Annotated in this window: 42 protein-coding genes and 1 pseudogene (1 of these 43 cut by a window edge); 21 read left to right on the forward strand and 22 right to left on the reverse strand. The window is 50.4% G+C overall.

Annotated features, from left to right (window positions below; translation table 11 throughout):
• The 3 genes from ppk1 to ACFSUS_RS03345 all read left to right on the forward strand — a co-directional run.
• A protein-coding gene (gene ppk1, locus ACFSUS_RS03335; protein ID WP_381519028.1) for a polyphosphate kinase 1 crosses the window boundary here: on the forward strand, positions 1 to 41 show its 3' portion. 2,212 nt of this gene lie to the left of the window's left edge; the window shows 41 of its 2,253 coding nt (coding positions 2,213-2,253); its start codon lies beyond the left edge, outside the window; the stop codon is at positions 39 to 41.
• Between the two features lie 130 nt (positions 42 to 171).
• Positions 172 to 1,413: a NupC/NupG family nucleoside CNT transporter gene (locus ACFSUS_RS03340; protein WP_381519031.1), complete on the forward strand. Its 1,242-nt coding sequence runs from the start codon at positions 172 to 174 to the stop codon at positions 1,411 to 1,413.
• Between the two features lie 106 nt (positions 1,414 to 1,519).
• Entirely contained in the window at positions 1,520 to 2,443 is a 924-nt protein-coding gene (locus tag ACFSUS_RS03345; protein ID WP_381519034.1) for a bestrophin family protein, read from the forward strand.
• A 117-nt stretch (positions 2,444 to 2,560) separates the two neighbouring features.
• Here the strand turns inward: ACFSUS_RS03345 and ACFSUS_RS03350 are convergent, their stop codons facing one another.
• On the reverse strand, positions 2,561 to 3,634 hold the full coding sequence (locus tag ACFSUS_RS03350) for a fatty acid desaturase family protein (RefSeq protein ID WP_381519037.1): 1,074 nt from the start codon (positions 3,632 to 3,634) through the stop codon (positions 2,561 to 2,563).
• A gap of 266 nt (positions 3,635 to 3,900) precedes the next feature.
• On the opposite strand from ACFSUS_RS03350, the gene ACFSUS_RS03355 reads away from it, so the two are divergent.
• The gene (locus ACFSUS_RS03355; protein WP_381519040.1) at positions 3,901 to 4,335 is read left to right on the forward strand and encodes a YybH family protein; all 435 of its coding nucleotides are present in this window, start codon (positions 3,901 to 3,903) and stop codon (positions 4,333 to 4,335) included.
• Positions 4,336 to 4,432: 97 nt separating this feature from the next.
• Here ACFSUS_RS03355 and ACFSUS_RS03360 read toward each other — a convergent pair whose 3' ends face one another.
• The 4 genes from ACFSUS_RS03360 to ACFSUS_RS03375 are packed head-to-tail and all read right to left on the reverse strand — an operon-like array spanning position 4,433 to position 10,251.
• The gene (locus tag ACFSUS_RS03360; protein WP_381519042.1) at positions 4,433 to 5,146 is read right to left on the reverse strand and encodes an RraA family protein; all 714 of its coding nucleotides are present in this window, start codon (positions 5,144 to 5,146) and stop codon (positions 4,433 to 4,435) included.
• Between the two features lie 22 nt (positions 5,147 to 5,168).
• Complete coding sequence (locus tag ACFSUS_RS03365) at positions 5,169 to 6,059, reverse strand: SMP-30/gluconolactonase/LRE family protein (protein WP_381519045.1); 891 nt, start codon at positions 6,057 to 6,059, stop codon at positions 5,169 to 5,171.
• Complete coding sequence (locus ACFSUS_RS03370) at positions 6,043 to 7,326, reverse strand: spinster family MFS transporter (RefSeq protein ID WP_381519048.1); 1,284 nt, start codon at positions 7,324 to 7,326, stop codon at positions 6,043 to 6,045. Before ACFSUS_RS03370 ends, ACFSUS_RS03365 begins: the two co-directional genes overlap by 17 nt.
• A 6-nt stretch (positions 7,327 to 7,332) precedes the next feature.
• Positions 7,333 to 10,251, reverse strand: coding sequence for a beta-mannosidase (locus tag ACFSUS_RS03375; RefSeq protein ID WP_381519051.1), 2,919 nt, complete (start codon positions 10,249 to 10,251; stop codon positions 7,333 to 7,335).
• 18 nt (positions 10,252 to 10,269) lie between these two features.
• Here ACFSUS_RS03375 and ACFSUS_RS03380 point away from each other — a divergent pair, with 18 nt between their 5' ends.
• Positions 10,270 to 10,497, forward strand: a complete 228-nt coding sequence (locus ACFSUS_RS03380; RefSeq protein WP_381519054.1) for a hypothetical protein — start codon at positions 10,270 to 10,272, stop codon at positions 10,495 to 10,497.
• 8 nt (positions 10,498 to 10,505) lie between these two features.
• A complete protein-coding gene (locus tag ACFSUS_RS03385) occupies positions 10,506 to 10,829 on the forward strand; it encodes a PIN domain-containing protein (protein ID WP_381519056.1) in 324 nt (107 codons plus the stop codon).
• Here ACFSUS_RS03385 and ACFSUS_RS03390 read toward each other — a convergent pair.
• The 10 genes from ACFSUS_RS03390 to ACFSUS_RS03435 all read right to left on the reverse strand — a co-directional run bounded on the left by ACFSUS_RS03390 (position 10,811) and on the right by ACFSUS_RS03435 (position 25,433).
• Complete coding sequence (locus ACFSUS_RS03390) at positions 10,811 to 11,602, reverse strand: SDR family NAD(P)-dependent oxidoreductase (protein ID WP_381519059.1); 792 nt, start codon at positions 11,600 to 11,602, stop codon at positions 10,811 to 10,813. The genes ACFSUS_RS03385 and ACFSUS_RS03390 overlap by 19 nt on opposite strands.
• Positions 11,586 to 12,749, reverse strand: a complete 1,164-nt coding sequence (locus tag ACFSUS_RS03395) for an ABC transporter substrate-binding protein (protein ID WP_381519061.1) — start codon at positions 12,747 to 12,749, stop codon at positions 11,586 to 11,588. Before ACFSUS_RS03395 ends, ACFSUS_RS03390 begins: the two co-directional genes overlap by 17 nt.
• Entirely contained in the window at positions 12,736 to 13,764 is a 1,029-nt protein-coding gene (locus tag ACFSUS_RS03400) for a mannonate dehydratase (RefSeq protein WP_381519063.1), read from the reverse strand. Before ACFSUS_RS03400 ends, ACFSUS_RS03395 begins: the two co-directional genes overlap by 14 nt.
• Positions 13,765 to 13,776: 12 nt before the next feature.
• Positions 13,777 to 16,314 (reverse strand): hypothetical protein, encoded by a 2,538-nt coding sequence (locus tag ACFSUS_RS03405; RefSeq protein ID WP_381519065.1) that lies wholly within the window; start codon positions 16,312 to 16,314, stop codon positions 13,777 to 13,779.
• Positions 16,315 to 16,319: 5 nt separating this feature from the next.
• Entirely contained in the window at positions 16,320 to 17,312 is a 993-nt protein-coding gene (locus tag ACFSUS_RS03410) for a mannonate dehydratase (protein ID WP_381519068.1), read from the reverse strand.
• A 63-nt stretch (positions 17,313 to 17,375) separates the two neighbouring features.
• On the reverse strand, positions 17,376 to 18,242 hold the full coding sequence (locus ACFSUS_RS03415) for a LamG domain-containing protein (RefSeq protein WP_381519071.1): 867 nt from the start codon (positions 18,240 to 18,242) through the stop codon (positions 17,376 to 17,378).
• A gap of 118 nt (positions 18,243 to 18,360) precedes the next feature.
• Positions 18,361 to 20,277 carry a hypothetical protein gene (locus ACFSUS_RS03420; RefSeq protein ID WP_381519074.1) on the reverse strand — a complete coding sequence of 639 codons (1,917 nt, stop codon included), beginning with the start codon at positions 20,275 to 20,277 and terminating at the stop codon, positions 18,361 to 18,363.
• Positions 20,278 to 20,447: 170 nt separating this feature from the next.
• Complete coding sequence (locus ACFSUS_RS03425) at positions 20,448 to 20,915, reverse strand: hypothetical protein (protein WP_381519076.1); 468 nt, start codon at positions 20,913 to 20,915, stop codon at positions 20,448 to 20,450.
• 24 nt (positions 20,916 to 20,939) lie between these two features.
• Positions 20,940 to 22,355 carry a RagB/SusD family nutrient uptake outer membrane protein gene (locus ACFSUS_RS03430; RefSeq protein WP_381519079.1) on the reverse strand — a complete coding sequence of 472 codons (1,416 nt, stop codon included), beginning with the start codon at positions 22,353 to 22,355 and terminating at the stop codon, positions 20,940 to 20,942.
• 24 nt (positions 22,356 to 22,379) lie between these two features.
• Entirely contained in the window at positions 22,380 to 25,433 is a 3,054-nt protein-coding gene (locus ACFSUS_RS03435) for a SusC/RagA family TonB-linked outer membrane protein (protein WP_381519081.1), read from the reverse strand.
• A 266-nt stretch (positions 25,434 to 25,699) separates the two neighbouring features.
• On the opposite strand from ACFSUS_RS03435, the gene ACFSUS_RS03440 reads away from it, so the two are divergent.
• The 9 genes from ACFSUS_RS03440 (at position 25,700) to ACFSUS_RS03480 (ending at position 41,053) form a co-directional block, all read left to right on the forward strand.
• Positions 25,700 to 26,443: an IclR family transcriptional regulator gene (locus ACFSUS_RS03440; protein WP_381519084.1), complete on the forward strand. Its 744-nt coding sequence runs from the start codon at positions 25,700 to 25,702 to the stop codon at positions 26,441 to 26,443.
• A 139-nt stretch (positions 26,444 to 26,582) separates the two neighbouring features.
• A complete protein-coding gene (locus tag ACFSUS_RS03445; RefSeq protein ID WP_381519087.1) occupies positions 26,583 to 29,366 on the forward strand; it encodes a substrate-binding domain-containing protein in 2,784 nt (927 codons plus the stop codon).
• 264 nt (positions 29,367 to 29,630) lie between these two features.
• Positions 29,631 to 30,956 carry a sugar porter family MFS transporter gene (locus ACFSUS_RS03450; protein WP_381519089.1) on the forward strand — a complete coding sequence of 442 codons (1,326 nt, stop codon included), beginning with the start codon at positions 29,631 to 29,633 and terminating at the stop codon, positions 30,954 to 30,956.
• A gap of 150 nt (positions 30,957 to 31,106) precedes the next feature.
• A complete protein-coding gene (locus ACFSUS_RS03455) occupies positions 31,107 to 32,015 on the forward strand; it encodes a carbohydrate kinase family protein (RefSeq protein ID WP_381519091.1) in 909 nt (302 codons plus the stop codon).
• A 41-nt stretch (positions 32,016 to 32,056) separates the two neighbouring features.
• Positions 32,057 to 35,209, forward strand: a complete 3,153-nt coding sequence (locus ACFSUS_RS03460; protein WP_381519093.1) for a SusC/RagA family TonB-linked outer membrane protein — start codon at positions 32,057 to 32,059, stop codon at positions 35,207 to 35,209.
• Between the two features lie 22 nt (positions 35,210 to 35,231).
• Positions 35,232 to 36,950 (forward strand): RagB/SusD family nutrient uptake outer membrane protein, encoded by a 1,719-nt coding sequence (locus ACFSUS_RS03465; RefSeq protein ID WP_381519096.1) that lies wholly within the window; start codon positions 35,232 to 35,234, stop codon positions 36,948 to 36,950.
• Positions 36,951 to 37,014: 64 nt separating this feature from the next.
• Positions 37,015 to 38,547, forward strand: coding sequence for a glycoside hydrolase family 32 protein (locus tag ACFSUS_RS03470; RefSeq protein ID WP_381519099.1), 1,533 nt, complete (start codon positions 37,015 to 37,017; stop codon positions 38,545 to 38,547).
• A 231-nt stretch (positions 38,548 to 38,778) separates the two neighbouring features.
• A complete protein-coding gene (locus ACFSUS_RS03475; protein ID WP_381519102.1) occupies positions 38,779 to 40,467 on the forward strand; it encodes a fatty acid--CoA ligase in 1,689 nt (562 codons plus the stop codon).
• Positions 40,468 to 40,561: 94 nt separating this feature from the next.
• Positions 40,562 to 41,053, forward strand: coding sequence for a metallophosphoesterase family protein (locus ACFSUS_RS03480; protein WP_381519104.1), 492 nt, complete (start codon positions 40,562 to 40,564; stop codon positions 41,051 to 41,053).
• Between the two features lie 78 nt (positions 41,054 to 41,131).
• On the opposite strand, the gene ftsH is transcribed toward ACFSUS_RS03480, so the two are convergent.
• Positions 41,132 to 43,162 (reverse strand): ATP-dependent zinc metalloprotease FtsH, encoded by a 2,031-nt coding sequence (gene ftsH, locus ACFSUS_RS03485; RefSeq protein ID WP_381519106.1) that lies wholly within the window; start codon positions 43,160 to 43,162, stop codon positions 41,132 to 41,134.
• A 156-nt stretch (positions 43,163 to 43,318) separates the two neighbouring features.
• A complete protein-coding gene (gene rsfS, locus ACFSUS_RS03490; protein ID WP_381519109.1) occupies positions 43,319 to 43,714 on the reverse strand; it encodes a ribosome silencing factor in 396 nt (131 codons plus the stop codon).
• Positions 43,715 to 43,825: 111 nt separating this feature from the next.
• On the opposite strand from rsfS, the gene ACFSUS_RS03495 reads away from it, so the two are divergent.
• A complete protein-coding gene (locus tag ACFSUS_RS03495) occupies positions 43,826 to 44,593 on the forward strand; it encodes a biotin--[acetyl-CoA-carboxylase] ligase (RefSeq protein WP_381519112.1) in 768 nt (255 codons plus the stop codon).
• A gap of 82 nt (positions 44,594 to 44,675) precedes the next feature.
• Here ACFSUS_RS03495 and pafA read toward each other — a convergent pair whose 3' ends face one another.
• The gene (pafA, locus tag ACFSUS_RS03500; protein WP_381519163.1) at positions 44,676 to 46,349 is read right to left on the reverse strand and encodes an alkaline phosphatase PafA; all 1,674 of its coding nucleotides are present in this window, start codon (positions 46,347 to 46,349) and stop codon (positions 44,676 to 44,678) included.
• Positions 46,350 to 46,564: 215 nt separating this feature from the next.
• Here pafA and ACFSUS_RS03505 point away from each other — a divergent pair, with 215 nt between their 5' ends.
• Positions 46,565 to 47,362 carry a sterol desaturase family protein gene (locus ACFSUS_RS03505; RefSeq protein WP_381519166.1) on the forward strand — a complete coding sequence of 266 codons (798 nt, stop codon included), beginning with the start codon at positions 46,565 to 46,567 and terminating at the stop codon, positions 47,360 to 47,362.
• A gap of 178 nt (positions 47,363 to 47,540) precedes the next feature.
• Here the strand turns inward: ACFSUS_RS03505 and ACFSUS_RS03510 are convergent, their stop codons facing one another.
• Entirely contained in the window at positions 47,541 to 48,515 is a 975-nt protein-coding gene (locus tag ACFSUS_RS03510; protein ID WP_381519113.1) for a polyprenyl synthetase family protein, read from the reverse strand.
• Between the two features lie 284 nt (positions 48,516 to 48,799).
• On the opposite strand from ACFSUS_RS03510, the gene ACFSUS_RS03515 reads away from it, so the two are divergent.
• The 3 genes from ACFSUS_RS03515 to ACFSUS_RS03525 are packed head-to-tail and all read left to right on the forward strand — an operon-like array spanning position 48,800 to position 50,351.
• Positions 48,800 to 49,795: a patatin-like phospholipase family protein gene (locus ACFSUS_RS03515; protein ID WP_381519116.1), complete on the forward strand. Its 996-nt coding sequence runs from the start codon at positions 48,800 to 48,802 to the stop codon at positions 49,793 to 49,795.
• 47 nt (positions 49,796 to 49,842) lie between these two features.
• Positions 49,843 to 50,073: a hypothetical protein gene (locus tag ACFSUS_RS03520; protein ID WP_381519119.1), complete on the forward strand. Its 231-nt coding sequence runs from the start codon at positions 49,843 to 49,845 to the stop codon at positions 50,071 to 50,073.
• Positions 50,070 to 50,351, forward strand: a complete 282-nt coding sequence (locus ACFSUS_RS03525; protein ID WP_381519121.1) for a type II toxin-antitoxin system RelE/ParE family toxin — start codon at positions 50,070 to 50,072, stop codon at positions 50,349 to 50,351. Before ACFSUS_RS03520 ends, ACFSUS_RS03525 begins: the two co-directional genes overlap by 4 nt.
• Before the next feature lie 683 nt (positions 50,352 to 51,034).
• Here ACFSUS_RS03525 and ACFSUS_RS03530 read toward each other — a convergent pair.
• On the reverse strand, positions 51,035 to 51,883 hold the full coding sequence (locus ACFSUS_RS03530) for a DUF4397 domain-containing protein (RefSeq protein WP_381519123.1): 849 nt from the start codon (positions 51,881 to 51,883) through the stop codon (positions 51,035 to 51,037).
• A gap of 31 nt (positions 51,884 to 51,914) precedes the next feature.
• Complete coding sequence (locus ACFSUS_RS03535; RefSeq protein WP_381519126.1) at positions 51,915 to 55,310, reverse strand: TonB-dependent receptor; 3,396 nt, start codon at positions 55,308 to 55,310, stop codon at positions 51,915 to 51,917.
• Positions 55,311 to 55,638: 328 nt separating this feature from the next.
• Between ACFSUS_RS03535 and selD the strand changes: the two genes are divergently transcribed.
• The gene (gene selD, locus ACFSUS_RS03540) at positions 55,639 to 56,691 is read left to right on the forward strand and encodes a selenide, water dikinase SelD (protein ID WP_381519128.1); all 1,053 of its coding nucleotides are present in this window, start codon (positions 55,639 to 55,641) and stop codon (positions 56,689 to 56,691) included.
• Positions 56,692 to 56,735: 44 nt separating this feature from the next.
• Here the strand turns inward: selD and ACFSUS_RS29155 are convergent.
• Positions 56,736 to 56,848, reverse strand: a pseudogene (locus ACFSUS_RS29155) (IS110 family transposase); the annotation flags it as partial.

The following is a 56,848-nucleotide window of genomic DNA, read 5'->3' on the forward strand; positions in this document are numbered from 1 at the left end:
AGTATCAGGAAGGAGCCGAACGAGCCATTGCGAATATTTAAGAAGGCCTAAAAGGGGGAGTAGGAAAGAATGGTAGAGGAAATTACACAGCCCTCCTGCCGTCTTCTCTACTCCCTTTCCTGCTTTTTATGCGTATCTTCGCAAACCTAACTGCAACTGTGTCTTCACTGAATGGATCGTTTTACCGGCCTTATTGGCATCGTTTTAATCCTGGGCATCGCTTACGCTCTTTCTGATAACCGCAAAGCTATTAATTTTCGTACCGTTGGTGTTGGGCTAGCGCTACAGTTTGGCCTGGCCGTATTCGTTCTGAAAACAGAGATCGGGCAACAACTTTTCCAGGGTTTGGGCTACTACGTAGACCGACTGCTACAAAAAGCCAACAAAGGAGCCGAATTTGTATTCTCGTCGCTGGTTCGCACGGACGTATTGACCAAAGCATTTGGTCCCGACAATAACTTCATCTTTTTCTTTAAAGTTATTCCAACCATCATTTTCGTGGCCGTATTGGTCAACATCTTCTACCACCTTGGTATTATGCAGCGGATTGTGGCTGTGATGGCTCGGGCCATGAAGTGGCTGATGGGAGTAAGCGGAGCCGAAGCCTTATCCAACGTTGCCAGTACGTTCGTTGGGCAGGTAGAAGCCCAGATTATGATTAAGCCATACCTGAATGGTATGACCAATTCTGAACTCCTGGCCAGCATGACCGGCTCATTTGCCTGCATTGCAGGAGGAGTATTGGCGGTTTATATTTCCCTGGGCGTTCCAGCTCCTTACTTGCTGGCAGCCAGCATTATGGCTGCCCCCGGTGCATTAGTGATCAGTAAGATCGTAATGCCCGAGACGCAAGTCTCTGAAACGCAGGGTACGGTTAAAGTTGAGATCAAAAAAATATATGTCAACTTGCTCGATGCTATTGCCGCTGGAGCCAGCGAAGGATTAAAGGTTGGCTTCAACGTAATTGCTATGCTGATCGGCTTTATTGCGCTTATTGCCTTGCTCGATAGCGTCTTGTTCCGATTAGGCTATTACGTATTAGGGATGGATAATCTCAGCTTAAACTTGTTGTTAGGTAAGCTCTTTTCGTTGTTCGCCTGGGCCATGGGCGTACCAGGCAAGGATATTGAAGCAGCCGGCGCCCTGATGGGCACTAAAATGGTCGTTAATGAATTTGTGGCGTACCTGGACCTAGTCAAGCTCAAACCGACTTTAGAGCCCAAGACAATCGCTATCACCAGCTTTGCACTTTGTGGCTTCGCGAACTTCAGCTCTATTGCCATTCAGGTAGGCGGCATTGGTGAGCTAGCCCCTAAACGCAGAAGTGACCTGGCCCGGCTAGGCTTTAAAGCGTTGATCTGTGGTACGTTAGCTAGCTACATGTCGGCAACATTAGCGGGTCTGCTGCTGTAGCTAGTTAGCAATTCTTAATTATTTGGCTACATTCGTCCAAAACCAATCAAATATAAACTAAGTTATAAGGTAGCCACTTGTTTTTCATTAAACAACCCTACTACCAGTGCTACTTTATCAGAACTTACGACTGCTTCGAATCTTAAGGATTACCTGGAAAGTTGATTTAATTATGCTGGTCCTCTGTGCAATAGCTTATTGGCTGGAAGTGCACGTGATTAAAGACTTTGTCAGGGTACCAACCACACTCCCCTCATTAATTGGTACAGCCATTGCATTTTTCATTGGCTTCAACAACAACCAGGCCTACGACCGCTGGTGGGAAGCCCGCACCATTTGGGGAGGAATTGTCAATGACTCCCGCTCCTGGGCTCGTAACGTGCTATTCTACTCATCCCGAAACGACTTGGGATACACAGACGATCTGCCTGAAGCCGACGAGCTACCCCGCCGGATGATTCTCCGCCACATCAGTTTTTTATATGCGTTGAAGAAAGCCCTTCGTGGTGCCAAAGACAAGTCATACTTCAAATACATTAGCGAAGAAGAGGGGCAGCAGGTATCTAAATACACCAATGTGCCCAGCGCTTTGTTGGACCGGCAGGCCAAAGACCTTAATTATCTAAAGCGAACTGGCCGAATTGACGGTTTTCAGTTCATGACGCTCAACGAGATGATTGTCCGGTTCAGCGACGGAATGGGTAGGTCAGAGCGCATTAAGGGCACGGTGTTTCCGCCAACCTATTTGTACTTTACCCGTCTGTTTATCTGGCTATTCGTGATGATTGTAACGCTCTCAATTGCCGATGATACAGGTCCCTGGTCTATCTTGCTGAGCTGGATCATTGGTTTTGTGTTTCACGTAGCGCACATCAACGGTTTAAGCCTGATGAACCCGTTTGAAGCCACTCCATTTGGGATCTCGCTAAATGCTATTACGCGCACCATCGAAATCAATTTGCTGGAGCTATTGGGCGCTGAAGAAGTTCCTAGCCCCGTTGAGGTGATCAATGATGAGTTTATTATGTAGTGCAGGCTTGGCAAACCGAGTCTCATTGTCCTGGTTGCTGGCCTTATCTGAACTAATGGGCCCGTAACCTTGCATATTACGTTCAATCTGGCAGACCGAAGCGAATAAGCAGCCTAATCAGTTACCGAGTGCTTTTAACATCCTGACGTGGGAGTTCAGGGCTTCGGGGAACGATTCTTTATTGTTATAGACAATTCCGTATTCCTCAGCAGTACGCTGGACAATGGGCGATAGTGTCCGGTAGTGTATGTGAGAAATGTTGGGGAAAAGGTGGTGTTCAATCTGAAAGTCCAGCCCACCGATGAACCACGATAGCAATCTTGGGCACGAAAAGTTAGCGGTAGTTTGTAGTTGATGAATAGCCCAGGCGCTGCTAACCACACCATTCGTATCGGGCAAGGGCTGCTCCGCTCCTTCTACGACATGTGCTAGCTGAAAGATGGTACTCAGCACTACGCCCGCCGTAAAATGCATCGCCAAGAAGCCCAGCAACCACTGCCCAAAGGTGAAGTCAGTTACGGTTAATGGCACAACAGCAATAAATAAGACATAAAATAGCTTACTCGCAACCAATACATTAACATCCTGCTTTGTGAATGGCTTCACTAGTTTGCCTGAGCTATGGTTATACTTGTAAGCTTGCCGGAAATCTTTTACAAAAAAAGAAATCGTCATCAGGCCATACAGCAGAAAAGCGTATACGTGCTGGTACCGATGCATCTTCCTGAGCTTATCACCCTGTGACAGCCGGAGTAAAAACTTCCCGGTGATGTCTTCGTCTACATCGTGAATGTTCGTATAAGTATGGTGCAACGTATTATGCTGAATCTTCCAGTTCAGTACATTTCCACCTAACAGATACAGGCATGCACTGAAGAACGAATTGATCCAGGAAACGCTCGAAAATGATCCATGATTAGCATCGTGCATCACCGACATGCCTACCCCCGAAATACCGAACCCCATTAGAACGGCAAACAGTAGAGACGTCCAGGCTGAAAACTGATTGCTCACAATCAGGCCATAGGGTATCAGCAAGAGAGCTAGCATGAAAATACCTTTCCAGACCAGTCGGTGATCTCCCTGCTTTGGAAGCTGACTTTCTTTGAAATGAGAGTCGATTCGTTCTCTTAAAACCGGAAAGAAGAGTGATTTATCCTTGTTTGCAAATTTGACAGCTTCTTTCCTCATAAAGTAGTTTTAGTGATTCCACGAATGTTCTTACGCTAGTAAATAAACGCTTAAATCTGGTTTACCATATCATACTTAGCGAATTGTAACATTTGCTTAACATGGTTAGTCTTGCGACTTAGTCGACAAATTTAACATAATTAATTGGTTACTAACGCGGTAGAATAAGTCAGTAAATTGAAAAGCCGATAAGCGGTTTTAAATACATTTGATAGTTGAGTGCCTTTACGTGGTGTATTTTTTGTCATACAACTAACTCCTTTACTATGATTCGACTCGCTAGCTTCTTTGTTTTGTTTGTGCTTTATTCCGCAATAGGTTTTGCAAAACCAAAGCCCGTTCCGGACGAAATCCAGATTCGTCGGGCCCTCGACTCTACCTCAGCAGGTTGGAACCGGGGAAACTTGCAACAGTACCTGGGAGCTTACACACCCGATGCTCAGGAAATGGGACCTAATGGTCCACGAGGTGGTGTCGAGGTCATTGAGAACACCATGAAAAAGGGGTTTTGGAAAACAGGCCGGCCACTACAGCAACTGCGTTATGAGCACGTCAACGTGCGCTTATTAGGCAAGACCAACGCATTAGTAACAGGCCAGTTTGTACTCACCGGAGGAGGCAAAGAAGATCGAACCGGTTGGTTTACAACGGTGTGGGAGAAAACGCGCGACGGCTGGCGGATGATATTTGATCACTCGTAGATGTTATGTACGTAAGGGTCATCTTGTTATGTATAACCCACATAACAAGATGACCCTCTTTGCAATTTATGTGTATCGGATGACGTAGCAAGCCTGGTTAAAACCGCCCGAACTCTTCGTACACATCAAACGGGTTTTTGCCCTCGGCCATCGCTTTGCGGCTTTTGGCTTCGCTGGCAAACCACTCTTCAGCCAGTTCCAATACCTGAATGGTCATATCGTAGGGCACCACCACGACACCATCGTTGTCGCCGAAGATGTAATCGCCGGGGTTGATTTTCAGCAGGCCGTCCATGCCCTTTACGTAGATCGGTATCTGATAATCGACCACCATAAACCGCCCGAAGGCTTCCACGGGATTCCGGAAGCGACAGAACGTAGGGAAGCCCATGTCAATGAGGTAATTAGAGTCGCGGGTTGAGCCGTCGATAACCGCGCCAACGCAGCCGTGAGCTGCCGCGGCCGTGGCCGAAATCTCCCCAAACTGCCCGCAGGAGGTATCGCCCTGGGTGTCGCGCACCTGTACCACCCCCGGCGTCATACTTTTAAACATCCCTAGTCGAATGTCGTGAATCTTTTCGTCCCGGCTGGGTGTAGCAATACCGTGGCAGGTAAACGCTGGCCCTGCTACTTTCATTGTATGAGTAAGCGGATAAATGCCGCTGGCCATACACTGGCTATGATACCCGAGATGTTCGAGTGCGTCGGAGACTAAACCGGCGTAAAGTGGCAAATAGCGGGCGCGTATTTCCTCCCAATCATAATTGGTTTGAAACTGACGAACAGGATAGGTGTTGGCAATGATTTCCATACGTATTGATTGTTAAGATTGATTACTGATTGATTGGAGTGATAAAAACAGTTGGATTAAACAAATGCGACCCCTGAACAGCAATTGAGCAGCTGAGCAATTCGCCTTTTTCGGCTTCGGTGACCACTAGACTAAACCGGCCAGTGGGGTCAAAAGCGCAGTTCGTTGGGTTTTGGCCAGGTAAGTTGAGGTACCGGATCACCTGGCCTCCGTGGTTGATGACATGAATTTTGCCGGTGCCATAAACGGCCACGTACAGGTTGCCATCCTCACCAAAAGCCATTCCATCCGGTCCACCCGGCCCTTGGGGTCCGTCTACGGTAGCCCATATGTGAGCGTCGGTCCATTGGGCAGTTTGGGCGTCCCAACGACCTTTCCAAAGCCGGTGGCGGTAGGTTTCAGCAATGATTAACTCGCGACCATCGGCCGTAAACGCCAGCCCATTCGGAAAATACTTACCATCCGTAATCTTTCGAACGTCTCCGCTGGTGGTCAACACGCAGACGTAACCGGTCGGCTCTTGTCGGGACTCTCCAGGACAGGTAAATACAAGATTACCGATAGCATCAAAAGCCAGATCATTGGGCTTGTCGAACGGTTGATTATCTAGTGACGTCACGATGGTATCGGTTCGATTTGTTTGCGGATCGAAGCGCCGGATGGCACGTTGTCCGGCATCACAAAACCAGATCAGGCATTGGGCGTCGATAGCAATACCGTTGGGCTGCCCTCCTACCTGAAATCGCGCAACCTGCCCCTTTTGAAAACGAACCAGACTTTCGCCTTTCAGCTCGACCGCCCATAGGCTACCATCCGGCGCAAAAGCCGGTCCTTCGGGAAACCGCAATCCCGTGGTTAACGTGTTGATAGCTACGTTGGCTGATGTTATGTTTGATTCAGGCCAGGTCATCATGCGTAACAGGAATTTGAGGTTGACCATTGACGGGATAGTCTGCATCGGATACTGCTTGTCGGTCCGGTCCGAAGAAGACCCACGCGGCCAGGCCGATGAGCAAGCCACCAAGCACATAAAACCCCGACAGACTCGACAAGCCAGCCGCCAGGCCGAGTGTGGGTTTTAATAGTCCGAGCAGGTAAGGCGACGTCGCGCCGATCAGAAACGCACACGCCAGCATCAGCCCGTAAGCCGACGAGCGAACGGACGGCGCAACGACTTCATACAATGACGCGACAATATTGGAATCGTACCAACCGCGGAAAATCCCGAATAGAAACAGGGCCGTGTAGGTCGTCGTCTGGCTACTGGCCTGACCCATCCAGTAGATGAACGGAGCGCCCAGCAACAGCCCCAGCGCCTGCACAATCAGTCGGCTTTTAGGGTTGGTTTTGGCATAGTGATCGGCAATCTTAGCCCCCGACAATACGCCCAGGAAAGCGCCGAGGTGATGATAAAACAGCGACGAGAAACCCGCGTCGGTCAGACTCATGCTAAACCGATCGACCAGAAACGACGGCATCCAGGTCAGATAGCCAACATTAACGAACACCATGCAGCCGAACCCCAGCGTGAGCAGTACAACCGTTGGCTTACGAACGATGGTCCGGGCGGTCTGGCTGATTTCAGTCAAAGCGGACGATTGCCTAATCAGGCTGACGTTGGGGACGTCTTTCGGAATACGGCTGAAAAAAACCACAGCCAGCACTATACCGAAGCTCCCGAACAAGTAAAATGCTTTTTGCCAGCCGTAATGCTCGCCTATGTAACCGGCCGCCAGACCGCTCAGAATAATTCCGAAATAAACCGCTGTCTGATGAATGGATAAGGCAAACGAGCGATTCTGGCGGTAGTTATCGCCCAGCAACGCATTAGCCGACGGCGCGTAGAAGGCCTCTCCACCACCCGTGGCAATTCCGCGCAGCAGCACGAACTGAAGCAACGTTGTACAGAAACCCGTAAACAAGGTGGCTACAGACCAGAACAGCAGGCAGAATGAGAGGATGTTCCGGCGCGACCACCGATCACCGACGAACCCGGCAATGGGCACCAGTAAGCCATACGTCCAGACCAGCGCCGAAGCGATTAGGCCCAGTTCCGCGTCAGTCAAGCTAAGGTCGCGCCTGATCAGCGGCAGCACAACGCTAAAAATCTGGCGGTCGGCCTGGTTCAAAAAGAACGCCAACCACAGCAGCACGAGCAATTCCCACTTATATTGCTTCATAGTGTTCTATTTACCCAGCTTTTGAACCATGACTGATTTAGTATCCAGCGGCACTTTCACCTCCGGCGCGTTCCAGGCCGAGGCCACGACCGATACGTTGCCGGCTGGCGTCTCCCGCCAGAGTACATCGGCTGATAAGGTGCGACTTTCGCCCGGAGCCAGCCAGAAGTAGTTATCGTCGGCAACCACCGCCCGTTTCACACCGGCGATGTCAATCCTGGTCATGAAGGCGGGCGTTGATCCGGTATTACGTACCTGCACGGTTATCTGCGAGCGGCTATCATCCAACTTCTTCGTCGACACCAGACTGGTCTCCAACCGCGTTGATGATTTCTGCACGGTTGGTTTCAGGAATGGCCCTTTCTCCAGCGTCGGCCAGGCAATGGGTTCCGACACGTATTTGTCGTAGAAGGCTTTATCATCCAGCATCATCAGCGAGCGTGGGTAGTACAGCGAACGGGACACCAGCTTACCGGACGCATCTTTCAGTTCGGCGACCATAAACAGGAAGCGGTCTTTATAATCGGCCGGAATGGTGTAGCTACCGATCGTTGCGCTCGTCACCGAAGTGCCGGGCTGCACTGTCATGCGAATATTTTTGGTCCAGAGCTGTTTAAACGCATCATCCCAAACGGTGATGGACACCGTACCGGGCACGGCCGTCTGACTGGCGTTCGTCACCTTGACGTTCAGCGGAATTTGCTCACCGGATTTCCAGAGCAGACGTGGCAGATCAATCGCTACGTGGGTAGGTTCGTACGTACGTTTCAAAAAATAGTAGGGTGCAGCGGCCTGCCCGAACCAGTCCATCATTTGAATGGCGATCACCGGCCAGTGGCGCTTGAACACCCACGGCATTAGCCCGGTCGTAACGGGATAATTGCCCTGCATCTTCTCGGAAAGCACCTGATAGAACTCCCCCGCGCCGACTTGGGAGGCTTCCGAAATTGACTCAATAGTCGGGTCCGTTACGTCGGCGATGTGCGAGGCCCGGCTTAGCATACGCGGTACCCGGCCGGGACCGTATTCGGTGAAGTGATGAATGAACTCGGGGTGGGTCGGGCCAAAGTTTTTGTCCCACATTTTACCCAGACCCGTAAATTCTTTGTTGTCCACCGTTTCGTAGAAGACGCTGGCTTCCGGAATGCTGTGCATGCCTGTTTCTGATACCCATGGCTCAAATTTGTAGCTACGATTGTACCAGGTCGGGTCCATGTCAGGGTACGCGTGCATGGAGCCATCGTCGGGCGTCGTGCGGACGAAAAAACGCTGCTTGTCGAAAATATCAAGGTTCCGTTCGAGGATACCCATAGTAGCCGCATTGCCGTACGAATACGGGTTGAACTCGTTACCGCCGTTCCAGACAACCAGCGACGGGTGGTTACGCAGCCGGAAGATGTTCTGCACAACCTGTGCTTCCCAAACGTCCTGCGGGTAGTCGGGGGTATCCTGGTTGCCAATCGGAAAGTCCTGCCAGACCATGATGCCCAGCTCATTGCAGATATTGTAGAAATGATCAGTTTCCAGTATACCACCACCCCAGATGCGGATAAGTTGCACACCCATTTTCTTCGCGGCTTCGAGCGTCCAGCGGTAGCGTTCGGCGGGCAGGTCGAGCAAAATATCCTGCGGGGTGAAGTTCATGCCCTTCACAAAAATTTTGCGCCCGTTGACCACAAACTGCCAGTTTTCCCAACGGTCGGCAATGCGAGGGCCAGCCGTAGCAACCCGCTCAATGGTGCGAATGCCGTAGTTGAAGCTCAGTCGATCAATCGGACTACCGTTTTTCTTCAGCGTCAGATTCACCTTGTACAGATTCGGTTGGCCTAACCCGTTCGGTTGCCAGAGTTTAGGACTGGACAAGCTCAGGTCTTCTTCCAGCCAGACGCGCCCTTCGTAGGCTACGACGGGAAACTCTTTCGTCAGTACAGTGCTTGTACCAGATGTTAATTCCACTGATACGCTCAGTTTCTCGGCCACCGGTTTGAAAATCGTCCCTTTCTCGTTGGGGTGATTCAACTGAGTGTTGTGCCAGGGGTGCAGTTGCCGCTGTAACGAATGTGAATTCGCAAAGACCTCAGCCGACAGATGCAGTTGGGCAGTATTGTTCGTTACGCTCTTTGTTGTCAGGTACGGCCGTTCGAGGTGAACCGGTGGCACAATTTCCAACCGGACGCCCTGCCACATGCCGACCGTGAAGAAAGCCTCACCGCCAGAGCCACCCGAAATAACCCACGGTTTGATGATCTTTCCGCTGGCGCGTGGATTGTAGCCGGTTCGTTTGGAGTAGTCAAACTCGCCCGAAGCCGTCCGCGGCAGGCTTTCGTAGTCGGTAGCTTTATTGCCCCAGTTCCCGGCCCGTACCTCGACGGTAACCTCGTTTTTTCCACCAAACCTCACCAACCGACTAATCTCTACCGATGGCCCACCAAACATGCCTTCGTGCACACCCACTAAGCTGTCGTTTACCCACACTTTAGAAAAGTAGTCGACGCCATCAAAGCACAAGAACACCAGGTTACCCTGCGCCGAAGCCGGTATATCAAACGATTTCTTGTAGTACCAGGCTTTCTCCTCCACCCAGCGGTATTTAGTAGAATTTTTAGCATAATACGGATGCGGCAACTTCCCCGCTTTGTACAATGACCAGTGCACCGAATTCGGAACGCTGGTCTGAAACGCGTCCTTGCGGGGTTGTTTCAGATCCGACACGGGTCGGTCCGTATGCGACAACTCCCAACCCTCCCCCGACAAGTCAATGTGCTGCGCACCCGTTCGGGGAGTGATACGGTACGGATTCCGGAGTTTCGGTCCCGCATCGGCGGACCGGTCGCGCCGGTTAACCTCGCTGGTCTGCTGAGCGTATGCCGAACTAAACAGCAGATAGAGCGTTAGGAGAAGTACATAATTTGATGTAGTTTTCATCATTAAAAAGTAAAGGTCATGGAATCAATCATCATTGAGTCGGATAAGGCCGCCGAGCAAATCACTATTGAGCTACCAGAAAACCTCCGAGGAAAGAAGTTGCGGGTTGTGGTAACGGAAGAGGAATCAATTGATAGACCGTTAACTTTGGCGGAGAAAAGAGAAATTCTTGCTAAAAACAAAGGTTCTATGCCTGCTATCTTAGCCCCCCAAATTGATTTAGAAGAGGAATGGTATCTCCAGTAAATATCTTTTTGGACTCGTCTATACTTGTAGAATATCGAAAAGGAACAAAGACAGACCTGCTTGAAGCGTTGGTTGAGCATGACTTCGAGAGTTTGTTGAAACCACTTACATTTTTAGAGCAAGTCGATAAATCTGTGGCCAGAGAAACGCCCCGCCTGATGCGGACGTACAACCTGTTACCGAACGACGCTATTATTTTTTCTCATTGTAAATCAGCCGGTATTAATTACCTCGCTTCTTACGATTCTGACTTCAGACCTGTCTGTAACAAGGAAGGTGTCACCCTCATTGACAGCCTTGACGCGCTGGATCGTCATTTTCCGGCTTCGTAACGACCCGGTTTTCCGTAGCCCCGCATCAGCAGAAGGCCGCCATCAATCGTAATCGACGCGCCGGTCACGTACCTCCCCGACGCCAGCAGATCAACGATCACGGCGGCTACCTCTTCTGGTTGACCAAACCGCCCCGCCGGGATACCGTTATTGACTTCTTTCAATAGTTCGGGATTCTCCCAAACCGCCCGGTTCATGTCCGTTTCGATGGCCCCAACGGCTATTGTATTGACGGTAATGCCATGTGGCCCAAGCTCCATCGCAACCCCTTTCATCAGTGTTTCAAGCGCTCCTTTGGTCGCGCCGTAGACGGACAAACCTACTCCCGGCCGGATGCCATTTACTGACGTAATCGTATAAATACTGCCCGCTACGTTCTGCTCGACCATCTTCCGGGCGACGGTCTGCGTCAGGAACGTAGTACTTTTGAAATTGACAGTAGCAAACTGATCAAAATCGGCCTCGGTGACATCCAGAAAGTGCTTTTTGTACGAAACCCCCGCGTTATTGACCAAGAAATCGAGCCCGCCCGCTACGTCCCAGGCCTGTTCACCGAGTCGGATGGCCTGCGCAACGTCAGCCAGATCGGCTTGCAGTAGGTAAGCCGTACCACTGCTGGCCCGAATCGCTTCTGCTACGGCGTCGGCTTCTTCTTGATTTTCGTGGTAATGCACCACTACCGCGCAGCCCTCCTTCGCCAGATGCAGTGCAATAGCGCGTCCGATCCCCCGCGAGGCTCCCGTGACGAGGGCTTTTTTAGTGGTTAATCGCATAGCGAACACTTGTGTAAAGAGTTTTCCATTGCCGGATCACAGCGTCGGCTTGAATAGTCCCTAACAGACATTGTTGCAGCAGCCAGGCAGCCTCGGTTTGGAAGTGGTGAAACCCATCAAACCGGGGCCGCATGAACGCCTTTTCGACGGTCTCCCGCGTATTCTGATAAAAGTTGTTGGTCAGTTGATTGAGTACTGGGCTTTCCCACGCGAGTCGGTTGGCCGGTTGCCCTCCACTCATCGCGTACAGCGTTGATTGGCACTCAGCACCAGCCAGCCGGCGGCTATAGGCCACGGCGGTTTCAATGTGTTTCGAAAACGTGGATACGGCAATACCGACGCCCCCCAGCGTAGCGCCGTCTGGACGCGTTCCCGGCAATGGCCCAAATGTCAGCGGATGTTTGGCATAACCGGCCATGCCGTAGTTGGCGTAGCCGTAGGTGATGGGCATATACACTAAATCATCCGTTTGCGCCATCCGATTCAGCAGCTCTACAGGATATTTTTTCAAATAATCCGCCCCGATGAGCGCATACAGTGACGTTAGCTGGCTTAGGACAAAACCAGCTGTTTCGGCATCGATGTTCCATTCTTCCTCCTGGGTAAAAGGCGGCTCGAACTGATTGGCATAGAGCGAGAAGAAAGCCCCCAGCAAACCCATCGGTGCCATTGGCATCGCGACTCTGCCGAACGCGGCCCGGCCGGTTTCTTTCGCCAGCGCAATTACGTCCTCCCAGCTTTTGGGTAATGGCCGGTTTTCGCGCTCGAACCAGTCCATTCGGGCTACCGATACTTGCGCAGCTGCATCAACCGCGAGCGCCCACAGATGACCGTCGTATTCGTAACTGGCAAACGATTGCCCAACGCTTTGATTACGTAACTGGGCCAATTCCTCTGCCGGAACATGCTCATCCAACGGCACGAACAGCCCCGACTTGGCCGCCGTACCCATAAACGGATGGTCAACCAGAATCAGGTCATACTCTTGCGCCAGTTGCTCCAGCCCCTCCTCTCCGAATGACCAGAGCGAGCGGATATTCCATTGAATGTCTACATCGGGCTGAAAGTCATTCCAGACCTTCGACGTAACGGCCAGCGGAGCGTAGCCGCGCGTGTGGTTCCAGGTGATACCCTTAAGCAATTTCATACTGCAAAGCGCTGATCAGTCCCTTCATGAATCCAATTGTGTACGCCCGCGCCCGGTGCCCACCCATCGGATGGACATATCGTGCGTCGCTGACGGTGTACGTGTTCCGCCATTCCGAGTCACCATCAAGTTGCGGGACATGACCGGGGATCATTACCCCATCGAAACCAACTTCCTGCAACGACTGCACCACCGTAAACGGATTGTAATCAGCCAGTTCGATGAAGTTTTCCGAGAAAAACGGAGGAGCCCCCGGGCCGCGTTCGGTGTTATGCGACTGAAAATGCACGTAATGAATCTTGCCCTGCGGCCCATACTCCCGAATCACGTCAGGCATGGTTTGACCGAAGCCCATTGCCGACCAGCCGCCAAGGCAGAACGTTAAGCCGTGGCTATCCGACGGCTGAATTTGTAGCGCCCGGTCGAAATTTTCCTTGGAGCGGAAAAGCTGCGGCACTCCACCGATGCTGGCGACGGGCGGATCATTGGGGTGTACCGACACCTTGACGCCCGCGCTTTGGGCCACCGGCACCAGTTCACTGATGAAGTAGGCGTAATAATCCCAAAACTCTTCTTCTTCGTAGGCCCGGTCGAAGCTCAGGGGAGCATTCTCGATGTCGCTGGCGTTGAATGCGATGCCTTTGGCTCCGCCCCGCAGCCGGTAGCTATAGGTCGTTCGCCAGACGCCGGTCGGCATCCAGTTGTAGCTATGATACTTGATTCCGGCCCGACCGATGTTATCAATCGCTTCCTGATACGCCCGCATCTGCTCCGTCCGGGTGGCTTTTCCGAGAATAATCTGGTCGTAAAAGCGGGCTGGGAAAGTTTCTATCGAAAACAACCGCAAGCCGGCATCTTCGATCCGATTCCGAATAGCAATCAGGTTCTTGAATGACAGCTCCGACCAGCTTTCGAGGCTGGTACCGAACAACACAATATCATCCACACCGATCTGCTTAGCGAAGGTCAGTTGCTCGTCGGTCGGCGGAAAGAAAAGATCTAAGGCGGGTCTCATGATAATGAAAGGTTAGCGAGCAGCCTGCTCCATGTGAGTAATCTTGAGCGCTACGTCCTTGTCTACATCCGGCAAAGCCACTTTCACCAGTTGGCCGTCGGCTTTCACGGGGGTTTTCTTCAGCACCGCTCCCTTGCGTGTATCCCAAATCTCGACCTGGTAGGTACCGGGCTTCTTTACCGAAATCTGTAGCTGGGCGTTCCGCACGGGTACCGGTGCTTTTTTCTGAACCCCGATATTGTACCAGTTGTAGAATCGGTTGTCAATCCAGACCAGGGTCTTGCTGTCGGTTTGTAAGCCAAACGCCCGTAATCCCTGATTAGATACCGTCGGTGTAATCGACTCATGGAACGTCCGCGTCAATGGCTCACCCTCCACGTAGTTGGCTATCGCTTTGGCGTGATATAGCTCCTTCATATCATCCAGCGCCTGATTGAGCCATTCGGTACCACCAGCGGCCATTTTCGTGAAGAGACTTATCCAGAGATGCTGGTGAAAGTCAATCGCTTCCGGGAATTTTTTGTATTTCTCGCCACTCAACCACGAGAAGTTTTCCCACTGGCAGATACCGCCCTCGATGTTTACAACCGGAACCTTCCAGTCCTTAAATTTCTCCTGCAAACAGAGGTTATACCCGATGTTGTCCTGACTCTTTTCGCCGTTGCAAAGCTGGTCGTACTCGTCGCCCCGGTTGTTGTTGTGGTAATACCAGTCGCCCAGCAGAACCACGTCACCACCGTTGAGCAACGCGTTTTCGTACTCGCCGATAGAATGCGAATGGCCATAAATGTCCGTCTGGCGAATGTAGCCGTGAAGTTCCTTCAACCAGTCGCGCACCATCACGGGCGAGAGTTTGGTGCCGGGTTGGGTTTCGTCTCCGCAGTTCCAGAGCCAGAGCGACGGGCTGTCGGCCATCCGGCTGACCATGTAGCGCAGTTCGTTTTTCTGCATCTCCAGCGCCACCGGGTGCGTATACACCTCGTTGATATTTTTACAAGGGCCACCCTGCGCAGCTGAGTAAGGCAACGTTTCGAAGCCATTCTGGTAGGAACGAAGGATACCGTCGTGAAACACAATCCAGTAAAGTCCGTGGCGCTCCATGCTCCGCAGCGACTGCTCCATCTTCCAGGCCACGTGCTGATCAATGAAACCGTCTTTGATGTACAGCGTCCCGAAATGAAAAGTGGCTAAGTACTCGAAATTGCTGCCGTTAGCCTGTTTTCGGTCGTAGTATTCGTCCAGGAGTTTGTACGGCACCCAGCGGATATTCCCCCCGAACAGGAATCGACTCCCCCGAAACCAGCCACTCGGTCCACGTCCGTAATAGGGTTCGCCGTTGTCGAATTCGTAGAACCGGGGTTCCACGTTGCTCTTGCGGAGATACCCCCGCGCGTTTGAGGCCACGGCTTCGAAACTACCCGCCACGGCCCGCTTCAGTCCGCTGCGATCCTGCGCAAACAGTTCAACTTTGTGGACACCTTTCTCACGAGGACGGTAGTATAGCTTCCACGGGTTACCTTTGATGGGCAATAGAATCTCTTCCTCCGCACTCGGGCTAACCGGCTCGAAGTCCTGCCCGAAGAAGGCGCCTACTTTTTCTATTTTACCCGAAGGCGTCTCGATAATGGCCTGAACCGTGATCTGCTTCGGGTCGAAGGGGTTGGTGTACGTCCCCGTTGCCTCAACCGGAATACGAAGCATTTCGTACAAACCCACGGTCCTGGGCAAGGTACCAGTTTTAAGGTTGAGGGAATCGCTGACCGAGACTGGGTTAATGTTGTCGAGATCAACGGCCAGATACTTTTTGTCGGACAGGTGTTTCGCTGGGGCAACAATGATTAACTCATCTTCTCGCAGAATGGACGGGGGCGTGTGTAACTCAGCGAGCGCCTGCGTGTCGAATGTCTGCTGATTGCCTTTGGTCAACCTGGCATCACCTTGATGAAGCAAAACGGCCAGCGGTTCGTTGACGGACTGTTTCAACCGAATACCGCCAGCTTCCGTACGCTCATTAGGTAGGGTTTTATAGAGGCAGGCACTCCCAATGATGCCGCCCATACGCTGCGTCACCACGTCCCGAATCTCGACCACGAGCGTATTTTCCTTACCCCAGTTAACCTTGGGCGTCAAGTCCATATCAACCGGGTGGGGCACCTTCCCACCCGTGAGGTATTTGAACGTACCAATTGGCTCGCCGTTGAGGTAAACAGCCCCTTCGTCGTCGATCATCGTGGCGAAAAAGCCAATTTTGTAAGCGTTCAACTCCGCCGGAGCGTGAAACGTGAGCTTCACCCAAACGGTTTTGTCGATCAGTTCCGGGTGTCCTAAAAACTCCCAGCGCTGACCGACTTTGATCGGTCGCCAATCTTTCCGGGCGCTTACCTCCGCGTACGATGGCGTCTGTTTCGGTTCGTAGGCGACGAAACTCCAGTTGCGTTTCGTCAGGTCGACGATATGGTCGGTGAGCGACAGCGTTACGGGTTGCGCCCGGCTATAGGTTGCCAGCAGACAGACAACCCATATCGACAAGTAATGTATTCTGTTTTTCATCCCGGTTAAGTATGTCTAAAATCAGCGGTATTGGTTGGTATGGCCAGCGCATCCATCAGACCTTTGATGTAGCCGATACCAAACAAATTACCCAGCATGCCGTAGCCAAAATGTGTATTGTCCTCGCCTGCCATCGTCGGTACGTGGTCCGAACGTAGTGGCCCAGTAAACTCAATTTCCTGATAACACCGCAGCATGGCCGCCATGTCAGTAGGGCCGTTGTCGTGGAAGGTTTCGTGAAAATGCTCGCGGGTTCCTGCCACGTCGCGGATATGCACGAAGCGAATCCGGTCTTTCCACTCCTGAATCAGACTGGCTACATCTTCGCCCATGGTCGTATACGTTCCCTGGCAGAAGGTTAGTCCGTGGGCCGGGCTATCGCTCAGTGACAACGCCCGCCGAACGCCGTCGGCATTGGTAAAAATCCGCCCAATGCCACGCAAGAGAGATACCGGTGGATCGTCGGGATGCAAGGCCATCCGAACGCCAGCCTGCTCAGCGATGGGTATTACGCGTTTAATAAAGTATTGATAGTTTTCCCAGATCTGTTCTTCCGGTACTTCGCCATATTCGGTCAGTGGTAGTGTTCTGGCGAACTCAGCGTCGAAGCTACTGACCAGTGCCCCACCCCGTTCGGCCGTTTCGGTATGCGTTCGGTACCAGCCGATCCCGGCCATGAAGTTGTAGCAAAGCAGGTTAATATGCAGTTCACCCATGTTGGTAAGCATCTGTCCGTACCGCTCTATGTCCTCGTCGCGGCCGTCCAGACCGAACTTAATCCGGCTCATGTCAAACTGGTCGCCCTCCAGTCCAATTAACTCAAAACCGGCATTGGCAAAGCGATCCTTGGCCCGTTTCAGTGCATCGAACGCATACGGTGGAGCATCGCCGGTCAGGTCAGGAGCTAGTTTGGCAATGGCGTATCGAACGCCCATTTGCCGCACCAGAGTAGCCTGTGGTTCGGTTGGATAGCCGAAAAAGAGGTACGAAAGCTGCATAAAGATCAAGCTGCGTTTAGGGCTCCAGTTTACCTATTCGTTCGTTAGACGGTGTATAATCGCTCATTTGCCAGGAGGCCGGTTGGCGACCGGTTCTGCTAGCGTCTTCATCTCCTCGTCTGTTAAAGCCCGGTCAAAGACCGCCAGTCCACCGATTTGTCCTCTGAACCGATTACCCATACCCGCTTTGAGCAACACCGCTCCGACCGTGAAATCGGAGCCGTTGTTGCCAATGCCTTCACTATATCGGTATGGGTTTTTGGATTGCGTCAGTCCGTTTGGGTAGCCATCGAAACCAGTCGTATGATCGATTAATTCGGGTTCGCGGGGGTCAAACACCCCGTTCAGAAACGACTTGATTTGCGCTCCGTCGTACGTAAATGCTACGCAAGTCCACTCATTGGCCCGGACAGTTTGCTTACTGGCCGAATAGTCGATTGAATACGGGAAAGGGGGCGTGGGTTTACCAGTCAGGGAAACATGACCGCACACCTGATTGCGCCCATTATAATGCGGCAACGACACAAACAGGCCGTACTGACGTTTGCCACCGTCCTTGTATTCATTCCACATTCCGCCCACAAAACCCGTCTGTTCACCCGTCCACTTTACCCAGGCGACTACCGTAACGCCCTGACTTTTACCATGAATATTGAGCCGCCCCGTTTCGGAATTAGGTAAAGAGAGGTACGCATCACCGGTAAACAGAGTTGAATAACCCGACAGGGGGCCTTCGTTAATTCGTGCCAGCGTACCGTCTGTTTCCTTCAGCGGGAATTCACTTACCCCCCTGGCCTTTCTGTTCTGCCCCTCGGCTTCTTTGAAATCCCACAAAGCCACCAGATTGGGCATTTTAAGCACCCTGGTCGTGAATGGGTCAGCATCAACCGGCTCTTCGTTGCGGAATGAAGAAGTGAGTACAATAGTCATCAGTAAAAAGAGGATTCGTGTCATTCGTTAAGATGCAAAGACAAACGGTTTCGACGTAGACTGTTCAAGCGCTTAAACTGACAGGTTGATTGGTTTAGACAATCCCAGACTTGCCCGGTTAGAGCTGTTTGGCCTTTTTCAGGGACCCGTTGAAGCCAAGATGAACCCGCGCAATCCATGGATACGTGTTTGCTGCCTGGGCATTTCCGGTCACAATCTTGACCGCGACAGTTCCGTGCGGTAGCACCGGTACAGCGTACGTGTACTTATCAATTGAGTTGTCTTTGTTTCCTGAAATCTGGCTTGGATAGGCTAATCGATGACTTTTAACAACTAATCCCTCAGGTAATGGATTCCAGACGGAGCCATCGGTCGAGTAGAGTAGATTAACACTATCCACCTTGTCGCTGAACGCGATAACGTCAATCCATGTCAAGGTATCGGCACGATACACCAGCTCGCCAGAATCACTTCCTGCGGCTCTTTCCGCCTGGAAAAAATCTTCTTCCGTTTGTCGAAGCCGGGGCCATGATTCGGCGCTGATCCTAAGATTTTCGGAGTGAGCGTAGGCTAATGAAAAATCTTTTAGATTATCCATCACCATCCGGTTTGCAGGTGCCAAAGGGCCTATTACGTTCGAAACGGGTGAAATGCCAGCCTCGTTTTTACCTTTGATTCGGTAATAATAGGACTTGCCCGGAACGGCGCTTGCATCGGTAAACAAGGGGTAAAAGTATAGGTCGTAACTAATGTCCAGATCGCCACTGATTGTTTGCCAGGGGCCTTTTAAGGAAGTGGCCCGTTCTACGATATAGTGTCTGGCTCCGGGCGAACACCGCCATTTTAACGCTATGGCATCGCTCCGTAGACTGGGGTACAGATACGGCGCATCCGTCGGGGCGGGTAGTGGCGGCTCCTTCTCCCCTCTGATTTTATAGCCGTATGACCGGATCAACATCAGGTTTTCCCGCTCGTTGAAATAGTCGCCACTATCAAATCCGGGCCAACGGCTACCTCCCCATGAATACGAATGGAATAGAGCGTGTCCGCCAATGCCACCGCTATACTGCGGTTTCATCAGACTCCACAGTAACGCTCCACTCACGCCCGTGTTATACACCTGTTCCAGCACATCTTTGAAACCGTCCAGCCGCTGAAACTCATCAAGGATCATGGGACGCTTCCCTTTGCATTCGTTCCATAGCTCGGTTACGCTGTTGCGGTAGTTGGGGTACTGTCGGGTTTTTACGATGTCTATATTCTTATTATTCGCCAGGACATCGTTCACGTTTTCCTTCATCTGCTGCACCCCATTGGCCCGACGTGGATCGGCAATCAAATGATTGGGGTCAATGCTTTTCAGATAATCAGCCATCTCAGCGATCCAGCCTCCTTTATCGTTGGGCACTTCGTTACCAAATTCCCAGGCCATAATCGCCTTGTCATTTTTATAAGTTACCCCCGTAAACTGATTTTTCCGATTGGCAAACGTCCGCAGCAAATCCTTGAAACCGGCTTTAACGGCGGGGGTCTGGTAGTAATCGCCACCTCCGTAGAGCTTACTAAAATCGGCTGTGGAACCCCAATATTTGTTTTCTTTAACCAGGCAAAGAATCACCCTAATTTTGTGCTTATTACACAATTCCAGCATCTTATCGATGCGTCTGAATGCGGTCTCATTGTAGGAATTAGGCCCCGTAACCAGGGCTTCATATTCTCCCGAACCATCCTCAACCGTGATTCCCCAGGTTCGAATCACCGTAACGCCCATTTGAACCATATCCTTAAAATGGGCTTCCATTTCATAGGAAAGTTCTATAGGGTCATACACATAGCCACTCGCCGGATTCGTGTTTTTATAGCCATCGTAATGCCCGTTGATGGTTGGCGTGTTTACCGATATAAACCTGAAAACGCGGTTGCCATCCATTAACTGGTCGTCCTTCCTGGTGATAAAATGAGTGAAGTCGTCTCCCTTTGCAGTAAAGGCAACAAACACACTAATCACTATATAGATATACGCCACTTTTATCATAAAACCTTGACTATTAAACAAAAACATCAAGCAGGCATTTGTCCCAGAATAGAGTCTTGGGCAAAACGTATTCATTTGTTATGAACCCAATTCTTCCGTTGTAGAAGTGTAAAGAATCAGGTAGCCGAAAGCCTCAACCACCTGACCGCAACCAACCTATGTTGAAATTCTTACGGTGTAATCGTGTACGTAAACGTAGCGTATCCTTTCGCCACGCCAAGCCCCAGTTCAAACCCTTCCGTAGCCGCTGTCAGATTAATAATCACGGTTCTGTTAGCCGTCAGATTAGGATTGTTGAGGACTGTAAAATTGATTTCGGCCGAGTATTTACCGGCAGGAATCGTTACACTTTGCGTAGCGGGTGGCGTGTAATCCTGGCCCTGAATCGCTGTACCGGCGAGGGTAAAGTTTACAGTTACGTCTTTGTCGTATGGCTGGTTAACGTAAACTCGGGCCGCACCAGCCGCTACGGTTTTTCTGGCGCTGGTTGAGCCTAAGAGGTTGGCCGTCCCATCGGGCACCTTGTTAGCTATGTAAACTGCCTTGGGCAGTTCTTTATATACTTCCTCTTCGGTACAGCCCAGTAAAACCGTTACCAGTAACAGCAGGGCAATTCCGGCTTTGATTCTATTTTTCATAATTTGGTAGGATTTAGCCTTGGCTTAATAGCCAGGGTTCTGAACGAGGTTCGGATTGAGTGTCAACTCGTTGGCGGTGATGGGCCAACGCAGCCAGTTCGGATTGGTTTTACCCGTCACAGCGGCATAACGTCCGGTCCGTTTCAGGTCGAAATAGCGCTTTCCCTCAAAAGCCAGCTCCAGGAATCGCTCGTTCTCAATGGCCAGACGAACATCCGCCTGCGAGACAGCCGTCGTTGCTGGCAGACCCGCGCGGGTGCGAATCTGGTTCAGCAACAGAATAGCATCGGCAGTTTTGCCCAGTTCATTTAGCGCTTCGGCCCGCATCAGAATTACGTCGGCCAGGCGGTAGATGACCTGGTTGGCATCAAAGAACCGAAGCGCATTCTGGTTCGCCAGCGTTCCCTGATATTTATTGATGTACTCGGTATTTGGATCGCGATAGGGAGCTCCTGGTGTTCCCGTATTTCGGACGGTTACCGGCCCGCGCACATCGGCTGGCACGTAAGCATTCAGGAGTTTAGCCGAGTATTTAAGCGTCCAGTTTCCGCCAGCATACCCCGTACCGCCGAGCGGTAGAAACTGGTTTACCAAAAAGTTATTGTTGCCTTCAAGGTAGGTGTTATTAAGCTGAACTTCCCAGATCGACTCGGCCGTATTTTTGTTAAAAAATATCGTTCCGAAGTTAACTCCCGACACCAGCGCATAGCCTGCCGGACTGCTGATCACCTGCTGAGCCGCGTCGGCCGCCTGCTGGTATTTCTTCTGCCACAGATACAGGTCCGTTAGGGCTGATCGCACGGCCCCCAGTGATGCTTTGCCCTTCAGTTCAACGGCAGACGTAAACGGCCGGTCGGTCAGGCGCTTTTCGGCTTCTTTCAGGTCGGCTTCCACTTGTGCGTAAACCTGCTCGGGTGTGGCCTGCTTAGGCAAAAAATCCTGCTTTAGGCTTTCATACGGTTCCAGAATTAAAGGCACATTATCGAACGTTCTGACCAAATAGAAATACGCCATCGCCCGCAGGAAATAAGCCTCCCCCAGAATGCGCTCTCTGCGATTATCTAACCCAGCGTCAGCAATGTTCGGCACATTCTTCAGGACGCTGTTGGTCCGTTTAATAGCGTTGTACATGATGTCCCACGACACAAATCCATTGGTAGCGTTCAGATCACCATTAACCAATTGCTGTTCGCTCAGACCTGACCGGTCAGTCACGGCAAACAGATCCGTACGCCCATCGCCCCAGAATACGTAACGGTCCGGATTCTGGAAAGCATCGTAACAGGCATTGATGGCCACGTCGGCATCGGCCGCCGTTTTGTAGAAGTTGGTCGCCGTAATACCGCTCGGATTGACCTGCTCGGTTACATTCTCACAACCCGACACGGTCATCAGCGACAAGGCCAACAGGGCGAGTAAGTGTATTTGTATAGTTTTCATAAAGGTGGTTCGTAGAGTTCCGGATTAAAAACCGAGGTTAACACCAAAAAGGAAGGTCTTGTACTGCGGATAGGCAGCGTAATCGAAGCCCAAATCGGTTACGCCCCCGCTGCCGCCGTACGAATTAGCTTCTGGGTCGATACCGGTATAGCGCGTAAACGTGAACAGGTTCTGGGCCGTAGCATACAACCGTAGGTTACTGACGCGAATCTTCTGGAGCAGCGCCGACGGTACGTTATAAGCCAGCGTTACGGTTTTGATACGTAGGTACGAGCCATCTTCCAGCCAGCGGGTCGACGTGCGTCGGTTACCACCGGGGTCGGTATGATCAGCGCGGGGAATATCGGTTACGTCGCCCTCTTTCCGCCAGCGGTTCCGGATGATCTTGGCCGCATTGGCAAACTGAAACATACTCTCGCTGACCGTCCGGGTGCCGTTGTACACGTCGTTGCCGTAGGTAAACTGAGCCAATACGTCCAGTTGGAAGTTCTTGTACTGAAGGTTGTTGGTGAAACCACCGGTAAACCTGGGCAGGGCGTTACCAATCACAACGCGGTCGCGGTCGTCGATGATGTTGTCGCCGTTCTGGTCAACAAACCGCATATCGCCCCCCCGAAAGATGTATCCAGTCGCGTTGTCGGCGCGTAACTGACGTTCATTCTCGGCCGAGGTCGCGTAAATACCATTGGCTTCCCACCCGAAAAAGGCACCGATGGCCTGACCTTCCCGCAAGAGGTTGAACGTTCGGGCTTGTCCAAAGCCAGTGCCGCCCCGGGTGTTGATGATGTCCGTGCCGTTGTAGAGCTTAATGATCTTATTCTTATTGAAGCTGATGTTAAAGTTCGACGTCCAGCGGAGCGCAGGCCCGTCGACATTGATCGTGTTCAGGCTGAGTTCTACCCCCCGGTTCTCGGTATTCCCGACGTTTTGCAAGGCACTACCGAAACCCGATGTTGATGGTAACTGGACGTTCAGCAGCAGATTGCTGGTCCGCTTGAGATACACATCGGCACTGAAACTCACCCGCGACTTCAGGAACGATATGTCGGCTCCGAGGTTAAACTGATCCGTCGTTTCCCATTTCAAGTCGGGGTTTGCAATAGCCGTGGGACCGACGCCGTTTTGTCCGACGTAACCTTGTCCCGTCGCAAAAGCCCCCTGGCTGGTGTATTCGCCGATACCCCCCTGGTTACCCGTTCGGCCGTAGCTGGCGCGGATCTTGAAATCATTTATTGATTTAGCCAGGTTCTCGAAGAATGCCTCCCGACCCACCTGCCAGCCAATCGAAGCCGCCGGGAAGAGTGCATAGCGGTTGTTGGCACCAAACTTCGACGAACCATCCTGCCGCAAGCTGGCCTCCAGGTAATATTTATTGGCGTAGATATAACCGACCCGACCAAAGAGTGACGATAGCCCATTGGTCCGTTTGGATGAGGTAGCAGCTGTCGGCGTCGAGGCAGCGTTGAGGGTTTCGATACTGTTGGTGCCGTAATCCCGGGCCGCCATAAACGTACTGGAACGCGTATTTTCTAACTGGCTGTAACCCAACAGGGCCGTTAGGCGGTGTTGACCAAAGAAGGTTGCGTAATTAAGCGTATGCTCATAAATCCAGTTGACGTCATCTTCGGTGTTTGTACTACCATTAGCAACCGTACCCCGACGAGATGTGGACGGCTGAAAGAAGTCGTCCCGTTCGTAGACTAAATCGGTTCCCCAGGAAGTCTTGAAATTTAGACCCGGTAGAATTGTGAATTCGGCAAAAGCGTTGGCCAACAGGCGGGTTTTGGTTTTCAGCCGCGTTTCCAGATCTGGAACGGCAACCGGGTTGAGTATCCCGGAAATATCCTCCAGAAAATACGTGCCGTCAATGGCGCGAACCGGGTTAACGGGCGCTTTGAACAAAGCTGCCTGGAATGTACCGCCCTCGTTTTCGGGCGTTCCGTTCGTAAGTCCGCGGGTGAAGTTGATGCTGGTGCCCAGCTTGAGCTTGTTCGAAGCCTGATAATCCAGATTCAGCTTTCCGGTATAGCGTTTATAGTCCGTAAAAACGAGCGCTCCTTTTTGATTCAGTAGCGCACCACTCAGGTAGAACTTCAGTTTATTTTCACCCCCCTGAACAGCAATTTCATAATTATCCATCGCCCCTGTCTGAATGACTTCATCCAGCCAATTTGTATCCGAGATCCGGCCATTGCCGCCGATAATGCCATTTTCGGGAAGCACAAAGGCGTACAGGGACGTAACGCCCGCCCCGTTTGCCCGCTGCTCCTGAATCAGCTCAATAAACTCAGTGGAGTTCATCAGTTTGGGCAACCGGGTGCGGTCAACCTGCTGAATTCCTTTATAGTAATTGAAGTTGATCGACGCTTTCCCGCTTTTGCCGCGTTTGGTCGTAATCAGAACAACCCCGTTGGCAGCCCGCGACCCGTAAATAGCCGAAGCTGCGGCATCTTTCAACACTTCAATACTCTCAATATCGTTGGGGTTGATATCCGACGTACCTCCTTCAAACGGCAGGCCATCCACGATGAATAGTGGATTGTTACCGGCATTGATAGAGGTAGCCCCCCGCACCCGAATGGTCAGGTTACTCGCCCCTGGCGCGCCCGTATTGTTAACAATCTGCACGCCGGCCGTACGGCCCTGCAACAGGGCCACCGGTGAGGCTACCGGCAGATTCTGAATATCCTTACCACTGACCGACGAAATAGCCGTCGTTACGTCCCGGCGATCTTTGGTTCCGTAGCCAACCACAACCACTTCATTCAGCGATTTATTATCTTCTTCCAGCGTCACGTCAAGTTGGGTGCGCCCTCCTGGCTTCATGCGTTGCGTGATATATCCGATGTAGGAAAAAACGATCGTTGCCGAAGCTGATGGTATACTAATCCGATAGGTGCCGTCAGCCGCGGTAGTGGTACCAGTGGTTGTGCCTTCAACCGAGACGTTAACCCCTGGAAGCGCTTCGCGTCCGGCATCCGACGTAACTCGGCCAGAAACCGTAATTGACTGCCCTACTACAACCCTCCCGACAAGAAGTAGCAGCCACAGACACGAATAGTAGATCAATTTCGTCATGGGTTTAGAATTATTTATATTTTATAATATAAAACTAAAATTGATAATGATTTAATTTTGATTTATATTTATGAATAAAGCAAGTATTAGTAAAACTTTTTCTTACAAAAGTCTTAGCTTGATAAATATGCATTGAAAGAATCTTTAATTGAGAGCTTCTATTTGGCCAAAACCAATGTTTCTTCAATTTTCTGTAAATTTTGAGAGTACTTAAAGTCTTTTTATTAGAACTATTTATAATTTTATATTATAAAAGTATATAAACTATGATTCAGGTCATTAACAGAGCATTTGATATTCTTGAATACGTCGCTATTGAACCGACTCGCCCGAAATCGTTGACGGAGGTAGCCGAAGCCGCCGGTCTGAACCAGGGGACCTGCGCCAACATTATGAAAACAATGGTCAACCGACGTTATCTCGATCAGGCTGGCCCTAAAAAGGGGTATTGCCTCGGATCACGAGCCTACTGGCTTACAGGCAACACGTCCTACAGGAAAGACATTTTAGAAGCAGCCCGACCTCCCATGCTTCACCTCTCCAGACAGCTTGAAGAAAGTTGTTTGCTGGCGGTTCTGAATGGCGATCAGCGGCTGATTATTCACCGCGAGCTATGCGACCAGCCCCTGCAGGTGCAAACCGCCGATGAAAAACATGCTTACGATTCGGCATCCGGGCGGTTACTAGTCGGTACGCTACCAGATGCAGAGCTCGTTAAATTTAAAAACCGCTACGGTTTACCAACCCCCGATGTGTGGGAAGAAGCCGCCAGCGAGCCCAAGTTCTACGCGCAGGTTCAGATTATTCGGGATCGGGGCTATGCCTATCAAGAGAGTTTACGCCAGGTTATTGGGTATGCCGTACCCGTGTATCGGCAGGAAGAGATAATAGCCAGCCTCAGTGTGTATTTGCCTATGTACCGGCATACAACCGAAAAAGCCAGCTTGGTTTTAAACAGCCTCCGCCAGGCCGCTGAACAAATCAGTAACGAATTGACCCCAAAAATCTGAGTATACACGCTATTGCCACAGCGTAGCATTGACAGGGACTAGGATTAGAATATTCTAATTTCCTTGCAATTTATGCATATTTTTGATCTGAAGAAGGGTGACTACTCATACCAGTTAGTCACTTCGTTCAAGATCTAGTATGCATTATCTACCATCCTGTCCGTATCGTCGCCGGTTTATTCAACAAACGCAGTCAGCTTTTGGCTGGCTGCTCCTAGCCGGTTTGTGGGCATACCTGACGGGATGCACGGACACGAAAACCAAACCAGCGCATCGGATTGGGTTTTCGCAACGCACCGGAGCCGATACCTGGCGCAAGACCATGCTGGCTAGTATGAAAAGTGAGCTGTCGTTTAGCCCCGAAGTTGACTTTATTGTCAAAGACGCCGAAGGCCAAAGCGCAAAACAGGTTGAACAGATTCAGGAGCTTATCGATCAGAAGGTTGACTTACTGATTGTTTCGCCGAACGCGGCCCGACCCGTGACGCCCATTGTTGAAAAAGCGTACCAACAGGGCATTCCGGTGATTGTTGTAGACCGGCGCACCGCTTCGGATCAATACACCGCCTACGTGGGTGCAGACAATGTCGAAGTAGGTCGCACAGCGGGCCTATATGCCAACTCCCTATTGAAAGGCCTTGGTAACGTAGTGGAAATTGGGGAGTCGCCGGGTTCTTCGGCGGACATTGATCGCCACCGCGGCTTTATGGAAGCCATCGACCAGCATCCGGGCATTCGGCTGGTGACGAAGCTGGAAGGAGACTGGGATAAGCAATCGTTTGCTAACAAACTTGCCCAACGGCTGAAGAGCCAGCCGGCTACACAACTCATCTTCGCGCAAAACGACCGTACCGCGCTGAAAGCTTACCGCGTCTGTGAGCGATTAGGACTTGAGAAAAAGGTGAAGATTATTGGAGTCGATGGACTACCCGGCCCGAATGAAGGCATCGACCTCGTCGATCGGGGTATTTTGAGCGCTACTGTACTTTATCCAACGGGTGGCAAAGAAGCGATTCGGACGGCCATTGCCATTCTAAAAAAGCAGTCTTTCAAACGCGAAAATCGATTGCCGATCACGCTGATTGATTCGACAAACGTGCGAATTATGAAGCTCCAGAACGAGAAGGTAATCGAGCAGCAGATTGACATTGAGAAGCAGCGGCAGCGCATCGACGATTTGAACCAGACGTACGTATCGCAGAAAAACACGTTGTATCTGACCCTCGCTAGTCTGCTGATTGTGATTGTTCTGGGCGCTTACGCATTTTACCTGGCCCGACAAAAGCAGGCCGCTTATCAGCGACTAACCCAACAGAACGAGGAGATTCGCCAGCAGAAAGACCAGATCGAAGCCGTATCCAAACAAGCCAGGCAGGCAACCGAAGAGAAACTGCGGTTTTATTCGTACATCTCCCACGAATTCAACACCCCGCTCAGTCTTATTCTGACGCCCACCGAGGAGCTTCTTTCCCGAAGACATGTCGACGTACGAGAAGTAAGAAGTAGCCTGTCAATGATTCAGAAAAACGCTTACCGGCTACTGCGACTGGTTGATCAGATGCTCGATCTGCGCAAGGCGGATGCTGGTAAACTAGTGCTGCGAGCCAAAGAGGAAGACGTAGTTGCCTTTACCCATGACATCGTGCAGGACTTCCAGACGAAAGCGGACAAACTACGTATCGACCTCCGTTTCATGGCTGATTGCCCGGAAGTCCCTCTCTGGTTCGACCGGGAAAAACTGGACAAAGTGCTGTTTAATCTGCTGTCCAACGCCTTCAAGTACACACCACGGGGCGGTTTCATTCATATCCGCCTGAAAACGCTGGAACAGACTATTCAGATTCAGGTGCAGGACAACGGCGAAGGCATGACGCTTGATGAACAAAAGCGAATCTTCGACCTTTTCTATACCAGCTCTACGCATTTTACGCTCGGTAATGGACTGGGGCTGGCGCTGTCGCGGGAGTTTGTTACGTTGCATCATGGTGAACTAGACGTACAGTCTGAAAAAGGCAACGGAACTACGTTTACTATACAGCTTCCATTAGGCAATGCGCATCTGGACACAACTGAAATCAGCCCTGCGCCGGAATCAACTCCGATTTTGCCATTAGCTGACGAATGGACACAAACGTGGCCTACGGAGGCCAACGCGCCGACCAGCAAAGCGGGCACTTTGCTGGTTATTGAAGATCATGATGACCTGCGGCAGTATCTGGTGTCGCGGTTGAGTGACCGTTTCGAGGTAGTAGCCGAAGCGTCTGCAAAACAGGGGTGGGAACGCACGCTGGAAACAATTCCTGACCTGATTATCAGCGATATCATGTTACCCGGCGATATGAATGGCCTTCAGTTGACCCAGCGGGTAAAAAGCGATTTCCGTACGTCTACCATACCCGTTATTCTCCTGACGGCCAAAGGCCAGATGGAGGAGCGCATTGAAGGAACGCGGGCCGGGGCCGACGCTTACATCACGAAGCCGTTCCAGATGGCTTACTTTCTGGAAACGATCAACACCATATTGGCCAACCGCGAGAAGTGGCAGAAACGGTACACGGGTGATTACCTGGCTAAGACTGAAAACCGACAGGAAAAGAAATTTCTGAACGAATTGACAGCCCTGATTGAGGAGCACCTGACCGATTCGTCGTTTGGTGTAGAACAACTAAGTCGCGAGATGGGCCTGTCACGGGTGCAGCTTTACCGTAAAGCGCAAACCCTGCTAGGCAAGAACGTGAACGAATACTTCGTAGAAATCCGGTTAACAAAAGCCAAAGCGCTATTGGCGGAAACCAGCAAACCCATTGCTGAAATCGCTTACGAAACCGGCTTCAGTTCTCCGGCTTATTTCACTACATTCTTCAAACAGCATACAAACCGTACCCCATCGGAGTTCAGGAAAGCCCCAACAGTGAGTGTGTAAACCTACAACCTACTGGCAGTGTACATTGGGCTTACAAATTATCTTCTATAAGCCGTGCTTATGCAAAGCCCTGCGGCACCTGTAACAAAACTATAAATTGCTGTATCAAAACTGTAACTCTCCCCTTATCCCTCCAAATTAACTTTCTAATAACCAGTATTTTACAATAAAGCTCAAATTTGTAATTATCTGAATCATTTCCGTAAGCCTTCCTAGATATAGTAAAATAGCTTTGACTCATCAATTGACATTCTCCCTGTCGTTATGAGTCAACAACAACGCATCTTCTTCTGGTCGGTCACGGCCGCGCTGGGCGGTTTCCTTTTCGGCTTCGACACCGCCGTCATCTCTGGCGTTGAGCAATCGCTGCAAAGCCTGTGGGGCCTAAGCGTGTGGGAACACGGCCTTACGGTTTCCATCGCCCTGATCGGTACGGTCATTGGCTCAATGACGGGCGGCATCCCGGCCGAGCAGCTGGGCCGCAAACGGACCCTCTTCTGGATTGCGGTGCTATATCTGCTGGCCTCTCTGGGCACAGCTCTCGCTCCTAACTGGCCTGTTTTTCTGATTTTTCGCTTTCTGGGTGGTCTGGGCGTGGGCGCGTCGTCGGTGGCAGCTCCCATGTACATCTCTGAGATTTCCCCGCCTAAATCGCGCGGACGGCTGGTCGCTCTGTTCCAGTTCAATGTTGTGCTGGGCATCCTGATCGCTTACCTGTCTAACTTCCTGCTGGCCGACGCTGGAGCCGAGCCGTGGCGATGGATGCTGGGCGTTCAGGCGCTGCCCTCGTTGATCTTCCTGATTACAGTACTGAACATTCCTGAAAGTCCGCGCTGGCTGCTGCTAAAGAAAGGTAACGTTACCGAAGCGCGTGAGGTGCTGAACATGATCGACCCAGAGACGACCGAACAGACGTTTGTCGCCATTCAGGAGAGCAATCACCACACGACGGCCTCAGCCCGACTGTTTTCCGGGGAATATAAAACGCCCATTGTACTGGCAGTGCTGTTCGCGGTCTTTAATCAGGTATCGGGGATTAACGCCATTATTTATTACGCCCCGCGCATTTTCGAAATGACCGGTCTGGGTAAAAGCTCGTCGCTGCTGTCGTCGGCGGGTATTGGGGTGATCAACCTCGTATTTTGCCTGATTTCAATCAACCTGATTGACCGCTACGGTCGCCGGACCCTCATGAAAATTGGCTCGGTGGGCCTGATCGTGACGTTGGCGCTGGTCGCGCGGGCGTTCTACGTCGAAGACTTCAGCGGCATGACCGTTCCGATGCTCCTGTTCGTCTACATCGCCTTCTTCAGTTTTTCGCAGGGGGCGGTTATCTGGGTGTTCATCTCGGAGATCTTCCCGAACGAAGTACGGGCCAGCGGTCAGGCGTTGGGCAGTTTCACGCACTGGTTCATGGCTGCCATCATCACGTTCACGTTTCCGTACCTATCCGAGCGATTCGGTGGGGGGAACACCTTCCTCTTTTTCATGATCATGATGGTGCTGCAACTCGTGTTTGTGCTGCGACTGATGCCGGAAACCAAAGGCACCAGCCTGGAGAAAATTGAACGCACCGTTTTTGCCCATTAAAAAGGTATTCAGTATACTATTTACGGTAGGCTGACCCACGAGTGTTGCTCGGTGGGCCGGCGTCAGCCACCGTAGCGACGGACCGCCGTAGCGACGGACCGCCGTAGCGACGGACCGCCGTATACCGAAAACCATAAACCGAACACTCTTATGACACCAACCATTACCTGCTTCGGTGAAATCCTTTGGGACGTATTGCCGACCAGTAAACAACCCGGTGGCGCCCCCATGAACGTAGCCGCCGATCTGCGCAATTTTGGTCTCAACGCCAAACTCATCAGCCGCGTCGGCAGCGACGACTTAGGACGGGAGCTACTTGATTTCCTGGCTCAGAAAGAGATTCCGCTTAACCTGGTCCAGGTAGGTCAATCCCACTTAACGGGCGTTGCCAAAGCGAATATTTCCGATAGCAACGAGGTGACGTATAAGATTGTCCAGCCCGTTGCCTGGGATTACATTCAGCTGGAGCCGGGTCTACTCGACGTGGTCCGGCAAAGCGATTTCTTCGTCTACGGCAGCTTAGCCGCCCGGAGTCCCCAAACCCACGAGACCCTGCTGGCTTTGCTGGCCGTAGCACCCCGAAAAGTATTCGACGTAAACCTCCGCGCTCCGCATTACGACCAGGAAACGGTAGAAGAACTTCTGCACCAGGCCGACATCGCCAAACTGAACGAACACGAACTCGTTGAGCTGGCTGCTTGGTATGGCCACGAGCATGATCTGCACCAGGCTATGCGGCAACTTCGCGAGCGATACGGCCTCGACAAACTGTGCGTAACGCTGGGTGGCGACGGGGCCGTACTACTGGATGAAACAGGGATGCACAGTCAGATCGGCTTCCCCGTTGAGGTAGCCGACACCATTGGCAGCGGTGATGCATTCCTAGCCGCATTTCTCTACAAAACTCTGCAACGGGCGACTCCCCAAAAAACCCTGGAGTTTGCCTGCGCTACGGGCGCTTACGTAGCCACGCAACGGGGCGCAACACCTACTTTCTCTGAGGAAACGATCACTCAGCAAGTAGGAAGGTCGGCCGTTATTGAGGCACGACTTAGTTAGCCTTCCTGACCAATCTATCTTAAACCAATCCTTCTATGCTCATGAAAAACTACTTACTTGTTGTGGCGGCCCTGCTGATGACGGTGTCGCTGACCATGGCCCAGCGTACCATCACGGGGAGTGTCCTGGACGCTAAAAACAGAGAGCCGCTACCGGGAGCCAGTGTTATCATTCTTGGCACGACCACCGGCACTGTAGCCGACGCCAAAGGTAAATTCTCGCTCTCCGCGCCCCAAAGCGCGACCGGCATTGCGGTTTCCTTTATTGGCTATACGGCCCAGGAAGTATCCATTAAAAACGAGAGCGACATCACCGTCCTGCTGACTGAAGGTGGACAACTGGCCGAGGTTGTCGTGCTGGGGTATACCACCGCGCGTCGGCAGGACCTGACGGGGGCCGTCGCCATCATTGAACCATCCGTCACGAAAAATACCAGTTCGGGTAACCCGCTCCAGGCCCTCCAGGGACGGACGCCGGGGTTGTATATCGAAAAGACCGGAACGCCCTCGGGCGAAGCCAGCCGCATCCTGATTCGGGGGGCCAACACGCTGGGCAACAACGATCCGCTGTTCATCATAGACGGCGTACCGACCAAGCGCCCGCAGGTGTTCCAGAGCCTTAATCCGACGGCCATTCAGTCGGTGCAGGTGCTGAAAGACGCATCGTCGGCGTCGATTTACGGGTCTCGGGCGTCGAATGGGGTGATCATCGTCACCACCAAAAACGGATACAATACAGACGGTAAACTCGCCGTGCAGTTTAATACCAGCATTACGTCGCAATCCGAAAAGCCCGAGCGGTTTAAGATGCTGGGCTCGGTGGACCGGGGTCGGGCACTCTGGCGGGCCTCGGTGAACGACGGGGTTGATCCGGCATCGGCTTACGGCGAAATCTACTCGTTCGATTGGAACAAGGATTTTAAGAATCCGGTGTTGAACGGCGTTACGCCCAATCCGTATGTCGGCGGGAATCAGCAAGTGCCGTCGGGCAACACGGACTGGCAGGATGCGCTTTACAAAACCGCTTATGTGACGAACAACGACCTGACCGTTTCGGGGGGCACGAAAAGCTCGTCGATTATGGTCAACCTGAGTTACTTCAACAACACGGGCCTGGTGCGTTACACGGGTTACGACCGGCTGACGGGGCGACTGAACGGCCTCACCAGCAAATTTGACGGTCGTTTCAAATTAGGTGTCAACCTGCAAATGACCACTTCCCGCGAAACACCGGTCACGAACGACCTTGGTGGTGCGCCAACGCCTGGTCTGGCCGTTACGTTGGCTCCAACTATTCCGGTCTACACCAGCACGGGCGATTTCGCGGGACCCATCGGTTCGGGCTATTCGGACCGCAACAACCCGGTGTTTATGCAGTATATCAACCGCTGGGACAAAATCAACCGGACGTTCGTCTTTGGCAATGTCTACACGGAAATCGAACCGATCCGGGGCCTGATTTTCCGGTCGTCGCTGGGTATGGACAACGCACGCTATGGGTTCAAAAACATCGAGCAGTCCTTCCAGAATGGCTTCATTGCCCGCTCGTTGAATAGCCTGACGCTGAATACGAACCGGTTCCTGAGCCTGACCTGGACGAACACGCTACGGTACAGCTTTGGTGTTGGGGATCACCGATTCAATGCATTGGCTGGTGTCGAAGCCATCCGCGATAATTTAGACGATGTTGTTTCGTACCGGGAAAACTTCGCGGTGCAAACCGAAGACTTCTTTGTACTAAGTGCGGCTTCGGGTAATGCCAGCAGCACCGGCACCTCGACCGGCAGCCGGTTACTGTCGCAGTTTGCGCGGGTCGACTATAACTTCGGTGATCGCTACTTAGCCGCCCTTACCCTGCGCCGGGATGGTTCGTCGCGCTTCGGGGCCGACAACCGCTACGGTTTCTTCCCGGCGGCTTCGGTCGGCTGGCGTCTTGATAAAGAGGCCTTTATGCAAAACATAAAGGCAATCAGCAGCCTCAAACTACGAGCGGGTGTGGGCCGTATTGGTAACCAGGATATTGGCGATCTGGCCCGATTCGGTCTGTTTGAGCCGCGCTACGGAACCCTGGCGTCGCAGGTGCCGAACGGTCATAATAGCTTCTTTGATCAATATTGGAACGTAGGAACGGCCTATGACCTGAATGGAACGGGTTCGGGTACGTTGCCGTCGGGCTTTGTGCAGACGCAGGGACAAAACACGGCCCTCCGCTGGGAAACGACCGACGAACTGAACCTGGGGCTGGACTTCGCGTTCCTGAACGGAAGCTTAGCCGGCTCGCTCGACTTCTTCACGCGCGAAACCCGTGACATTCTCATCAAGCCGCCCGTAGCCGCGGCCGTTGGCGAAGGTCAGTTGAAATTCGTGAACGGGGCTACGAAAACCAACAAAGGCTTCGAGCTTTCGCTGGCGTATTTCGGCAAACCGATCGGCGATTTTACGTGGAACGTGTCCACCAATTTCGCCCGCTTCCGCGACCGCATCACGGTCTTACCCGAGGAGGTTCGGTCGGCTTTTGCCGGTAATGCGGTGACGACCATTCTTGGCCACTCACAGTTTGATTTATTCGGTTACCGAACCGATGGCCTTTTCCAGAGCCAGGCTGAAGTAGACGCCCATGCCCAGCAGGTCGGGGCGGGACCGGGCCGCATTCGCTACCGGGACCTGAACGGCGACAAGAAAATCGACGCGCTGGATCAGGAGTTTTTCGGAACGACGCTGCCCGCGCTCGAATATGGTACCCGGCTTGAGCTCGGCTACAAAAACTTCGATTTTTCAATCTTCGGTTCCGGGGTAGCTGGTCGGACCGGCTTCGATCCGTACACGTTCTACAACAACTTCATTCGGGGCCGCGAAAACGTGGGGCCGGGTGTTTTCGATGCCTGGACGCCCCAAAATACGTCGTCCCGTATTCCGGCCCTGACCTTGTCAGATGGCAACAACGAGACCCGCACATCGGACTATTTCAACGTAAATACGTCCTACTACAAGATTCGGAATGTGCAGTTGGGTTATACGTTCCCGAAAGAGATGATTGGTAAGATTGGGGTAACGAGCCTTCGGTTGTACGGAATGGCCGAGAACGTCATCTGGTTCAAGAGCAAAAGCTTTTTGGGACCTGATCCTGAACGGGTTGATATCAACACGGTTCCGGTGCCTCGTACGTTCACTGTTGGCCTAAATGTTTCCTTCTAAATCTAACCTTAATCTTACGATCATGAAAACGAAACTACTACTTTCATTCTTCCTCGTTGCGGGTGGAAGTCTGTTCACATCCTGCACCGACTTCCTAGAATACCAACCCCAGGGAACACTTTCTTCCGATAACGTTACCAGTGCTGGCAACGCCGATGCGCTCGTAACGGCGGCTTATGCGTCGCTGGGTAACGGCGAAATGATTGGGCCTATCGCCAGCATGTGGGTGTACGGCAGCGTTCGGTCTGACGATGCCCACAAAGGTGGGGGTGGGGTAGCTGATCTGGAAGATATCAACTTCTACGAACAGCACAATCTGACGCAGCCGCAGCAGGGTGGCGGCTTTTATCATCCGTATACCTGGGAGAACTACTACAAAGCCATCTCCCGCGCCAACGTGGCTATCCGATCGATTACCAACCTGAGCGAAACTGCTTTCCCGCTGAAGAAAGCGCGGTTGGGCGAATTACGTTTCCTGCGCGGCCATGCACACTTCATGCTGAAAATTCTTTTCAAATACATTCCGTACGTGGATGAAACCCTGTCGAACGATCAAATTCTACAGACCTCGAACCGGCAGTACACCAGCGATCAATTATGGGATAAAATCGGGCAGGACTTTCAGTTTGCCGTCGACAATCTCCCCGAAACACAGCCGGAAAAAGCTCGGGCCAATAAGTTTTCAGCGGCCGCTTATCTCGCCAAACTCCGCTTGTTTCAAGCTTATGAGCAGGATGATAATCACAAGGTTGTGAACATCAATCGGACGAAGTTAGAAGAGGTAGTCAAACTGACCGGCATAGTTATCAATTCCGGTAAGTACACGCTGCAACCCGATTTTGCCGAAAATTTCCTACCCGAATTCGACAATGGGGTGGAATCCGTTTTTGCGGTTCAGTATTCAATCAACGACGGGACAACGCTGGGCCGACTTAATTTTGAAACGGGGCTAAATTACCCACACGGTGCTCCGCAATACGGTTGCTGTGGTTTCCATCAGCCTACGCAGAACTTAGCGAACGCCTTCGCGACAGACGTAAATGGACTGCCTAAGTTTGATACGTACAACGACGGCATTATTGATTTCAAAACCGCTACGGTTGACCCCCGCGTCGATCATACCATCGGCATTGACGGTCACCCGTACAAGTACAACGCAGCTTCGCCGTTCAGCAATAGCTGGGTCCGTGATCCGGGGGTGTACGGTTTCTTCCAGAGCATGAAAGAGCAGCAGCTGGCGACGAGTTCGAGCTATAAAAAGCAGGGGCCATTCATCGGTACGTCGAAGAATATCGACATCATCCGGTACGCTGATGTTTTGCTTTGGCAGGCGGAAGCTTATATTGAACTGGGGCAGCAAGCTCAGGCGTTGCCGCTTATTAACAAAATCCGGGAACGAGCTGCCAAGAGTACAGGGCGCACGAAAAAGGCCGACGGCACTGATCCGTCGAATTACCTGATCAAGCCCTACGACGCGGCCAACTGGACGCAGGCGTATGCTCGCCGGGCGTTGCAGTGGGAACGCCGACTGGAATTTGCCACGGAAGGTCCACGCTTCTTCGACCTGGTCCGCTGGGGCATCGCCGAACCAACGCTTAATGCCTATTTAAGCAAGGAGAAAACCAGGCGATCGTTCCTCAGTGGCGCTAAATTTACCGCTGGTCGCGATGAATACTTACCAATTCCACAACGGGAGATTACCTTTACGAAAGGCTTGTACAAGCAAAATCCAGGATTTTAAACTTTCTCTGACAGGTTTTACAGCCCGGCGGCCGGGCTGTAAAACCTGTCAAAAAATAAGCATCATGTATAAAGTCACAATCCTGTCAGTCCTGATCGTAGTTACTTTACTGTTCATTGGTCAGACTGCGCACGGTCAAAAAGCGTCAGGACCTCACCGACCACAATATCATTTTTCGCCTAAAGCCCACTGGATGAATGATCCGAACGGGATGGTGTACTACAAGGGTATGTATCACCTGTTTTTCCAGCATTATCCCGAAGGCACAACCTGGGGGCCAATGCATTGGGGCCATGCTACCAGTAAGGACATGGTCCATTGGGAGGAGCAGCCCATCGCACTGTATCCGGATAGCCTGGGACTGATTTTTTCCGGTAGCGCCGTCGTGGACGTGAACAACACCAGCGGCTTCGGTAAAAACGGTCAGGTACCGTTGGTGGCCATTTTTACGCACCATAATATGAAGCTGGAAAAGTCGAAGCAGTCGAATCAGTTTCAATATCAGAGCATTGCCTATAGCCTGGACGAAGGCAAGACGTGGACCAAGTACGCCGACAATCCGGTATTGCCAAACCCCGGCATCACTGATTTTCGGGACCCCAAAGTGCGGTGGTATGCCCCCCAGAAGAAATGGATTATGACGTTGGCCACCAAAGACCGCGTTACGTTTTACTCGTCGCCCAACCTCAAAAATTGGACTAAGGAAAGCGAGTTCGGCCAGGAGATCGGGGCGCATGGGGGCGTTTGGGAATGCCCCGACCTGTTTCCGCTGGATGTCAACGGTAAGAAAGCGTGGGTACTATTAGTCAGCATCAATCCCGGTGGACCCAACGGTGGCTCGGCGACCCAGTACTTCGTGGGTGATTTCGACGGAAAAAGCTTCAAACCCTATTCCACTAAAACCAAGTGGATGGACTACGGCACCGATAATTACGCTGGAGTAACGTTCTCCAACACCGGCGACCGGGTGATACTGATGGGCTGGATGAGCAATTGGCAATATGCGAACGTAGTGCCGACCACTTCGTGGAGAAGCGCCAACACGGTGCCACGAGAGCTTGGTTTGAAGGAGGTCAACAAGGAGTTATATCTGACGTCCAACCCTGTAAAGGAGCTTGACGTACTGAATGAGAAAATAACCTCGCTCAACAACATAGCGGTGAAAGGAGATTACGACCTGATAGCCAAAACCGGTGGGAAAGCGGATCGTTTCAGACTGGCTCTTTCGGCTCCGGCGACCAATGATTTCTCAATCGTGCTGGCCAACGAACAGGGCAACGAACTGGTAATTGGGTATGATAAAGCGGCCAATGCGTACTACATCGACCGGACCAAAGCGGGTAAAACTGATTTTGAGAAAGGCTTCGGTAAGCGGCATACGGCCCCGCGTTTGTCAGCGGATGGTACGATTTCGCTCACGCTTCTGGCCGATGTGGCCTCTGTCGAGCTGTTTGCGGATAATGGCCTCACCGTCATGACCGACATATTTTTTCCAGAGAAAGACATGACCAAACTCTTTATCAAGTCGGCTACGGGTATTTCAATCACAAACCTGAAATACGCCAGGCTGGCGCCTTCTGTAGAAGCTGGACTTTAACGAGAGTAATGTATACCCATTTCGAGTAGTTACTGTTGTACGTTATAAAAGGAGGTCAGGTATAGGCTAACAGTCATACCTGACCTCCTTTTATAATAAGCGGGCAGAACACCTTGATTCCTAGCAGGCTAGCTAAGAGCTATTCTAGCTCATAATTAATCTTATTTTTTCTTTTCATTGTTCAAACGTACCTTCATCTTTTACGTTTTCAAGTAAACTTCATTACTTAATATGATCCAGACAAAGCTGATCCCACGCACTACCGAGGCCCACGAGCCTCCTATGCTTATAAAGAATTTGTTAGCGCAGTCGCTTAAATACGAGCCGCAACGCGAGATTGTCTACCGCGATTTGTTCCGAATGAATTACGTCGAGTTCAACCGGCGCGTTCGTCAGCTAGCAAACACCTTAACCGATTTAGGCGTCGGTCCGGGCGACACTGTTGCCGTATTCGATTGGGATAGTCATCGCTACCTCGAATGCTTTTTCGGCGTCACGAGTATCGGAGCCATTTTGCATACGGTGAATGTACGCCTGTCGCCCGCGCAGATTTTATACACCATGAATCACGCGCAGGATAAAGTCGTTCTAATTCATGAAGACTTCCTGCCCATCTTAAACGCCATTAAAGATCAAATAACTACGGTTGATACGTATGTCCTGTTAAGCGATAAGGTGTATGCCGATCCGAATGCGGGCGGAGACGTACCAGCAGGTTTTTCGGGCGAGTATGAAGCGTTGGTAAAAGGCGCATCTGACCAATACGAATTTCCGGATTTCGACGAGAATACCTGGGCCACTACCTTTTATACAACCGGAACGACGGGCAACCCGAAAGGAGTTTACTTCTCGCACCGACAGCTGTTTATGCACACGATGGGTCTACTGACGTACATAATTGGCTACGAGGCAATGTCTTTCAAAGGCTCATCGGACGTGTATATGCCTATTACGCCCATGTTTCATGTTCATGCCTGGGGATTTCCGTTTCTGGCAACTATGATGTCGGCCAAGCAAGTATATCCTGGTCGTTACGAGCCAGAATTGCTGCTAAAGCTACTCATCACCGAAGGCGTGACTCTCTCCCACTGCGTTCCGACGATCATGAATATGCTCGTCAATAGCCCAGCTGCGCAGAAGTACCGCGAGAACCTCAGCCGCTGGAAAGTGCTGATTGGCGGGTCGGCCCTCACGAAAGGTTTAGCGAAAGCCGCCATGGATTTGGGAATAACTATCTCGCAAGGGTACGGCATGTCGGAAACGGCTCCGGTTACAGCAATCGTTTATCTGAACGAGCAGGAAAAGCAACTCCCAATTGACGAACAGATTGACTTACGCACCCGAGCAGGGCGGGTATCTCCCTTTGTTGAGATGCGGCTGATGGACGATGACGGCAATTTTGTACCACACGATGGCCAGTCCCTCGGCGAAATTGTGGTGAAATGCCCATGGGCTACTCAAGGGTACTATAATGATCCTGAGCGTGCCGCAGAGCTCTGGAAAGGGGGCTGGCTTCATACCGGCGACGTAGCCAGCATCACGCCAGACTATTGGGTGATGATTGCCGATCGAACAAAGGACGTTATTAAAACAGGTGGCGAGTGGGTGTCTTCGCTCGATATGGAAGATGCCTTATCGCAGGTAGAGGGCGTGGCTGAATCAGCAGTAGTTGGCCTGCCCGACGATCGATGGGGTGAGCGTCCTCATGCACTCATTGTACAAAAACCCGGTTTTAACCTGACGGCTGATAGCATTAAAGCCGGTTTGCAAGCAAAGGTTGAACAAGGAGAACTTCACAAATGGTATGTCCCGGATCGCATTGTTTTTGTGCCGGAGATTCCTAAAACCAGCGTTGGTAAAATTGATAAAAAGAAAATCAGGTCTGAAATGAAAGATCTAATCTTAGGAACCGTCGTATAATTGTTGAAATACAGAGCAAGGAAAGTTGACAGATAATACTATTCTCCAGGGGATATATTTGTCAACTTTCCTTTGTTCATTCCAGTATGACATTATGACTCGCATTGGTCTTCTTTCGGATACACACAGTTATCTTGATCCCCAGGTTTTCACTTATTTTAACGATTGTGATGAAGTATGGCATGCTGGAGACGTGGGTGCACCAACTGTTACCGATCAGCTTAGAGCCTTTCGGCCATTGAGAGTGGTTTGTGGCAACATTGATCAAGAAGCTAGTAATCTACCGTCGCACCAACGGTTCACTCTTGAGGGACTTGACATTTGGATGACCCACATTGGCGGTACGCCACCTCGGTATAATACCACTGTTCGGCCAAACCTACAACTGAACACGCCTGATATTTTTATCTGTGGCCATTCGCACATCCTTAAAGTTACCCGCGATCCGGCGATCAACAATCTCCTGTTTATCAATCCCGGTGCTGCTGGCAAAACAGGATTTCACCAAATGCGAACTGCTATTCGCTTTTCGCTCGACATGGGTCGTGTCACAGACATGCAGGTCATTGAGCTAGGCAAAAAATAAAGCGGGTGAAAATCCGCACCTGAAGGCTTTTGTAAGCGTATCAGGTGCGGATTTTCACCCGCTTTATTCATTATTAATTTACAGCGGCAGCGATTCGGGCTCGGTTTCGGCAGGTTTTGCTTCCTTACCGATCTCTTCTTTCACCTCTTCAGCTACGCCTTTGTTTTTATACGCCTGGTAGACTGTTTCACGCTCGAATGGGCGCTTACCAATCAACCGCACCAGATCGTTCTGGTAAAGAATCTCTTTCTCAAGCAATTCTTTAGCGATAACCTCAAGTGCTTCACGCTTTTCGGTTAACAGACCCTTGGTACGATTGTAAGCAACTTCAACAATCTTTCTGACTTCCTCGTCAATGTGCTTAGCCGTCTCTTCGGAGTAAGGCTTATTGAACGCGTAATCCGATTGCTTGGAGTCGTAGAACGATACGTTACCAATCACATCGTTCATGCCGTACATCGTTACCATGCTGTACGCCAGCTTCGTGATTCGCTCTAAGTCGCTCAACGCACCGGTCGACACCTTACCAAAGATCAGGTCTTCAGCGGCCCGTCCGCCCAGCGCCATACACATCTCGTCCATGAGTTGCTCCGTACGGTACAGGTACTGCTCACGAGGGAGGTATTGGGCGTAGCCCAGGGCGGCCACTCCACGGGGTACGATGGTCACTTTCACGAGGGGATCGGCATGCTCAAGGAACCAGCCCGAGACAGCATGTCCAGCCTCATGGTAGGCTACAATCTCTTTCTCTTCCGGAGAAATAATCTTGTTCTTTTTCTCCAAACCACCAATCACCCGGTCCATAGCGTCCTGGAAGTCCTTCATATCGACGGCTTCCTTATCACTACGGGCAGCAATCAGTGCAGCTTCATTACAAACGTTGGCGATTTCAGCACCAGCAAAACCTGGTGTCTGAGCGGCTAGCTCTTTCGGATCAACGTCAGCAGCTAATTTAATAGGCTTTAAGTGAACCCGGAAGATAGCTTCCCGACCAACAATATCTGGCTTGTCGATGCTAATCTGACGGTCAAAACGGCCTGGGCGCTGCAAGGCAGAGTCCAGTACGTCAGGGCGGTTGGTAGCAGCCAGGATAATAATACCTGAGTCGGTAGCGAAACCGTCCATCTCGACCAGCAGCGAGTTCAGCGTGTTTTCCCGTTCATCGTTGGCACCAGGCATAGAGCCACGTCCGCGCGAACGACCCACGGCGTCAATCTCATCGATGAAGATGATACAGGGAGCTTTCTCTTTAGCTTGTTTGAACAAATCACGTACCCGAGCGGCACCAACACCGACAAACATTTCAACAAAGTCAGAACCCGACAGCGAGAAGAATGGAACACCGGCTTCGCCAGCCACGGCCTTCGCCAACAAGGTCTTACCGGTACCTGGAGGACCAATCAATAAGGCTCCCTTAGGGATCTTCGCCCCAAGCTTGGTGAACTTGGTAGGGTTCTTCAGGTAATCGACAATCTCTTTAATCTCTTCCTTGGCTTCATCCAGACCGGCTACGTCGTTAAACGTAATGCGAACTTTGCTATCGGCATCGAACAGCGCAGCCTTCGACTTACCAATATTAAAGATCTGTCCACCAGGACCACCGGCACCCGACATGCGACCGAGCAAAAAGTACATAGCCAGGATCATGACGATCAGGAATCCCCATGTGCTGATAATACTACCAAAATCGCTACGTTGCTCGAATCGGTAATCGATCTTTTCGTTGTCCGGAACCCCTTGTTGCATGGTATCCAAGTCCTTCTTAAAGGTCTCGCCGGATGCAATCTGGAATTGAAAATGTGGGCCATGATTCGTACCGAAATAGGGTTTATCGGAAAATAATCCACGGTATTTAGGACTCTGTGCTGCTTGCTGGGTCAAGGTTACCTCGGCAACTTTGTCATTAACCACCACCACTTCGGCCACTTCACGATCTTTCACCATGCGCTCAAACCGTTTCTGCGAAATCTCACGAGTGGCTGAACTTTTGTTAAAGAAGGTAATGCCGAGGATGGCGGCAATCAGCAATGCAACAATCCACCCCTGAAAGTTGGGCTTGCGCGGGCCTCCACGGGGTACTAACGAATTTTTATTATTGTTTTCTGCCATTTCCTCAGGTTGTACAAACGGATTTCAAAGGGTAACACCATTTCACAGTTGAATGTTTCTGTTGAGAAATGGTTGGGATAGACGGTTAATCTATCCCACAAACGGCCTAAAGCAAGGAAAATATATACCTTACTTCTCAATTAATCTATAATCTAGTTAAGACACGGTTGAGAGTGCGCTTTCTTCAATCAGATGAATCTCGGCATCTCCCCACAACTGTTCGAGATCATAAAACGACCGGCGATCTTTTTTAAATACGTGGGCCACTACGTCCACGTAGTCCAGCAAAATCCACTCCCGGTTCGTCTTCCCTTCTCTATGCCAAGGATCTTGATGACTAGCCTTGTAAACTTCCTCTTCAACAGAGGTCGAAATAGCGTCAATCTGCGTGTCAGAATTTCCTGAACAGAGTACAAAGTAGTCGCAGATGGCGTTTTTAACATTGCGCAGGTCCATCACAACGATGTCCTGGGCTTTTTTCTCCTGCATCCCCCGAACAACAAAGTCCCGGATTTGCTCGGCTGTAAACTCATGGTTTTTGCTAATTCTCATGCTTTCGTTTTAACATTGCACGACAAGTTAATCAGCGGGTACCTTTATCTATAAGACTTGTAAGCCTAAGGCATCATTCATTAACTTCCTACTACTAAACTAAACAAAGTTTTGTACAAAATCCATCCCAAAACTCTTTTTTTCGGTCAAATAATCCAATACCTGCCAAGCTGTCAGTCAACTAACGACGAAGCGTCCGCTTTAATCAATCAACAAGAGCCGGCTGAGGGGTTGATTGTCGTAACAGATCATCAAACGGCTGGTCGAGGGCAACGAGGCAATCAATGGGAAGCTAAGCCAGGGCAAAACCTGACATTCTCGCTGATTCTGAAGCCAATGTTCTTGACAGCAAACGAACAGTTCTGGCTTAACATCGCCGTTTCGCTCGGTATCTATGACGCTTTACTGCCGCTTGTAGGCGATGCCTTGCGCATTAAATGGCCCAATGACATCTACGTCGGCAATCAGAAGTTAGGTGGCATTCTTATCGAGAACACGTTGCACGGCTATAACATCGCCTGGTCGGTAGCTGGCATTGGACTGAACGTTAATCAAACGGAATTCGGCTACTCAACAGCAACCTCTCTTCAGCTACAGGCTCCGTTGCCCAATGACTATGATCTCCCTGGTTTGCTTAGTCGCCTGTCTGAAACGTTAGAACACCGGTACTTGCAACTACGTTCAGGTCAACGCCAGGCTATGCGAGAAAACTATCTTCAATCGCTGTTTCGCTACCGGGAAGAACATTGGTTCCGGGCTGATGATAAACGCTTCCGGGCTGTTCTGACAGGAATTGACCCAATTGGACGACTAGTTTTATCAACCGAAACCGGGCAACGAACGTTTGACTTTAAAGAAGTGACTTTCGTTATAGATTAAATGAGCAACGAGGTTGTCGTTGACCGCATCCCACAATCAATGACAACCTCGTCAGTCAATACATATAACAAATAGCCGAGATTTACTTAGCAATGGCCTCTTCTACTGGATCGCCAATGCAGCCGCTGGGCTCAAGAATGCCAAGCAGGGCCGTAATGGTTGGCGCAATGTCATGAATATGGGTCCGGCGGAACGTTTGCCCCGGCTTTATACCCCAGCCGTACAGCAGAAAAGGCACGTGCGTATCGTAGGCATACGTTGTGCCGTGGGTTGTGCCCTTAGCGCGTCCTTCAAACCAGCCAGCCTGTTGCATCACGTAGAAATCGCCACTGCGATTCGGATGATAAACGTTACGGAACAGATTTAGCTGCACCTCGGGAAGTGCTTCCGCATTGAGATTATGCAGGTTTATTACGTTGATTACACCCCGCTGCTTCAGCAACACGCTTTGTAACAACTCATACACGTCCTGAATGGCAATTTTCTTCTCTGCAAACAGGGTGTGATTAAGGTATATCTCCTGATTGAAATACGACAGTAGCCACTGGCCTGGTCCGTAGGCTTTTTCGAGAGTAGCCTTAATAGCATCGCCAACTTCGCCATAGCTTTTTACATCGGCCGGAATTCGATATTGCTGCGAAAAACCAGGCACATCAGCAGCACCATGATCGGCGGAGAGAAACGCTAACCATTGGCCTTTACCAACCGTGGCATCGAGTTGATTGAGTAATTCCGCCAACTGGCGATCGAGCCGAATGTACTGATCTTCGGTCTCAATGGCGTGTGTACCGAACGCATGGCCTACGTAGTCAGGTGATGAGAAGCTAACACAAAGCAGATCTGTTACGTTGCGTTGCCCAAGCTGTTCGCCTTTCAACGCTGCCAGGGCGAATTCTTTGGTCAGTTCGTCACCGTAGGGGCTGGTACGCAGTACTTCATATTTACTGCTACCCGTCTGAACAATGAACTCGTGCGGGAAAACCGATTTAGGTTCGCCGGGTAACGTTGACTCATACGGCTCATCATCGGGCGTGCTTTCGGTGTACTGGTTCATAGCCAGCAAGGGCTGCCATTTCTGGCTTACGTATTGATCAGGTAGTTTACGGGCATTGAAGGTCTGTACCCACTGCGGCAACTCTTTCTGATAAAATGTGCTGGAAATAAAATTACCATCCTTTGAGTCGAACCAGTAAGCACCGTTTGCCGCATGACCAGCGGGCAATATGGCACCACGGTCTTTCAGGGCAATGCCGACTACCTTAGCCCGGCCATCAGTAGCCAGCTTAAGCTGATCGCCAATGGTAGTAACCAACATGTTGCGGGGCGACATTTTGCCGGCCGTTCCGGTGTTACCCACTGTAGTAACCGTCGTGTCTTCGGCGCAATACATCAGTCGGCCAAGACGACGATCATAGAAGTCATTACCCACGATACCGTTCAACGCCGGAGCCGACCCTGTATAAATGGCAGCGTGGCCTGGACCGGTATACGTAGCGGCATAGTGATAGTGATTATTTCGGGCATTGAAGCCACCATCCATTAATCGTCGAAAACCACCCATACCAAATTTATCGTAGTATCGATAGAGATAGTCATAACGCATTTGATCGACAACGATACCAACAACGAGTTTTGGGCGTGTTAACGTCGGCTGACGATTCTGGGACGATGCCGATTGAGACGTTACTTTTCTGGGTTGAGCCAGCGCTACTACGGTAAGCAGTGATAGCACCAAAAAGGAAAAATGCGGGCGCATGAAGCCGTTTTTTTGATAGTTGAGAAACGGCTGCAAAGGTACAAACAAATCTATGGCCTGCCGAACGGTGCTTAATGAAGGGAATGTGAAGATTGTGTTCTTGCCTATTTTTAAGATTAGTGCCAGTAAAAGCGCTTGCATTTACCTAACATTGATGTGCCCATTGGGTTGATTACTACGTAGCTCTTTCTGCTCACTGTATAATATATAGTATGATGATTCAAATTACTGGACCAGGCACGCTTTGGCTAACGGCTTTGCTGTTTTTCATTGCCATTTTCGGACGCTACGTTCTGTTTTCGCTGGGCTTTTGGTGGCTATTCAAAGTCTCGATGAAAGAACAGTTTGCGCACCGGGCGGTTCAAACGCGTCCTCGCAAACCTGGCCAGGATAGGCGGGAGATCGGGTGGTCGCTTCTCACTTCGTTGATTTTTACGGCTATCGCTATCGGTGTAATTTTAGCGTACCAGGCGGGATATACTAAGATTTATACAGATCTAAGCGCCTATCCTTTGCCCTGGTACCCAGCCAGCATCGTTTTAGTGATGTTTATTCATGAAACGTACTATTATTGGCTACACCGCTGGATGCATAAGCCGGGTGTATACCGTTGGGTGCATAAGACGCACCACGATAGTATTACCACTTCGCCCTGGACATCTTTCTCCTTTCATCCCATTGAGAGCACGTTGCAGGCAATTGTCATTCCGATCTTGACGTTTGTGCTTCCCTTACACATTTCGGCAGTGGGGCTGTTGCTGCTTATTATGACAGTATCAAGCGCCATTAATCATTTAAATACGGAGATTTACCCACGTGATTTCAACAGGCATTGGTTGGGCCGTTGGCTCATTGGGGCGACCCACCATAGCTTACACCATGCGCAGTTTCGCTTTAATTACGGCTTATATTTTACGTTCTGGGATAAGTGGATGAACACCGAAAGCCCAGACTTTCACAAGCTGTTTGCACAGAAAACAGGCGATAAAAAAGAGAAAAGGGCTAACTCTTAACTCAACACAATCTCTTTTTCAGCAAAGTTTATGCTAATCGTTTTTTTTAACTTTCGAAAGACGTCCAATCCAATCAATCCGTCAATAGGCAGTATAGCAGGTAGTTGCTGAGATAATATACGAACCGTATACTTTACTTTTTTTGTTCACTAAACACACAGCTGCTAAGCCAAGTTTCTCATTTACTCCGATCAATTGTATACTGCACCAGTTGATGTAATGACTGCCGGTAGCGTGAATCAGGAAAGGAATTAAGTAGCGATTGAGCGTCGAGAACGTAGCGATTCATAGCTTCGGTAGCGTACTCGATACCACCGGAGTTCTTGACAAACGTGATTACTTCGTTAACCTTTTTAGGGGTTTCACTTTCGTTCTTAATGATGTTGATGATCCGACGCTTCTCCAGAAAACCAGCTTTGTTCAGCGCGTAAATAAGCGGCAACGTCATCTTCTTCTCCTTAATGTCGATACCTAAGGGCTTACCAACTTCAGCCGTGCCGTAGTCAAATAAGTCGTCCTTGATTTGGAACGCAATGCCCACCTTTTCGCCGAAGCTTCGGGCGTTGTCAATCATTACTTTGTCGACGCCCGATGAGCGGGCACCAACAGCGCAGCAGGCAGCAATTAGCGACGCTGTTTTTTGACGGATTATCTCGTAATACACATCTTCGGTAATATCGAGCCGTCGCGCCTTTTCGATTTGTAGCAATTCTCCCTCACTAATCTCACGAACAGCCGTGGAAACAAGCTGAAGCAGTTCAAAATCGCCATTATCTATGGATAACAACAACCCACGAGACAGCAAGTAATCGCCCACTAAAACGGCTACTTTGTTTTTCCAAAGCGCGTTTATCGAAAAGAACCCACGGCGGTAGTTAGAGTCATCGACTACGTCGTCGTGAACCAGAGTAGCCGTATGAAGCAGCTCGATTAGTGATGCGCCCCGATACGTCGATTCTGTAATCTGTCCGCAAACACCTGCTGTTAAGAACACAAACATTGGACGAAGCTGCTTGCCTTTCCGTTTCACGATATAGTTCATGATTTGGTCGAGCAGCATCACGTCGCTTTTCATCAAGTCCCGGAATTTTTGCTCGAACAACTCCATTTCGGTAGCAATCGGGGCTTGTATATCAGCAACGGTAAGGGCCATGTTTCAATTGGTAGGTTAGTCAATAAACTAATAAAACAGCAAGTTGGTAAGTTGCTGACGTGAAAGGCTTATGCCAGGCTGGCGTCTGTCCTGTTGAGTAGCCTTAGGCACTGATTTAGTAGCTTACTAACCAAATGTCGGCAAGTATAACAAGGAAAGAGCAGACGGTGAAGAGCCGTTCAGAAAACGAAATTCGACATTCTGTAATTAAGGTTTGAATTCTTTTTGTTTAGTGTCTAAAAATCATCAATTTACTCCTATTCTGTGCCGTCAACTCATCGTCCATGGTTAATAACCCAACGCCACCACTACCTAAGTTCTCCAATCATACGTTACCTGCTCAACCACATAGTAAAGCACTTGTGCTAGGTGGTGGTTCATTAAAAGGTGCATTTCAGGCCGGCGCAGTCACGGCATTATTTGAATCGGGTTTCGTTCCCGACCAACTTTATGGCATTTCTGTAGGTAGCCTTAACGCTACGTTCATAGCCAATGAAGCCGCGCACCAACAGGCGCAATACGGACAAGTAGACTGGCAAAAAGTAGGCAAATACCTGATCGAGTTCTGGATTCGAAACATTACCCGACCCGCCGATGTAGCCGTCATTCGCTCCCGTTTTCGGATGGGCTACAATACGCTTATGAGCCGGTTTGACGGGCTGCTGGACAACTCACCTATTCAGAATCTCATTCGTAAAACAGTTGATCTGGAAGCGCTTAAAACGGGCCCTGTAAAAATAAAAGTGGGAGCTGTTGACATTATTGAAGGCGACATGCGCTACGCCGATGCCAATGATCCTGATTTTCTGGACTACATCTACGCCAGTAGTTCGCTGCCGTTTCTGATGCCTGCTGTACAGATTGGGGGCGATCATCGACGGGCCTTTTTAGATGGTGGTCTGCGCGAGGTAGCTCCCTTACGCGTAGCCATTGAAGACGGGGCAACCGAGATTGCCTGCGTCGCCTGCCATGCCAAAAAGGTGTATAACGAGAAGTTCAACTACCGTAATCTGCTTAACCTGGCCGACCGGGTAAAGGACATTACGGTTAATCAGCTGGTGAACAACGATATTGCCTGGGCCGAGCGCTTCGCCGAGCGGGAGCAGCTTCACAATCGTCAATTGCAGCTGACCATCATCCGCCCCACTGAGCCGCTTTCATTAAATCTAATGAAGTTTACCTCGGAGGATATTGGCAAACTGATCGTAGCGGGTTACCAGGCCGGTGTTGACGTAGTAAGTATGAGAAAGTCAAAGGGAGATGCGGCCGTGCTGCCGTAATCGGCAGCACAAATTTTGTTTATCTTTACTACCTAATCTTTTTCAACATGAGTACAATTGAGTTGCGCAGCAATCTGCACCGGTTAATCGACCAGATTGATGATGATGCCGTTTTAGAGGCTCACTTGACGCTCTTGAGCCGGGAAGTAAAACAGTCAACCGACTTCTGGGCTGAATTATCACCCGAACAGCAGGCTTCCATCGACCGGGGTCTGGCCGATTTGGCGGCTGGTCGCCGAAAGCCGTTTACCGACGTATTAGCGAGACTGGCTCAATGATCGTTTACTTTTCGGCCGAAGCCGAGAACCAGTTGGAAGAACTGGTAGCCTACTTAGGTGAACATTGGTCACAGCAGGTAAAAACCGACTTTCTGGCCCTCCTGTCAGAAAAGCTGGAACTGATTAGTCAAATGCCCGAAATGTACCGCAAGTCGGAAAAGCGGCCGGGCCTTCGGGAGTGCGTGGTTAATAGACAGACTATTCTTTATTACCGAATCTCAGCCGAAGATATTGAAGTGGTAGCCGTTTTATCCAGTCGACGCAGCCCCGACTTATAACTGTCTCCGATGACATTGGCAAACTGATCGTAGCGGGTTATCAAGCTGGTGTCGACGTAGTAAGTATGAGAAAGTCAAAGGGAGATGCGGCCGTGTTGCCATGATAAAAATAAATGCATTCAACTGCCTTCCCTTTTGAAGCCCACTTTTTCAAAGCAAAGAGCCTTTAACAAGCCTAGGTTCTAATAGCTTTGCCACTTGGTATTATTATCAACTCGAATCAATTCGTTGTCATTTATGACCCTAAACACTAAGCCGCTTGATAAGCCAGGTGCAGAACTGATAGTGATTTTATTTTTTGTTCGTTTGTAACTGCTTCTAAAGCCTGTATCTCCCCCACCTAACAGCATATCCACTCGTCTATCTGTGTTAAACGAAACACTTTCAGAACAAGTAAACTCAAAACCCTGATTAAGCTTGCGGCATTCAGCCTCACTATTATACAAATTATGTTTATAGCGCCTTACAACAGGGAATGACTCAACACTGCTGTTACAGCTTATTGTACTAATCAATACCAAAATGCGAGAAAAGGTCTGGTAGCAGGTTTTCATATTGTTAGAAGAGTTTCTCCATGAAGATCCTAGAAAGCTTAAAAGGGTTGTATCTGGTATTTCATATAGAAAAATCAAAACGCCCCGGCCAAGTTGGCCGGGGCGTTTTGATAAGAACTTAATCAAATTTTAGTTATGCGTAACAACTCCAGCCGAAAGAGAACCATTGCGACGTAAGCCACGTGCATACAACGTATATATCTTACCATTATCTAATGCTACGTTTGGCACAGTTAGAGCTGCAACAGACGTTGACGATATGTTAGGGGCCGTGTACACTTGCACAGTGTAAGTAGCCGCCGGTACTGGCGTGAAGTTGGCATAGTTTGTTACAGCCGTTCCCGAACCCACTGATGTAACGCGATACGCTCGGTTAAGGAACGTAGGCGTTACGGTGACCGATGCAGGTGCTGTTGGCACTAGACGTACTGAAACAGCAGGAGCGTCAGGAGCTAAGTGAAAGAAACGAACGTGTGCGTTGCCAGCGGCAGGAGCGGCTAAATTATCTGTAACGGTCAGAAATTGTGGTCCTCCAGGGTTTGTTCCATTTGTTGTGGTCGGACGAGGGCGGTTCAGCGTATCTGTTACAAACACCGTGTAGCTAGCGTTGGCAGATGCGGCAAAGTTATTCTGATTAGTAGCTCCAGCACGGAACAATACGTCATTGCTACCAAGTACACCACCAATTTGTCCTGAAGCGGCCTTGGCACGTAGCTGAACATTACCCACTTGAGATGGCACATAGGCTGAAGCCTGCCCAAATGCGATTGATTGTGCAGCCGGGTTGTTTTCAACAAAGAAATTAAGCGCCGGAGCTCCAGGAGCCGCGTTTACAAACAAGAAACGAGCCTGGTTTGTCGTGGGGGTTGTCGCGGGCTGAGCCGCTGGATAATCAGTGTCTTCACAACTAGTGAGTAACACCGCTGAAAGCAACAGTGCCGAAGTAACTGTCCCAATAAGATCTATATTTTTTTTCATGAAATCAGTGTGTTTTGTCTACGTTAAACGCTTAGAAGATGTAACGAGCACCTAGCTGCAGCTGCCAACGAGAAGATAAACCGAAGTTATTCACATACGTACTGGATAGCGCCTGACCTGGTGCTGCTTCAGCAAACGAGTAAATTGGCCGACCGGTAGTTACAGCCGTTCCTGTATTTGGCGTTTCGTAGCCCAGGAAGTTCAATAAGTTAGCCCGGTTGGTTGTTTGCGCTATACCCCAATTTGAGTTTAGCAGGTTCAACACGTTGGTTACTTCAGCCGATAATTGTAACGTATGACGTCGGCCGTTACCCGCTGGAACGTAAAAGTCTTGTAACAAACGTAAGTTCACCAGGTTTTGCCAAGGCAAGTAAGCTCCGTTACGCTCGGCATACTGGCCGCGACGTTTACTTAAGTAAGGATCTTGCTCAATGTAAGCATTTAGCTGATCCCAAATTTGCTGTGTAGAGCGGGTGTCCTGGGCGTTGGTCGTAGCCAGCACTATTTCACTCTGGTTACGTGGCACATAAATAAGATCGTTGTTATTAGTCCCATCGCTATTTGGACTACCTAGGTATGTGTACGAGAAATTACTTACGTTTTGCCCGCTGTAAGTAAGCGATAGAGTTGTAGCAAAGTTTTTCAGGTACTCGCGACGGTATTGAACGTAACCAACAACACGGTGAGGTATTAGGTTATTAGCATAAGACAAGTTAGGCAGATTCGGTGATCCAACCACTGGCTGCCCTGTATAAATTGTACCCGCCGTTGACCCTGACTGTGCGTTAATATCCTTTGAATCCGTATAGGTGTACGCAAGCGAACCTTCAAACCCATTAGCAAAACGCTTTTGGATCTGAGCCGTTAAGCTTAGAGCGTAGCCTCGGTTGATATTATCAAGAACTAAAGCCTGCACAACACGGTCGTTAATGCGACGGTCGAGTGGTGGGTTGATAGTTTGAGGTGGGTTCAAAAAATCACTACCCGCTACTGCACCAAATACTGGACGGCCATCACCCGCTAATGTACCTGCAGGGTTAGATAAGTTAGCATCACGAATATAGACAGCATTAATGTCTTTTGTATATATAGCGTCGAATGTAGCTACCCAACCACCTGGAAGCGACTTATCAATACCAAAACTAGTGCGCCATACCTGGGGAAACTTAAAGTTAGGTACTGTAGCGTTGATCGTAAACTGCTGTCCTAATGGCTCACCCACTGCTCCTGTCAACGAGGCAGGTACGCCCTGAGCCAAGGGATCAATACTGAATGGAATGTTAGCGTTAGAGGCTTGGTCTGTCCGAGCGATTGTTCCGAACAGCACACCGTTGTTGCTAATCTGATTCGAAATCCACACGAATGGGACTCGACCAGTGAAAACTCCCGTACCACCACGAACCTGTAAACTACGATTGCCAAAAACATCCCAGTTAACACCTACACGTGGTGACCAGAGAAGCGTACTGTTCGGCAGTTTTGCCACATCAATCTTTTCTCCATTATTAAATGTCAGTTGCTCAACTACTGTATTACGCAACAAGCCATTATCATTGAATGTCGGAATATCTACACGCAAACCAGCCGTTACTCGTAGGCGAGGTGTAACATTGAAGGCATCTTGTGCATAAAAACCTAATTGTGCAGAATTAAATCTGGCAATCGGCACAGCAACACCCGGAACCGCAGAATATATTTTTGTGAAGCCTAGTGGTGCATTACTTGGAGATGGGTTCGTTACGTTGTTGATAAAGTCATCAACACTCCTGTATGTATAGATACCGTTGATAGCAGGCGTAAAACCATTTTCAAATCGGTAGAATTCATTCGCCGTACCTATTGATACTGTGTGCTTACCGAGAAAAATATCAAAACGGTCATTCAACTGAATAATATCCTGATTGAGGACATTATTTGGTGTGAATGGGTCCGCGCCAATGCTTGTCAGGGTATTTCCTGTTACGCCAGCAATATCTACTGTCGGAAAAGTAGGCGTTTCTACACCACCACCACCTTGACGAAAGTCACGGAACGCACTATATCCTAGCTGTAAGTTGTTAGCGTACTTGTTACTGAACGTAGAGTTCAACTCAGCAATAACGGATTTCAAATTATTATTAATCCGATACCAGGTCTTTGAAAACGGAATCGTATTCACGTTGTTTTGACGACCACTTGGCGGGTTAACCTGGTTTGATCCGGAGTTGCTGGGCGGAACATCACTAAACGAATTCAACTGATTGTAGCGAATCGTCAATTTGTGCTTATCGCTAATATTCCAGTCAATTTTCACCAAGAACTTTGTGCTCTTATTAAGTGCATCAAACGGATTTAATGTACCCGGATCGAATGTCCAGGGTTTGTTAGTTCCGGTGGTAGTCAAAAACGTTTGCAGACGCTCTAAATCAGCAGCAGCTTGTGTTTGCTGAAACGGAACCCCGTTCGCATCTGAACCTCCTACTGGAAATAAAACGGCTGGAGTGGATCGTTGCTCCTGCTCAGCGTTAACAAAGAAGAATAGCTTATTCTTGATAATAGGTCCACCTAAACGAAAACCAGCGTTATAGAAACTGAAGTTTTGTTGTTGAGCTGCAGGTACATCGCTACCTCCCACCTTCGTACCAACAAAGCTTTGATTTCGGTAAAAGCCATACGCCGATCCTTCATAGCGGTTCGTTCCTGAACGAGTCACGGCGTTAACACCGGCTCCAGTGAATGAACCCTGAGTTACATCGAACGGAGAAATCGATACGTTCAATTGCTCAATAGCATCAATACTAACCGGCGTTGCGCTTGACTGGCCACCAGGCAGAGCATTAAGACCAAACACATTATTAGCAGTTGATCCGTCAATCGAGAAGTTATTATATAATTGTGAACGACCACCGAACGAGAAGCCAGGACCAGCCTGCGGAGTCAGTGTGCTTAAATCCGTGAAGCTACGTGACAAAGAAGGTAACCGCTCAAAGCTCTGACGACCGATATTAGTAGACGCCCCGTTACGGTCAGAATCAATGATAGAACCCCGCTGCGACGTAATAACAACTTCGCTCAGTTGCTGGCCTTCTTCGGCTAATTTGAAATTAGCAACAGTAGGGGTATTTAATTCGGCTGATTGGATGGTGCGTTTCTGCTCTTGAAATCCAACGAACGTTACGGTAATTTCATAAGGACCACCAATACGAACGGCGGGTAAATTGTAACGGCCTTGTGCGTTTGTTGTAATGCCATAACGCGTTCCTGATGGTGTGTGAACTGCCACCACAGTAGCACCAGGCAAAGCCTGGTCTTTATCATCGGTAACAACGCCGTTGATTGACGAGGTTGTTACCCCTTGCGCCATAGCTCCGCTCCCCATGAGCACGGCCAATAGCATACTGCCGAGCAACATGAATGCCGCCCGAAAATGCAGTAATTTTTTAGACATAGAAGTGTTTGATTTGGTTAGTATTTTTAAGAAACTCATACGGTTAGGTAACGCGTCAATTCGGCCGCAAAGATCGTTTAATTTTTCCCGGGTTACAAAGTACCTAATCTTTAAAAAGTACTACGCTGAGTTAACATTAAGGCCATATTCATGGAATAGATCAAAATGAGGCCATTTACGTACTATTCCTCTATGTTAAGTTTTTGTTAAGCCTGTAAAATCACCAGAACGGACCTAAAACTTTGACTGAACCATTACCTATATACGTACATCATTGGGCAGAAAACCCTCGTAAACTGTTTAGTTTCTCTCTTACTTTTGTGCTGTTATGATACCAACGGAAACGACCCCTATAAAGCTTACTCAATACAGCCACGGCGCCGGGTGTGGCTGCAAGATTTCGCCCAAAATTCTGGATAAGATCCTGCACACAAACGTTACGGCGTTCCAGCCGCGCTACGAAAATCTGCTGGTTGGCAACGACTCCCGCGACGATGCCGCCGTACTCGATCTGGGTAATGGGGAAGCCATCATCAGCACAACCGACTTTTTCATGCCCATCGTGGACGACGCCTTCGATTTCGGCCGAATTGCGTCGGCTAATGCCATTAGTGACGTGTATGCGATGGGGGGTGAACCCATCATGGCCATCGCTATTTTAGGCTGGCCCCTGGATAAGCTACCGCCTGAAGTTGCCGGCCAGGTACTCGAGGGTTCGCGTGCGGTCTGCCTTGAAGCAGGTATTCCCCTGGCGGGCGGGCACAGCATTGATTCGCCCGAACCAATTTTCGGGCTGGCCGTAACGGGTAAGGTACGCCTTGATCACCTGAAGCAGAATAACACAGCTACCGAAGGTTGTCGCTTGTACCTGACCAAGCCGTTGGGGGTTGGTATCCTGACGACCGCCCAGAAAAAAGGCATTCTTAAGCCCGAACACGCTGATTTAGCTCCGGCTCAAATGGCCAGGTTAAACAGCTTTGGCGCCGTGCTAGGAAAATTACCGTATGTGAAAGCGCTAACTGACGTAACTGGTTTTGGTCTGCTTGGCCACCTTACTGAAATGGCTGAAGGGTCTGATTTAAGCGCTGTACTTGATTTCGCGAGTGTACCCACGTTGCCAGTCGTCGACGAGTATCTGGCGCAGAAAAGCTTTCCGGGTGGAACCGTACGCAACTGGGACAGTTACGGCCACAAGATCAGTGAGCTTACCGAAACCCAGCGTTACATACTGGCCGATCCGCAAACGTCGGGTGGTTTGCTCATTGCGGTTGAGCCAAACAGCACAACCGAATTTGAACGCGTGGCTCAGGAGAACGGCTTTGATTTACAGTCATTTGGGGAACTGGTAGCCAAAGGCGATAAGGTTGTTTACGTAAATTAAAGAGCGAATGAGTGAATGAGCGAAATCGGACCGATTTCTATGGCTTAAACAAACGAAGGGGTATAAAATTTATCATATTTTTCGCCCCGGCGAACTACGGCATAAATTCGATGGATGAGCTTATTACGAATGGCGTTGAGCACTAACATCTTGTTTT

This window comes from Spirosoma soli (genome assembly GCF_042684525.1).
Classification (GTDB): domain Bacteria; phylum Bacteroidota; class Bacteroidia; order Cytophagales; family Spirosomataceae; genus Spirosoma; species Spirosoma soli.

Bases quoted from the DNA above. Each gene is read 5' to 3' on its own strand.
- ACFSUS_RS03340 (WP_381519031.1), top strand. From the start codon at position 172: ATGGATCGTTTTACCGGCCTTATTGGCATCGTTTTAATCCTGGGCATC.
- ACFSUS_RS03350 (WP_381519037.1), bottom strand. From the start codon at position 3,634: ATGAGGAAAGAAGCTGTCAAATTTGCAAACAAGGATAAATCACTCTTC.
- ACFSUS_RS03355 (WP_381519040.1), top strand. From the start codon at position 3,901: ATGATTCGACTCGCTAGCTTCTTTGTTTTGTTTGTGCTTTATTCCGCA.
- ACFSUS_RS03360 (WP_381519042.1), bottom strand. From the start codon at position 5,146: ATGGAAATCATTGCCAACACCTATCCTGTTCGTCAGTTTCAAACCAAT.
- ACFSUS_RS03365 (WP_381519045.1), bottom strand. From the start codon at position 6,059: ATGATGACCTGGCCTGAATCAAACATAACATCAGCCAACGTAGCTATC.
- ACFSUS_RS03370 (WP_381519048.1), bottom strand. From the start codon at position 7,326: ATGAAGCAATATAAGTGGGAATTGCTCGTGCTGCTGTGGTTGGCGTTC.
- ACFSUS_RS03375 (WP_381519051.1), bottom strand. From the start codon at position 10,251: ATGAAAACTACATCAAATTATGTACTTCTCCTAACGCTCTATCTGCTG.
- ACFSUS_RS03380 (WP_381519054.1), top strand. From the start codon at position 10,270: ATGGAATCAATCATCATTGAGTCGGATAAGGCCGCCGAGCAAATCACT.
- ACFSUS_RS03390 (WP_381519059.1), bottom strand. From the start codon at position 11,602: ATGCGATTAACCACTAAAAAAGCCCTCGTCACGGGAGCCTCGCGGGGG.
- ACFSUS_RS03395 (WP_381519061.1), bottom strand. From the start codon at position 12,749: ATGAAATTGCTTAAGGGTATCACCTGGAACCACACGCGCGGCTACGCT.
- ACFSUS_RS03400 (WP_381519063.1), bottom strand. From the start codon at position 13,764: ATGAGACCCGCCTTAGATCTTTTCTTTCCGCCGACCGACGAGCAACTG.
- ACFSUS_RS03405 (WP_381519065.1), bottom strand. From the start codon at position 16,314: ATGAAAAACAGAATACATTACTTGTCGATATGGGTTGTCTGTCTGCTG.
- ACFSUS_RS03410 (WP_381519068.1), bottom strand. From the start codon at position 17,312: ATGCAGCTTTCGTACCTCTTTTTCGGCTATCCAACCGAACCACAGGCT.
- ACFSUS_RS03415 (WP_381519071.1), bottom strand. From the start codon at position 18,242: ATGACTATTGTACTCACTTCTTCATTCCGCAACGAAGAGCCGGTTGAT.
- ACFSUS_RS03420 (WP_381519074.1), bottom strand. From the start codon at position 20,277: ATGATAAAAGTGGCGTATATCTATATAGTGATTAGTGTGTTTGTTGCC.
- ACFSUS_RS03425 (WP_381519076.1), bottom strand. From the start codon at position 20,915: ATGAAAAATAGAATCAAAGCCGGAATTGCCCTGCTGTTACTGGTAACG.
- ACFSUS_RS03430 (WP_381519079.1), bottom strand. From the start codon at position 22,355: ATGAAAACTATACAAATACACTTACTCGCCCTGTTGGCCTTGTCGCTG.
- ACFSUS_RS03435 (WP_381519081.1), bottom strand. From the start codon at position 25,433: ATGACGAAATTGATCTACTATTCGTGTCTGTGGCTGCTACTTCTTGTC.
- ACFSUS_RS03440 (WP_381519084.1), top strand. From the start codon at position 25,700: ATGATTCAGGTCATTAACAGAGCATTTGATATTCTTGAATACGTCGCT.
- ACFSUS_RS03445 (WP_381519087.1), top strand. From the start codon at position 26,583: ATGCATTATCTACCATCCTGTCCGTATCGTCGCCGGTTTATTCAACAA.
- ACFSUS_RS03450 (WP_381519089.1), top strand. From the start codon at position 29,631: ATGAGTCAACAACAACGCATCTTCTTCTGGTCGGTCACGGCCGCGCTG.
- ACFSUS_RS03455 (WP_381519091.1), top strand. From the start codon at position 31,107: ATGACACCAACCATTACCTGCTTCGGTGAAATCCTTTGGGACGTATTG.
- ACFSUS_RS03460 (WP_381519093.1), top strand. From the start codon at position 32,057: ATGAAAAACTACTTACTTGTTGTGGCGGCCCTGCTGATGACGGTGTCG.
- ACFSUS_RS03465 (WP_381519096.1), top strand. From the start codon at position 35,232: ATGAAAACGAAACTACTACTTTCATTCTTCCTCGTTGCGGGTGGAAGT.
- ACFSUS_RS03470 (WP_381519099.1), top strand. From the start codon at position 37,015: ATGTATAAAGTCACAATCCTGTCAGTCCTGATCGTAGTTACTTTACTG.
- ACFSUS_RS03475 (WP_381519102.1), top strand. From the start codon at position 38,779: ATGATCCAGACAAAGCTGATCCCACGCACTACCGAGGCCCACGAGCCT.
- ACFSUS_RS03480 (WP_381519104.1), top strand. From the start codon at position 40,562: ATGACTCGCATTGGTCTTCTTTCGGATACACACAGTTATCTTGATCCC.
- ftsH (WP_381519106.1), bottom strand. From the start codon at position 43,162: ATGGCAGAAAACAATAATAAAAATTCGTTAGTACCCCGTGGAGGCCCG.
- rsfS (WP_381519109.1), bottom strand. From the start codon at position 43,714: ATGAGAATTAGCAAAAACCATGAGTTTACAGCCGAGCAAATCCGGGAC.
- pafA (WP_381519163.1), bottom strand. From the start codon at position 46,349: ATGCGCCCGCATTTTTCCTTTTTGGTGCTATCACTGCTTACCGTAGTA.
- ACFSUS_RS03505 (WP_381519166.1), top strand. From the start codon at position 46,565: ATGATTCAAATTACTGGACCAGGCACGCTTTGGCTAACGGCTTTGCTG.
- ACFSUS_RS03510 (WP_381519113.1), bottom strand. From the start codon at position 48,515: ATGGCCCTTACCGTTGCTGATATACAAGCCCCGATTGCTACCGAAATG.
- ACFSUS_RS03515 (WP_381519116.1), top strand. From the start codon at position 48,800: ATGGTTAATAACCCAACGCCACCACTACCTAAGTTCTCCAATCATACG.
- ACFSUS_RS03520 (WP_381519119.1), top strand. From the start codon at position 49,843: ATGAGTACAATTGAGTTGCGCAGCAATCTGCACCGGTTAATCGACCAG.
- ACFSUS_RS03525 (WP_381519121.1), top strand. From the start codon at position 50,070: ATGATCGTTTACTTTTCGGCCGAAGCCGAGAACCAGTTGGAAGAACTG.
- ACFSUS_RS03530 (WP_381519123.1), bottom strand. From the start codon at position 51,883: ATGAAAAAAAATATAGATCTTATTGGGACAGTTACTTCGGCACTGTTG.
- ACFSUS_RS03535 (WP_381519126.1), bottom strand. From the start codon at position 55,310: ATGTCTAAAAAATTACTGCATTTTCGGGCGGCATTCATGTTGCTCGGC.
- selD (WP_381519128.1), top strand. From the start codon at position 55,639: ATGATACCAACGGAAACGACCCCTATAAAGCTTACTCAATACAGCCAC.